The 57,671-nt window shown below is 65.0% G+C and carries 49 protein-coding genes, 1 tRNA gene and 1 pseudogene (2 of these 51 cut by a window edge); 27 read left to right on the forward strand and 24 right to left on the reverse strand.

The annotated features are described in order from the left end of the window. From aroC to ku, 8 genes are all read right to left on the reverse strand, one after another. Positions 1 to 86 carry the beginning of a chorismate synthase gene (gene aroC, locus NV401_RS14580; protein ID WP_261295173.1) on the reverse strand. It extends 991 nt beyond the left edge of the window, so 86 of the gene's 1,077 nt are visible here — the first part of the coding sequence; its start codon is at positions 84 to 86; the stop codon falls past the left edge of the window. 71 nt (positions 87 to 157) lie between these two features. Then, the gene (gene fabI / locus NV401_RS14585) at positions 158 to 961 is read right to left on the reverse strand and encodes an enoyl-ACP reductase FabI (protein ID WP_261295174.1); all 804 of its coding nucleotides are present in this window, start codon (positions 959 to 961) and stop codon (positions 158 to 160) included. After that, positions 958 to 1,938: a YihY/virulence factor BrkB family protein gene (locus NV401_RS14590; protein WP_261295175.1), complete on the reverse strand. Its 981-nt coding sequence runs from the start codon at positions 1,936 to 1,938 to the stop codon at positions 958 to 960. Before NV401_RS14590 ends, fabI begins: the two co-directional genes overlap by 4 nt. A gap of 19 nt (positions 1,939 to 1,957) precedes the next feature. Next, the gene (locus NV401_RS14595) at positions 1,958 to 2,896 is read right to left on the reverse strand and encodes a DnaJ C-terminal domain-containing protein (protein ID WP_261295176.1); all 939 of its coding nucleotides are present in this window, start codon (positions 2,894 to 2,896) and stop codon (positions 1,958 to 1,960) included. A 171-nt stretch (positions 2,897 to 3,067) separates the two neighbouring features. Beyond that, complete coding sequence (locus tag NV401_RS14600; RefSeq protein ID WP_261295177.1) at positions 3,068 to 3,955, reverse strand: transglutaminase family protein; 888 nt, start codon at positions 3,953 to 3,955, stop codon at positions 3,068 to 3,070. After that, on the reverse strand, positions 3,952 to 6,435 hold the full coding sequence (locus NV401_RS14605; RefSeq protein ID WP_261295178.1) for a circularly permuted type 2 ATP-grasp protein: 2,484 nt from the start codon (positions 6,433 to 6,435) through the stop codon (positions 3,952 to 3,954). The genes NV401_RS14600 and NV401_RS14605 overlap by 4 nt, the downstream gene beginning before the upstream one ends. Positions 6,436 to 6,590: 155 nt before the next feature. After that, positions 6,591 to 9,104: a DNA ligase D gene (ligD, locus tag NV401_RS14610; protein WP_261295179.1), complete on the reverse strand. Its 2,514-nt coding sequence runs from the start codon at positions 9,102 to 9,104 to the stop codon at positions 6,591 to 6,593. A 37-nt stretch (positions 9,105 to 9,141) separates the two neighbouring features. Next, a complete protein-coding gene (gene ku / locus NV401_RS14615; protein WP_261295180.1) occupies positions 9,142 to 10,026 on the reverse strand; it encodes a non-homologous end joining protein Ku in 885 nt (294 codons plus the stop codon). Between the two features lie 128 nt (positions 10,027 to 10,154). On the opposite strand from ku, the gene pdxH reads away from it, so the two are divergent. The 6 genes from pdxH to NV401_RS14645 all read left to right on the forward strand — a co-directional run bounded on the left by pdxH (position 10,155) and on the right by NV401_RS14645 (position 15,664). Beyond that, a complete protein-coding gene (gene pdxH, locus NV401_RS14620) occupies positions 10,155 to 10,733 on the forward strand; it encodes a pyridoxamine 5'-phosphate oxidase (protein ID WP_261295181.1) in 579 nt (192 codons plus the stop codon). After that, on the forward strand, positions 10,730 to 11,674 hold the full coding sequence (locus NV401_RS14625; RefSeq protein WP_261295182.1) for a cation diffusion facilitator family transporter: 945 nt from the start codon (positions 10,730 to 10,732) through the stop codon (positions 11,672 to 11,674). The genes pdxH and NV401_RS14625 overlap by 4 nt, the downstream gene beginning before the upstream one ends. Before the next feature lie 19 nt (positions 11,675 to 11,693). Next, positions 11,694 to 12,488 (forward strand): PhzF family phenazine biosynthesis protein, encoded by a 795-nt coding sequence (locus NV401_RS14630; RefSeq protein ID WP_261295183.1) that lies wholly within the window; start codon positions 11,694 to 11,696, stop codon positions 12,486 to 12,488. Between the two features lie 83 nt (positions 12,489 to 12,571). After that, the gene (gene cobS / locus NV401_RS14635; RefSeq protein ID WP_261295184.1) at positions 12,572 to 13,576 is read left to right on the forward strand and encodes a cobaltochelatase subunit CobS; all 1,005 of its coding nucleotides are present in this window, start codon (positions 12,572 to 12,574) and stop codon (positions 13,574 to 13,576) included. Continuing rightward, on the forward strand, positions 13,573 to 15,405 hold the full coding sequence (gene cobT, locus NV401_RS14640; protein WP_261295185.1) for a cobaltochelatase subunit CobT: 1,833 nt from the start codon (positions 13,573 to 13,575) through the stop codon (positions 15,403 to 15,405). Before cobS ends, cobT begins: the two co-directional genes overlap by 4 nt. Continuing rightward, positions 15,398 to 15,664 carry a ribbon-helix-helix domain-containing protein gene (locus NV401_RS14645; RefSeq protein WP_261295186.1) on the forward strand — a complete coding sequence of 89 codons (267 nt, stop codon included), beginning with the start codon at positions 15,398 to 15,400 and terminating at the stop codon, positions 15,662 to 15,664. Before cobT ends, NV401_RS14645 begins: the two co-directional genes overlap by 8 nt. Positions 15,665 to 15,771: 107 nt before the next feature. Here NV401_RS14645 and NV401_RS14650 read toward each other — a convergent pair whose 3' ends face one another. Both NV401_RS14650 and NV401_RS14655 read right to left on the reverse strand, forming a co-directional pair. Then, entirely contained in the window at positions 15,772 to 20,397 is a 4,626-nt protein-coding gene (locus NV401_RS14650) for an NAD-glutamate dehydrogenase (protein WP_261295187.1), read from the reverse strand. A gap of 78 nt (positions 20,398 to 20,475) precedes the next feature. Next, the gene (locus NV401_RS14655; protein WP_261295188.1) at positions 20,476 to 21,708 is read right to left on the reverse strand and encodes a PAS domain-containing protein; all 1,233 of its coding nucleotides are present in this window, start codon (positions 21,706 to 21,708) and stop codon (positions 20,476 to 20,478) included. A 175-nt stretch (positions 21,709 to 21,883) separates the two neighbouring features. On the opposite strand from NV401_RS14655, the gene NV401_RS14660 reads away from it, so the two are divergent. The 4 genes from NV401_RS14660 to NV401_RS14675 all read left to right on the forward strand — a co-directional run bounded on the left by NV401_RS14660 (position 21,884) and on the right by NV401_RS14675 (position 26,663). Beyond that, positions 21,884 to 21,959, forward strand: a tRNA-Thr gene (locus tag NV401_RS14660). A 163-nt stretch (positions 21,960 to 22,122) separates the two neighbouring features. Continuing rightward, the gene (locus NV401_RS14665) at positions 22,123 to 23,343 is read left to right on the forward strand and encodes a tyrosine-type recombinase/integrase (protein ID WP_261295189.1); all 1,221 of its coding nucleotides are present in this window, start codon (positions 22,123 to 22,125) and stop codon (positions 23,341 to 23,343) included. 126 nt (positions 23,344 to 23,469) lie between these two features. Further along, a complete protein-coding gene (locus tag NV401_RS14670; RefSeq protein ID WP_261295190.1) occupies positions 23,470 to 24,675 on the forward strand; it encodes an FAD-dependent oxidoreductase in 1,206 nt (401 codons plus the stop codon). Positions 24,676 to 24,677: 2 nt separating this feature from the next. Further along, complete coding sequence (locus NV401_RS14675; protein WP_261295191.1) at positions 24,678 to 26,663, forward strand: NACHT domain-containing protein; 1,986 nt, start codon at positions 24,678 to 24,680, stop codon at positions 26,661 to 26,663. A gap of 184 nt (positions 26,664 to 26,847) precedes the next feature. On the opposite strand, the gene NV401_RS14680 is transcribed toward NV401_RS14675, so the two are convergent. From NV401_RS14680 to NV401_RS14700, 5 genes are read right to left on the reverse strand one after another with little or no spacing between them, the layout of a single operon-like run. Further along, the gene (locus NV401_RS14680; RefSeq protein ID WP_261295192.1) at positions 26,848 to 27,843 is read right to left on the reverse strand and encodes an HNH endonuclease; all 996 of its coding nucleotides are present in this window, start codon (positions 27,841 to 27,843) and stop codon (positions 26,848 to 26,850) included. Continuing rightward, positions 27,844 to 29,244, reverse strand: coding sequence for a restriction endonuclease (locus tag NV401_RS14685; protein WP_261295193.1), 1,401 nt, complete (start codon positions 29,242 to 29,244; stop codon positions 27,844 to 27,846). Then, the gene (locus tag NV401_RS14690) at positions 29,241 to 30,290 is read right to left on the reverse strand and encodes a DNA cytosine methyltransferase (protein ID WP_261295194.1); all 1,050 of its coding nucleotides are present in this window, start codon (positions 30,288 to 30,290) and stop codon (positions 29,241 to 29,243) included. Before NV401_RS14690 ends, NV401_RS14685 begins: the two co-directional genes overlap by 4 nt. Before the next feature lie 11 nt (positions 30,291 to 30,301). Beyond that, positions 30,302 to 31,483: a DNA cytosine methyltransferase gene (locus NV401_RS14695; protein ID WP_261295195.1), complete on the reverse strand. Its 1,182-nt coding sequence runs from the start codon at positions 31,481 to 31,483 to the stop codon at positions 30,302 to 30,304. A 2-nt stretch (positions 31,484 to 31,485) separates the two neighbouring features. Then, complete coding sequence (locus NV401_RS14700) at positions 31,486 to 31,644, reverse strand: hypothetical protein (protein ID WP_261295196.1); 159 nt, start codon at positions 31,642 to 31,644, stop codon at positions 31,486 to 31,488. 244 nt (positions 31,645 to 31,888) lie between these two features. On the opposite strand from NV401_RS14700, the pseudogene NV401_RS14705 reads away from it, so the two are divergent. Next, positions 31,889 to 31,999: pseudogene (locus tag NV401_RS14705) on the forward strand (very short patch repair endonuclease); the annotation flags it as partial. A 275-nt stretch (positions 32,000 to 32,274) separates the two neighbouring features. Here the strand turns inward: NV401_RS14705 and NV401_RS14710 are convergent. The 5 genes from NV401_RS14710 to NV401_RS14730 are packed head-to-tail and all read right to left on the reverse strand — an operon-like array spanning position 32,275 to position 39,215. Next, positions 32,275 to 33,174: an HNH endonuclease signature motif containing protein gene (locus NV401_RS14710; protein WP_261295197.1), complete on the reverse strand. Its 900-nt coding sequence runs from the start codon at positions 33,172 to 33,174 to the stop codon at positions 32,275 to 32,277. Beyond that, positions 33,174 to 34,181: a PD-(D/E)XK motif protein gene (locus NV401_RS14715; RefSeq protein ID WP_261295198.1), complete on the reverse strand. Its 1,008-nt coding sequence runs from the start codon at positions 34,179 to 34,181 to the stop codon at positions 33,174 to 33,176. Before NV401_RS14715 ends, NV401_RS14710 begins: the two co-directional genes overlap by 1 nt. After that, positions 34,171 to 36,342 (reverse strand): Z1 domain-containing protein, encoded by a 2,172-nt coding sequence (locus tag NV401_RS14720; RefSeq protein ID WP_261295199.1) that lies wholly within the window; start codon positions 36,340 to 36,342, stop codon positions 34,171 to 34,173. Before NV401_RS14720 ends, NV401_RS14715 begins: the two co-directional genes overlap by 11 nt. Positions 36,343 to 36,365: 23 nt before the next feature. Beyond that, a complete protein-coding gene (locus tag NV401_RS14725) occupies positions 36,366 to 37,916 on the reverse strand; it encodes an ATP-binding protein (RefSeq protein WP_261295200.1) in 1,551 nt (516 codons plus the stop codon). A gap of 9 nt (positions 37,917 to 37,925) precedes the next feature. Next, positions 37,926 to 39,215: a DNA cytosine methyltransferase gene (locus NV401_RS14730; RefSeq protein WP_261295201.1), complete on the reverse strand. Its 1,290-nt coding sequence runs from the start codon at positions 39,213 to 39,215 to the stop codon at positions 37,926 to 37,928. Between the two features lie 196 nt (positions 39,216 to 39,411). On the opposite strand from NV401_RS14730, the gene NV401_RS14735 reads away from it, so the two are divergent. Continuing rightward, the gene (locus NV401_RS14735; RefSeq protein ID WP_261295202.1) at positions 39,412 to 40,308 is read left to right on the forward strand and encodes an FRG domain-containing protein; all 897 of its coding nucleotides are present in this window, start codon (positions 39,412 to 39,414) and stop codon (positions 40,306 to 40,308) included. A gap of 708 nt (positions 40,309 to 41,016) precedes the next feature. Then, positions 41,017 to 42,246 carry a hypothetical protein gene (locus NV401_RS14740; protein WP_261295203.1) on the forward strand — a complete coding sequence of 410 codons (1,230 nt, stop codon included), beginning with the start codon at positions 41,017 to 41,019 and terminating at the stop codon, positions 42,244 to 42,246. 78 nt (positions 42,247 to 42,324) lie between these two features. Here the strand turns inward: NV401_RS14740 and NV401_RS14745 are convergent, their stop codons facing one another. After that, on the reverse strand, positions 42,325 to 42,570 hold the full coding sequence (locus NV401_RS14745) for a hypothetical protein (RefSeq protein ID WP_261295204.1): 246 nt from the start codon (positions 42,568 to 42,570) through the stop codon (positions 42,325 to 42,327). A gap of 102 nt (positions 42,571 to 42,672) precedes the next feature. After that, positions 42,673 to 43,305 carry a nucleotide-binding protein gene (locus tag NV401_RS14750; RefSeq protein ID WP_261295205.1) on the reverse strand — a complete coding sequence of 211 codons (633 nt, stop codon included), beginning with the start codon at positions 43,303 to 43,305 and terminating at the stop codon, positions 42,673 to 42,675. Between the two features lie 11 nt (positions 43,306 to 43,316). On the opposite strand from NV401_RS14750, the gene NV401_RS14755 reads away from it, so the two are divergent. After that, positions 43,317 to 43,484, forward strand: coding sequence for a hypothetical protein (locus tag NV401_RS14755; protein WP_261295206.1), 168 nt, complete (start codon positions 43,317 to 43,319; stop codon positions 43,482 to 43,484). Positions 43,485 to 43,560: 76 nt separating this feature from the next. Here the strand turns inward: NV401_RS14755 and NV401_RS14760 are convergent, their stop codons facing one another. Continuing rightward, the gene (locus NV401_RS14760; protein ID WP_261295207.1) at positions 43,561 to 44,412 is read right to left on the reverse strand and encodes a S1 family peptidase; all 852 of its coding nucleotides are present in this window, start codon (positions 44,410 to 44,412) and stop codon (positions 43,561 to 43,563) included. Between the two features lie 808 nt (positions 44,413 to 45,220). Between NV401_RS14760 and NV401_RS18800 the strand changes: the two genes are divergently transcribed. The 13 genes from NV401_RS18800 (at position 45,221) to NV401_RS14820 (ending at position 56,846) form a co-directional block, all read left to right on the forward strand. Next, the gene (locus tag NV401_RS18800; RefSeq protein WP_380815957.1) at positions 45,221 to 45,487 is read left to right on the forward strand and encodes an HNH endonuclease; all 267 of its coding nucleotides are present in this window, start codon (positions 45,221 to 45,223) and stop codon (positions 45,485 to 45,487) included. A gap of 386 nt (positions 45,488 to 45,873) precedes the next feature. Continuing rightward, entirely contained in the window at positions 45,874 to 46,797 is a 924-nt protein-coding gene (locus tag NV401_RS14765; RefSeq protein ID WP_261295208.1) for a HEPN domain-containing protein, read from the forward strand. Between the two features lie 491 nt (positions 46,798 to 47,288). Further along, positions 47,289 to 48,254, forward strand: coding sequence for a DUF7146 domain-containing protein (locus NV401_RS14770; protein ID WP_261295209.1), 966 nt, complete (start codon positions 47,289 to 47,291; stop codon positions 48,252 to 48,254). Continuing rightward, entirely contained in the window at positions 48,251 to 50,338 is a 2,088-nt protein-coding gene (locus tag NV401_RS14775; RefSeq protein WP_261295210.1) for a ParB/RepB/Spo0J family partition protein, read from the forward strand. Before NV401_RS14770 ends, NV401_RS14775 begins: the two co-directional genes overlap by 4 nt. 192 nt (positions 50,339 to 50,530) lie before the next feature. After that, the gene (locus NV401_RS14780) at positions 50,531 to 51,724 is read left to right on the forward strand and encodes a DUF932 domain-containing protein (RefSeq protein WP_261295211.1); all 1,194 of its coding nucleotides are present in this window, start codon (positions 50,531 to 50,533) and stop codon (positions 51,722 to 51,724) included. A gap of 27 nt (positions 51,725 to 51,751) precedes the next feature. Beyond that, entirely contained in the window at positions 51,752 to 51,979 is a 228-nt protein-coding gene (locus NV401_RS14785; protein WP_261295212.1) for a sigma-70 region 4 domain-containing protein, read from the forward strand. 2 nt (positions 51,980 to 51,981) lie between these two features. Then, positions 51,982 to 52,188 carry a hypothetical protein gene (locus NV401_RS14790; RefSeq protein WP_261295213.1) on the forward strand — a complete coding sequence of 69 codons (207 nt, stop codon included), beginning with the start codon at positions 51,982 to 51,984 and terminating at the stop codon, positions 52,186 to 52,188. A 161-nt stretch (positions 52,189 to 52,349) separates the two neighbouring features. Beyond that, entirely contained in the window at positions 52,350 to 52,814 is a 465-nt protein-coding gene (locus NV401_RS14795) for a DUF736 domain-containing protein (RefSeq protein WP_261295214.1), read from the forward strand. Between the two features lie 78 nt (positions 52,815 to 52,892). Continuing rightward, a complete protein-coding gene (locus NV401_RS14800; protein ID WP_261295215.1) occupies positions 52,893 to 53,894 on the forward strand; it encodes a DUF2493 domain-containing protein in 1,002 nt (333 codons plus the stop codon). A 71-nt stretch (positions 53,895 to 53,965) separates the two neighbouring features. After that, a complete protein-coding gene (locus NV401_RS14805) occupies positions 53,966 to 54,202 on the forward strand; it encodes a DUF6117 family protein (RefSeq protein WP_261295216.1) in 237 nt (78 codons plus the stop codon). A gap of 233 nt (positions 54,203 to 54,435) precedes the next feature. Further along, entirely contained in the window at positions 54,436 to 55,413 is a 978-nt protein-coding gene (locus NV401_RS14810) for a DUF2493 domain-containing protein (protein WP_261295217.1), read from the forward strand. An 835-nt stretch (positions 55,414 to 56,248) separates the two neighbouring features. Then, the gene (locus tag NV401_RS14815; RefSeq protein WP_261295218.1) at positions 56,249 to 56,590 is read left to right on the forward strand and encodes a ribbon-helix-helix protein, CopG family; all 342 of its coding nucleotides are present in this window, start codon (positions 56,249 to 56,251) and stop codon (positions 56,588 to 56,590) included. Continuing rightward, positions 56,571 to 56,846: a helix-turn-helix domain-containing protein gene (locus NV401_RS14820; protein ID WP_315369666.1), complete on the forward strand. Its 276-nt coding sequence runs from the start codon at positions 56,571 to 56,573 to the stop codon at positions 56,844 to 56,846. Before NV401_RS14815 ends, NV401_RS14820 begins: the two co-directional genes overlap by 20 nt. Positions 56,847 to 57,152: 306 nt before the next feature. On the opposite strand, the gene NV401_RS14825 is transcribed toward NV401_RS14820, so the two are convergent. Next, positions 57,153 to 57,671, reverse strand: the 3' portion of a protein-coding gene (locus tag NV401_RS14825) for a DUF4238 domain-containing protein (RefSeq protein ID WP_261295219.1). The gene runs 405 nt beyond the window's last position; the window shows 519 of its 924 coding nt (coding positions 406-924); its start codon lies beyond the right edge, outside the window; it ends in the stop codon at positions 57,153 to 57,155.

Raw genomic sequence — 57,671 nt, forward strand, 5'->3', positions numbered from 1 at the left:
CCGTCGACCACCGCGCCCAGCGCCGGGCCATGGCTTTCGCCCCATGTGGTGAACCGGAAGACGCGGCCGAAGGTGTTGTAGCTCATGCCGCTGTCTCTAGCGGCATTTGCCGGTCCGTGTCAGCCTCCGCACCGCCGAAAGATCGGCGGCGGGCACGTCATACCAACGCGATATCCGGCGCGTCTTCCGCCTTCATGCCGATCACATTGTATCCGGCATCGACATGATGCGTCTCGCCGGTCACGCCGCTTGCCAGATCGCTGAGCAGATACAGGCCGGCGCCGCCGACATCCTCGATCGTCACGTTGCGCTTGAGCGGCGAATTGAGCTCGTTCCATTTCAGGATCAGGCGGAAATCGCCGATCCCGCTGGCCGCGAGCGTCTTGATCGGGCCGGCCGAGATCGCGTTGACGCGAATGTTCTCGCGCCCGAGATCGACCGACAGATATTGCACGCTGGTCTCCAGCGCGGCCTTGGCCACGCCCATCACGTTGTAATGCGGGATGACCTTTTCCGCGCCGTAATAGCTGAGCGTGAGCAGCGCGCCGCCGTTCGGCATCATCGCCTGGGCGCGCTTGGCGACCGCGACGAACGAATAGACCGAGATGTTCATGGTCATCAGGAAATTGTCGAGGCTGGTATCGACATAGCCGCCGCGCAGCTCGTTCTTGTCGGAAAAGCCGATCGCATGGACGACGAAGTCGATCGTCGGCCAACGTGCGGCGAGCGTGGCGAAGCAGGCGTCGAGATCGGCCATGTCGGAAACGTCGCAGGGAATCAGGAAATCCTGCCCGAGCTGCGCCGCCAGCGGGCGCACGCGCCTCTCCAGCGCCTCGCCCTGGAAGCTAAACGCCAATTCGGCGCCATGCTCGGCCAGCTTCTGGGCGATCCCCCAGGCAAGCGACTTATCGTTGGCGAGCCCCATGATCAGCCCGCGCTTGCCCTGCATCAATCCGTTCACGCCGTCGCTGCCTCCGCATCCGTGCCCGACATCGGGGCATCCATCGTCGGCTCCTTTACGACGGGTTCGGGAGGTTCCGCCAGTGCCGCGTTCAAATGCGCGCCGAAAACGAGGCCGAGGCCGATCAGGTAGAAGAACAACAGCATCACGACCACGCCGGCGAGGCCGCCATAGGTGAGATCATAGCCGCCAAGCTGGCTGAGCACGAAGGGCAACCCCGCGGTCATGCTCACCCACCACGCCGCGGTGAACAGCGCACCGGGCCATTTGGGGCATTTGCCGTAGCGATATTTGGACGGCGTGACCAAATAGAACAGCATGTAGAGCGCGCCGAACATGACCAGCCCGGGGATGACCCGCGACAGGCCGACCCAGCCGGCGGCATCCTGCGCGAACGGCACGAGCCGGTAGATGAACTGCTCCGCCGCGGTCAGCAGGCCCTGCACCAGGAACGAGATCAGCGCCAGGATCACCGAGGCGACGATCGCCAGGCTCAGGCCGAGCCGCGCGCGCCACATCGGGGCGCTGCTGACCGTGCCATAGGCCTTGCGGAAAATATCGCGGATCGTCTCGACGAAGCTGCCGACGGTCCACAGGCCAACCAGAGCGCCGAGCCACAGCAGCGACCCGGTCCGCGCGGCGAGCACGTCGCTGATCGGCTTGCGCAGCAGATCGCTGACGTCTGGCGGCAGCACGTGCAGGAAGGAATTGACCGTGCGGACGGTTTCCTCGCTCTGCCCGAAGAGCGACAATACCGCCGCTGCGACGATGAAGAACGGAAACACCGTCATCAGCGTCAGGTAAGCGAGATTGCCGGCATACATGAAGCCGTTGGTATAAACGCCAACCCCGGCGCGCTTGAACACGCGCCAGCCATAGGCGAACGGCTTGACCGCGGGCGGGGCGGCTTCCGGGTCGGCCCCGGCTTCGCCATGTTGTGCGCGATGTTCGGGCGAAGCAGGTGAAATACTGGTCAAACTTTGGTCCCTCTGCGGCTCAGACGCCCAGATTGGCCCGTGGGTTCCTCCGGTCGTCCCAAGTGCGGACGAATTCCGCCAGCGCTTCGTCGGCGGCGGGCACATCGACCATCAGTGTGACGAGCTGGTCGCCGCGGGTCCCATCCTTGCGATGGAAACCGCGGCCACGCAGGCGCAGCGTCTTGCCCGAGGTCGAGCCGGCCGGGACGGTGAGCTTCACCGCCCCTTCGACGGTCGGCACGGGAACGCCGGCGCCGAGCACCGCCTCGGCCAGCGTGACCGGCAGATCGAGCCGCACGTCGTCGCCATCGCGCGTGAAGAAACGGTGCGACTGGACATTAATCGTGACGATGCCGTCGCCATTGCCGCCCGGACCGGGATCGCCCTTGCCGGAGAGACGCATCTGCATGCCGTTCTCGAACCCGGCGGGCAGCTTGATGTCGATCGTCTTGCCGTCGGCCAGCCTCACGCGCTGTGGGCTGAGCGTGGCGGCATCGGTGAACGGCACGTTGAGCTTATAGGCGACATTGCCGCCCTTGGGTGGCGGCTGTCGGCGCCCGAACCCGCCAAAGCCGCCGCCCAGGCCGCTGGCAAACCCGCCGCGTTGCCCGCCACCGAACAGGCCCTCGAACAGATCGTTGACATCCGCGCCGCCGCCGCCGCCGCCGAAATCCGTGCCCTGAAACCCACCGGGCGTGCCGCGGCTGCCCTGGCCGAAGCCGAACGGCGCGGCGGGATTGCCGTCGCCATCGATCTCGCCGCGATCGAAGCGCGCGCGCTTGTCCTTGTCGTTGAGCAGATCATAGGCCTGCGTCGCCTGGCTGAAGCGCTCGGTCGCCTTGGGATTGTCCTTGTTGCGATCCGGATGCAGTTCCTTGGCGAGCTTGCGATACGCCTTCTTGATGTCGGCCTCGCTGGCGGTGCGTTCGACGCCAAGCGTTTTGTAGGGATCGGCCACGGTGTTCCTCTGCAGGTTGGTTTGCGTCTATTTGGGGGATGGAGGGTGGGAGTGCAACGTTCCCGCAACACCGTCATCCCGGACTTGATCCGGGATCCCGCTTCTTCTTCTTCTTCCGGTTGCGATCAGGAAAGCGGGACCCCGGATCACGTCCGGGGTGACGGTTATTCTTCAGGCCATGTCTGATACCGGCGCGACGTCGACGCTGACATCCATCTTCTGCGCACCCGAGCCCAGCACCACGCCGTCGATCGGCGCGATCTCGGCATAATCGCGGCCGATCGCCATGACGATATGGTCGCCCGCCATCCAGATGCCGTTGGTCGGATCTACGCCGACCCAGCCGAGCGCCTCGCCGCACCACAGCAGGACCCAGGCATGCGTCGCATCCGCGCCGACCAGCCGTTCCTGCCCGGGCGGCGGCAGCGTGCGGATATAGCCCGAGGCATAGGCGGCGGGCAGGCCGGCGGCGCGCAGCCCGGTGATCATGATCTGTGCGAAATCCTGGCACACGCCGCCGCGCTTGACGAACGCCTCGTGCGGGATCGTATCAACCAGGGTCGCTTCGGTATCGAAGGCGAATTCTTCCTGGATGCGGCGCGCGAGGCCCATCGCCGCCTCGAGGCACGGGCGGTCGGGCTGCAATTCCTGCGCGCACCAATCGGCGATGTCGCGGTCGAGCGGGATCAGCGGCGACGGGAAGAGATAGGCGGCCGGGCCGGCGGGCGAGGGATCGCGGCTGATCCGCGCGGCGGCGGCGATCTCGGCCAGCGTCGGATCGCTCGCACTCGGCATCGGCACCGGGCGATCGACCACGATGCGCGAGACGCTTTCGATGACGAGGTGGCGCACCGGTTCCTCGATCACCAGGCGGGTGACGTTGGCAAGGCCGGCTTCGGCGCGGGCCGGCGCGGTGCGCCCGGCAGGCGACACGGAGAGGTGATAGTCCTGCAGCGTCTGGCCGGACCAGTGGATCGGCTTGAGACGCAGGTTGCACCGGGCGAAATTAACCTGGCGGCCGTAATCGAACGTCGTGATGTGCCGGATATCATAGATCATGCCAGCGTCATCCCCGCCGCGCGCAGCGGTTCCGCGCCCTGCAGGAAATACCGCCGCGCCACCGCGTCCGACAGCGCGAACAGCCGCCGTTCGATATCGGCGAGCATGTCGGCATCCAGCCCCGCCGCGGTGGCGGTCGAGACGATCGCCATCAATCCCGCCGCCTGCGCCTGCTGCGCTTCGTCCATCCCGTCGTCACCGAGCACCGGCAGCGCCTTCATATGCGCGCAGATCGCGTCGATCTGGAACGCCAGCGCGCGCGGGTTGCCCGGATCGAGCGCGACCAGATCGACCACGGGTACGCGCGCGATGCCGGTCAGATAGCGCTGGCGATAGCTGATCTGGCTGTCGGCGATATCGAGCAGCGTCGACAGGTCGTCCGCGCTCGCCCCGGTCAGGCCGAACGCCCATAGCGCGCGGGTGACGACGAGCGCGCGCTCGATCCGGCGGCCGAGATCGTGGAACCGCCACGAGGCGGTGCGGCCCATATGTTCGGCGGACAGGCCGGACAGCGCGGCATAGCGCCGCTGCAGCGATCCGGCGCGATCGAGCATCCCGCCGCGCGTCGGCATGGGCGCGTCGAGCAGCCGCACCATATCGGCCGACAGGCGGTCGCGCGACCCCTGGCCGATGCCGCGCGCCATGCGGTTGAGCCAGCGCACGCTGCTATACTGCTGGTCCGCTTCCAGCGCGGTCCGCGCGAACTGCGTCAGATCGCTGCGGCGCAGGCTTGGGGGATGCGGCGCCGCGCCGGCATTGACCACCAGCCCGACCAATTTGCCGACCGTCGCCGAGTGCAGGCCGGCGCCGGCATCGGCATCGATCGAATTGCCCAGCATCACGCGGATCACGCCGAGCAGTGCTTCGCCACGTTCGAGATAGCGGCCGAGCCAGAAGAAATTGTCCGCCACGCGGCTCGGCAAGGTGCCCGGGTTGCGCCGGATATGCACCGAATCCGTCGCCGGCAGCAGCGAGACCTGCTCGACCGATTCCGCGCCGTGGATCACGACATCGGCGGACCAGCTGCCCTCGCCCATCACGTTGGCGCGCGGATCGCTGTCATCGCCGATGCGCGCAAAGCCGCCGGGCATGATCGTCCAGTCCCCCTTGGCATCGCGCGCGGCGAACACGCGCAGCGTGAAGGGGCGGGCGACGAGCCGGTCGTCGGCGACCACCGGCATGGTCGACAGCCGCACGACTTCCTGCCCGACATAATCTTCCGGCCGGCGCGTCATGTCGTCGAGCAGCAGCGCGCGCGCCGCACCGGTGATGTCCGAGCCATGCAGCGCGACGCCGCCAGGCAGGCCGAGCGGGGCCACGCCGAACGCCGGGCCGATCAGCAGCGCATCGAAATCCTCGCGCACTGCGGCAAGGGCGCCGTCCTGCCCGCACCACCAGGTGGCGATATTGGGCAGGATCAGGTCGCGCCCGGTGAGCCGCATGGCGAGCGCGGGCAGGAACGCGCCGAAGGCGGCGGATTCGAGCACGCCGGCGCCGGGCGCGTTGGCGATCACCACTTCGCCCGCCGCCATCGCATCGATCAGGCCGGGCACGCCGATGCGCGAATGCGAATCGAACGCCAGCGGATCGAGCATGCGCGGATCGGTGCGCCGCCACAGCGCGTCGATACGCTTCAAACCGCCGATCGTGCGGACGTACAGCCGGTCCTCGAGCACCGCGAGATCGTCGCCCTCGACCAGCAGCAGCCCGAGATAGCGCGCGAGATGCGCCTGTTCGGTATAGCTGGCGGCGTAGCGCCCCGGGGTGAGCAGCCCGATGCGCGGCTCGACGCGGCGGCAGGCGGCGGCCAGACCCTCACGGAAGGCGGCGAAGAACGGGGCATGGCGCGCGACGTTGAGCCGCGACTGCAGTCCATCCAGCGTGCGCGACACGGCGAGCCGATTTTCCAGCGCATAGCCGGCGCCGATCGGCGCGCGCAGATGATCGCCGAGCACGCGCCACTCGCCGGTCGGGCCGCGGCCGAGATCGACCGCGATGAAGTTCAGGTGGTGGCCGCCCGGCGGGACCAGCCCGACCATCGGCCGCATGAAATAGGGCGATCCGCCGACCAGGGCGGCCGGGATCAGGCCGCGCCGAACCAGCGCCGCCTCGCCATAGAGGTCGGCAAGGATCGTCTCGAGCAATTCGGCGCGCTGCGCGACGCCGGCGGCGATCCCGGCCCATTCCGCCGCGCCGATCAGCAGCGGGACGGGCGAGGCCGGCCAGGGTCGCTCGTCGCTCTCGCCGATGATGCGGAAACCGGTGCCGATATCCTCGGCATGGCGCTGCACGCGTTCGCGCGCATGGCCGAGATCGTCGCCGGCGACGGCGGCGAGTTCCTCGAACATCGCGGTCCAGGCCGCGCGGTCGCGACCGGCGGCCAGCACGTCGCCGTGCAGCGGCTGCTGGCAATATGCGGCGATCCAGCGCTGCGCGTGAATACCTGCATCGAGCAGGGACGGGGCGGGTAGGCTGGCCACAACAAGTTCCCGAAAATGCTGGCGCGGACCCGACCACAAAGGTCGCGCCGGTGCAACACCCCAACTTCCGTCAATCCGGACTTGATCCAGGGGCGAGTCTTCGCCCGTGAGCGGAAAGCAGCGTCATCCCGGGTCGAGCCCGGGATGACGAGGAATCAAAGGTCCGGCAGCACCTGCGCGGCGAAACCCCAGCCAGCCAGCTCGCGCGAATTGGCGCGCTCGATCAGTTCGGCAGCATCGCGCACGCCCCAGCGATGCGCGTTCTCGATCTCGCGCAGTTCGCTCCACGATACGGGCGCCGCGACCGGCGCGCCGCTGCGCGCGCGCGCCGAATAGGGCAGGACCGCCGTGCTGCCGCGCTGGTTGCGCAGATAATCGATGAAGATGCGCCCCTTGCGCTTGGCCTTGGACATATTGGCGACGAACCGCGCGGGCTCGGCGGCTTCCATCGCGCGGGCGAAGCGATCGGCGAAATCCTTCACCGCCGGCCATTCCGCCTCCGGCTGCAGCGGCACGACGACATGCACGCCCTTGCCCCCCGACAGCATCGGGAAGCTCACCAGCCCCATTTCGGCGAGATGCTCCTTGAGGTCCTCGGCGGCTTTCTTGACCACGGCAAAGTCCAGCTCCTCGTCGGGATCGAGATCGAACACCATCCGGTCGGGCTGCTCCAGCGTCGCCACCGACGAGCCCCAGCCGTGGAACTCGATCGTGCCCATCTGCACGCACATGACGAGGCCGTCGGCATCCTGGACATAGATGTAGTTTTCGGTCGATCCGTCCTTTTCCAGGATCGGCACCTGATGGACATGCTCGCCGAACACGCCGGCATCGTGCTTCTGGAAGAAGCAGCGTTTGCCGCGCCCCTGCGGGCAGCGCACCAGGCTGATCGGGCGATTGGCCGCCCAGGGCAGCATGATCGGCGAGACCGCGGCATAATAGTCCGCCAGATCGCCCTTGCTGACATCCGAATCCGGGAAGATCAGCCGTTCGCGGCTGCTGACCTTCACATGGATGTCGGGTGTCTCGGGGGCGGCGGCGGCCGGTTTCTCGGCCACCACGTCGCGCGCCGCCTTGTCCTCGCGCAGCCCGAGAAAGCTCGAATGGCGCAGCACGCCATCGGGGGTCACCTCGGCATAGGCGATTTCGGCGACGAGCTTCGGCGTCACCCAATGCGCGCCGCGCACCGCGGCCTTCGGCGCCTCGACCGTGGGCGTCTTGCGCTCGATCTTCTTCATCCGATCGAGCAGGTCCATCATTAACTCGCCGGAAAAGCCCGTGCCGACCTTGCCGGCATAGCGATAGCCGTCGGACGTGTTGACGCCGAGCAGCAGCGCCTTGAAGCCGCGCGACTTGTCCGACGGCGTCCAGCCCAGGATGACGAATTCCTGGCGCCGGATGCATTTGATCTTGAGCCAGTTCTTGGTGCGGGCGCCACGATACGGCGCGTCCGCCCGCTTGGAGACGACGCCTTCATAGCCCTGCTCGCACATCGTCGAAAACAGCTGCTCGCCCGAGCCGATGATATGTTCGGAATATTGCAGCCGCGCATCGGCGCCGTCGATCACGGCGCGGAGCCGTTCCTTGCGCTGGATATTGGGCAGGCCGGCAATATCCTCGCCATCGAGCGCGAGCAGGTCGAACGCGAACAGCGTCATGTCGCCGCCACGCGAGATGGCGTCCTTCAGCGTGGAGAAATCGGGTTTGCCGTCCTTGAACGCGACGATCTCGCCGTCGAGCAGCGCGGATTTGACCGGCAGCTTGGCGGCGGCGTCGGCAATCGCCTGGAATTTCTCGGTCCAGTCGAGCCCCGAGCGGGTGAACACCTTGGCCTTGCCCTTGGCGATCGCGATCAGCGCGCGATAGCCGTCATATTTCACCTCGTGCAGCCACTGGCTGCCGGTGGGCACGGTATCGACGAGCGTGCAGAGCTGCGGTTCCCTGAATTCCCCCCCGGCACGGGGAGGGGGACCGCCCGGCTCCTTCAGCCGGGTGGTGGAGGGGGGCTTCCCCGAGCGCTTCGCTGCCGGCCCACCCCCTCCACCGCGCGAAGAGCGCGGTCCCCCTCCCCGTGCCGGGGAGGATTTAGAGGCTTTCCCCTCGGCGATCTCCAGCATCGTGCGGCCGGTCGCCACGCTGGTCAGCCCGGTTTCGACCAGCGTATCGGTCCCGCCCGCCTCGGCATCGTCGATCTTGCGCAGCAGCCAGTTCTCGTTCTTCTCCTTGCCGCGCGGCTTGAGGCGGATCAGCAGCCATTCGCCCTTCATCCGCTCGCCGTCGAGCACGAAGTGCAGATGGCCCTTGTCCAGATCCTTGGCGCTCTTGCCCTTGATCGGGGACCAGGTGCCGCGATCCCACAGCATCACCGTGCCGCCGCCATATTCGCCCTTGGGGATCGTCCCCTCGAAGGTGGCATAGGAGAGCGGATGATCCTCGGTGCGCACCGCGAGCCGCTTCTGGCCGGGATCGATGCTGGGCCCGCGCGTCACCGCCCAGCTTTTCAGCACGCCGTCGATCTCGAGCCGGAAATCCCAGTGCAGGCGGGAGGCGTCGTGCTTCTGCACCATGAAGCTGTTGCCATGGCCGGGATCGAGCGTGCCGGCGGGCTCCGCGGTCTTCGCGAAGTCGCGCTTGGCGTTGTAGAGCGCGAGCGGATCGGTCGCGCTCATGCTCCCCTCCCGTGCAGGGAGGGGGGTAGGAGACGCACTACGCACGTTTCTTTGCCGGTGCGCGCTTGGCCGGGGCCTTTTCCGCCGCGGGCTTCTTCGCCGCCGTCTTGGCCGGCGCCTTCGCCGCGCCGCCCGATTGCCCCATCGATTTCTTGAGCGCCGCCATCAGATCGACGACGTTGGATGCCTTGCCGGGCTTCTCGTCGCTGCTGTCCTCGATGATCTTGCGCCCCTTGGCCTTCTTCTTGCGCTCGACCAGCCCCTTGAGCGCATCGACATAGCGATCGTGGAATTCCGCCGGATCGAATTTCGCGGTCTTCTTGGCGATCAGCGCCTCGGCCAGTTCCATCAGGTCCTGATCGGGCTTGTCGTCCGGTATGTCGCGGAAATAGCCCTGCGCCTTGTGCACCTCGTCGGCATAGCGCAGCGTCTCCAGCACCATGCCGCGCCCGCACGGCTTCAGCGACACGACATATTCGCGCCCGCGCATCGCCAGCTGGCCGAGCCCGACCTTGCGCGTCGCGCGCAGCGCCTCGCGCAGCACGATGAACGCCTCTTCCGCCAGGTCGTCCGCCGGCACCACGAAATAGGGCTTTTCGTAATAGAGCACGTCGATCTCGTCGGCATCGACGAACTGGGTCAGCTCCAGCGTCTTCTTCGATTCGAGCTTTACCGCGTCGATCTCGTCCTGCTCGAGCAGCACGAATTCGCCCTTCTCGTATTCGAAGCCTTTCATGATCTCGTCGGTATCGACCGGGCCGACGCCGGTGACGATCTTTTCGTAATGGATCGGCTTGCCGGTCGGTTCGTGGATCTGCTTGAAACTGACCGCGGCGCCGGACTTGGTCGCGGAATAGATTTCCACCGGAATCGAGACCAGCGCGAGCCGTATCTGTCCCTGCCAATAGGCGCGTGCGGCCATGTCCGGTGTTCCTTCGTTGCGAAGCCGATTCAATTCCTCAGAAACGAGTCCGTTCCGCGCTTCCGTCACCCCCCTCCCAGGGAGGGGAGTAGGTTTCGTTCGACGCCGACCTCCGCTACAGAACCGCCATGACCACCGATCCCTTCGCCCTGTTCGATTCCTGGTACACGGAAGCGCGCGCCAGCGAGATCAACGATTCCAATGCGATGGCGCTGGCCACCGTCGCGGCGGACGGCCGACCGTCGTCGCGCATGGTGCTGCTCAAGGGGCATGGCCCCGACGGCTTCGTGTTCTACACCAACCGCGAAAGTCGCAAGGCCGGCGAGATCGCCATTAATCCCAACGTGGCGCTGCTTTTCCACTGGAAATCGCTGCGCCGCCAGATCCGCATCGAAGGGGCGCTGGCGCAGGCGACCGATGCCGAGTCCGACGCCTATTTCGCCAGTCGCGGCCGCGATTCGCAGCTCGGCGCCTGGGCCTCGGACCAGTCGCGCCCGCTGGCGGATCGCGCCACGTTCGAAGCGCGCTTCGCCGCGATGGAACAGCGCTTCGCCGGCGGCGACGTGCCGCGTCCGCCGCATTGGGGCGGCTACCGGGTGACGCCCGTGGCGATCGAATTCTGGCAGGACCGCGCCCACCGGCTGCACGAACGCCGCGTCTTCACCCGCACGGACGGCGGGTGGCACGAGGGGATGCTCTACCCATGACCGAAGAACAACGTCGCGCCATTCCCTTCGCCGTGCGCGCCGCGCTCGCCAGCGTGGGCATGGCGTGCTTCCTTCTGCTGCTGAAGGGGTTCGCCGCCTGGCATACCGGCTCGGTCGCGATGCTGGGCAGCCTTGCCGATACCGGGCTCGATCTGCTTGCCAGCCTCGTCACCCTCTACGGCGTCAAGCTGGCGTCCGAACCGGCGGACCATGACCACCGCTTCGGCCACGGCAAGGCAGAGGCGCTGGCCGCGCTGTTCCAGGTTATGCTGATCACGGCTTCGGCCGCGGGCATTGCGTGGCGCGCGATCCTCGCGTTCGGCAAGACCGCGCCGACCCAGGATGCCGATTTCGGCATCGGCGTATCGATCATCGCGATCCTCGCGACGATCGTCCTGCTCGCCTATCAGCGCCGCATCATCCGCAAGACCGGTTCGGTCGCGATCATGGCCGACAACGTCCACTACCAGTCGGACGTGCTGCTCAACGGATCGGTGATCGTCGCGTTGATTCTGGATCAATATGTCGGCCTGCACGGCGCGGATCCGATCATGGGCATCATCATCGCGCTGTGGCTTGCCTGGGGTGCGTTCCAGGCGTCGTCCAACGCGATCGACCAGTTGATGGACAAGGAATGGCCCGAGGACGAGCGCGCGCGCTTCATCGAGGTCGCCGCGCGGCAGCAAGGGATCAAGGGCATCCACGATTTCCGCACGCGGCGCTCGGGCAGCCATGAATTCGCGCAGTTCCACATGGAGGTGGCACGCGATCTCACCGTGTTTGCCGCGCACGACATCGTCGAAGGCGTGGAGCGCGCCTTGCGCAAGGCCTATCCCAAGGTCGAAGTGCTGATCCATCTCGATCCCGAGGGGCATGTCGATACTGACAATCCGCTGGTCGAAGCGGATGTGACGCCGCATTGGTTCGCCAAGCGCATCTAACGACATATCGGAGCTGCAGATGAGAATTCCGTTCGTCCAGATCGATGCCTTTGCCAGCGCGCCCTTTACCGGCAATCCCGCCGCGGTGATGCCGCTCAGCAGCTGGCTCGACGACGATGTGCTGCAGGCGATCGCGGCCGAGAACAATCTTGCCGAAACCGCCTTCCTGCTGCCCGACGCGAGCGGGGCGGCAGATTTCGAGCTGCGCTGGTTCACGCCGGTCAACGAAGTCGTGATGTGCGGCCATGCGACGCTCGCCAGCGGCCATTTCGTACTGTCTTCCGATACCGCGCTCGATCGTGTCACCTTCCGCACGCGGCAGGCGGGAACGCTGCACGTCGCACGCGTCGATGACGGCTATGAACTGGCGCTCCCCGCCTGGGTGACGACGCCCAAGCCGCTGCCCGAGATCGTCGCCGCGCTCGGCGTGCGCGATGTCGTCGAGACCTTGTGGCACGAGCATCGCTACGGCGTCGTCGTGCTGGAAACGGCCGAGCAGGTGCGTGCCGTCGATCCCGATTTTCGCCTGCTGGCGCAGCAGGGCGATTGGCTGACGATCGTCACGGCGCCGGGCGAGCGGACGGATATCGTGAGCCGCGCTTTCGCCCCGGGGGCGGGGATCGACGAGGATCCGGTGACCGGATCCGCGCATGCCGTCGTCGTGCCCTATTGGGCCAAGAGGTTGGGCCGCGACACGTTCACCGCCTATCAGGCGAGCGCGCGCGGCGGGCAGCTCGACTGCCGGCTGGCCGGCGACTGCGTGGTGCTCGGCGGGCAGTGCGTCACGACGATCGAAGGCACGTTCTTTCTGTGATCGGAGCAAAGTTGATCGCCAGCAGTTGAGTCGGCAGCCGCGCTTGGCCTAAGGCGTTTGGGCAGACACGAGGCGCATCCTTCATGACCGATATCCCCAATATCCAGCCCGACAGCCGCGAGACGACGATCCTCGACGCGCCCGATCGCATGATCAAGGTGCGCGACCTGTTCGGGACCGATTCGGACATGGAGGTGCCGGCCTTCTCCGAAGCCGACGAGCGCGTGCCCGATCTCGATCCGGCCTATGTGTTCGATGCCGATACCACGCTAGCGATCTGCGCCGGCTTCGCGTTCAACCGCCGCGTGATGGTGCAGGGCTATCACGGCACGGGCAAATCGACGCATATCGAGCAGGTCGCGGCGCGGCTGAAATGGCCGTGCATCCGGATCAACCTCGACGCGCATATCAGCCGCATCGATCTGGTCGGGCGCGATGCGATCGTGCTGAAGGATGGCAAGCAGATCACCGAATTCCGCGAAGGGCTGCTGCCCTGGGCGTTGCAGACGCCGACCGCTTTGGTGTTCGACGAATATGATGCCGGTCGTCCGGACGTGATGTTCGTGATCCAGCGCGTGCTCGAAACCGAGGGTAAGCTGACGCTGCTCGATCAGAACCGCGTGATCCGCCCCAACCCCAATTTCCGCCTGTTCGCCACCGCCAACACGATCGGTCTGGGCGATACGAGCGGCCTGTATCACGGCACGCAGCAGATCAACCAGGGCCAGATGGACCGCTGGAACATCGTCGTCACGCTCAACTATCTGCCCGCGGCAGTCGAGGCGCAGATCGTGCTCGCCAAGTCGGGCGAATATGACAAGCCGGAGGGCAAGGCGCAGGTCGACAACATGGTCCGCGTCGCCGACCTGACGCGCAAGGGCTTCATCAACGGCGACATCTCGACCGTGATGAGCCCGCGCACGGTGATCACCTGGGCGCAGAACACGCTGATCTTCAAGGATGTCGGCTTCGCGTTCCGGCTGAGCTTCCTCAACAAGTGCGACGAGGCGGAACGCAGCCTGGTGGCGGAATATTACCAGCGCGTGTTCGGCAAGGATCTGCCCGAGAGCGTGGTAGGGAAAGCTTGACGACCGAGACGCCTCTCGACCGTTTCAAGGCCGTGCTCGGCGGCACGTCGCGCGCGCTGGCCGACGAACCGGAGATCGAGCTCGCCTTCACCGCCGATGCGCCGGCCGCGTCGGGCAAGCATATCAAGGTGCCGATGCCGGCGCGAACCCTGCCGGCCGCGCAGGTGGCGGAAGCGCGTGGCTTCGCCGACGGTTTTGCGCTGCGCCTGAAGCATCACGACGTGGCGTTGCACGCCCGCGGCGCGCCGGGCGATGCGGTGGCGCGCGCGGTGTTCGACGCGGTCGAAGGCGCGCGGGTCGAAGCGCTGGGATCGCGCGGTTATGCCGGCATCGCCGCCAATCTGGCGACCGCGCTCGACATGCGGCTGCGCGCCGATCCGATCACGCGCGCGCGCAATCGCGAGGAAGTGCCGCTGTCTACCGCGCTCGGGCTGATGGTGCGCGAGCGGCTGACCGGGCTGCAGGCGCCGGCGGTGACGGCGCCCGGCATGGCGCTGGTGCGCGAGTGGATCGAGGGCAAGGCGGGCAAGGATCTCGACGGCTTGGCGCTGGCGATCGACGACCAGCGCGCGTTCGCCACGCTGACGACGCGGCTGCTCGAGGATCTCGAGCTGATCGAAGGCGATATGATCCCCGAAGACAGCGACGAGGGCGGCGACGACGAGGAAGGCACCGAGGACCAGCAGTCCGACGAGGGCGACGAAGGCGAATCCGAGAGCGACGAGGGGCAGGGCGAGGTCGAGGCGCGCGGCTCGGAGCGCGACGCCGATAGCGAGCAGGGTGAGTCCGGCGAGGAAGGCGAGCAGGAGTTCGACGACGCCGATGGCGAGCCCGGCGATCAGGGCGAGGACGGCATGCTGCCGGTCCGCCCCAACCGCCCGATGCAGGATTTCGCCGGCCAGTTCGACTATAAGGCCTGGACCACGTCGTATGACGAAGTGATCGCCGCGACCGAGCTGTGCGACGCGGACGAGCTTGCCCGCCTGCGCTCCTATCTCGACCAGCAACTGGTGCACCTGCAGGGCGCGGTGACCAAGCTCGCCAACCGGCTGCAGCGCCGGCTGATGGCGCAGCAGAGCCGGTCATGGGATTTCGACCAGGAAGAGGGCATGCTGGATGCCGCGCGGCTGGCCCGCGTGGTGGTCAATCCGATGCAGTCGCTGTCCTACAAGATCGAGCGCGAGACCGATTTCAAGGATACGGTGGTCACGCTGCTGATCGACAATTCCGGATCGATGCGTGGCCGCCCGATCTCGATCGCGGCGATCAGCGCCGACATTCTCGCGCGCACGCTCGAGCGCTGTGGGGTCAAGACCGAGATCCTGGGCTTCACCACGCGCGCCTGGAAGGGCGGGCAGAGCCGCGAGACGTGGCTGGCGGCGGGGCGGCCGCCGCAGCCGGGCCGGCTCAACGACGTGCGCCACATCGTCTACAAGCGCGCCGACGAGCCGTGGCGCCGCGCCAAGCCCAATCTCGGGCTGATGATGCGCGAGGGGCTGCTGAAGGAGAATATCGACGGCGAGGCGCTGATCTGGGCGCATTCGCGGCTGATCGGCCGATCGGAGGACCGCAAGATCCTGATGGTGATCTCGGACGGCGCGCCGGTCGACGATTCGACGCTGTCGGTCAATTCCGGCAGCTATCTGGAGCGGCATTTGCGGCAGGTGATCGGCTGGATCGAGACCAAGTCACCGGTCGAGCTGGTGGCGATCGGGATCGGGCATGACGTGACGCGCTATTACCAGCGCGCCGTGACGATCATGGACGCCGAACAACTGGGCGGGACGATCATCGAGCAGCTGGCGGCGCTGTTCGACAAGAATGATTGATCCGCCGCCCGGCGGGTTCGTCGGGCCGGTCAAACGCTCGGTGACGATCGCCGGACACCAGACGTCGATCAGCCTCGAGCCGCTATTCTGGGCCGCGGTCGAGCAGGCGGCGGCGGCGCGGCAATTGCCGCTGAGCGCGCTGATTGCCGAAGTGGATGCGGTGCGCATCCTGGCGGACGATCCACCCAACCTGGCAAGCGCGCTCCGGACGTGGGTGCTGGGGCAATCCTCCCCGGAACGGGGAGGGGGACCAGCGTAGCTGGTGGAGGGGGTGAGCCGGCAGTGCTACGCTGCCGTTGCGTTGCCGGCCCACCCCCTCCGTCGCGCTAGGCGCGCCACCTCCCCGTGCCGGGGAGGAGCTTCAGATCACCGCCCCAGTAACACGCGGGCCTGACCGGCGATCTGCGCCAGCATCGCGGCATTCGGCGCCGTCGCGTTGCGCGCGCGATCGACCACCGCCTTGAACTGCGCGACGCGGTTGGCGTTGCGGCTCAGCCAGCTTTCCACCAGTGCCTGCGGATCACCGCCGGTCTCGCCACTGCGGCCAAGGAAATCGAGCCGCAATTGCTGGAAATCGCGTGCCAGCCCGGCGATCAGCAAGCGTTCCCACGGATCGCTCGGCGCAATCCGCGCGGCATTGGCCTGCGCCCAATCCAGCCCCAGCGCCTGGCCCAGCCGGGTGAAGGCGCGGGTCAGCACCAGTTCGTCGAGGCTGAGCCGCTGCCCGAGATCGGCCAAGCCGACCGCACCATCCATCTCGAACAGGCGGACCACCTTCTGCACCAGCTTTTTGGGCGCGCCCGCCGTCTCCAGCCGGGTCGCGATCCGCGCGCTCTGCGCGCTCGCTTCCTCGAGCAGCAGATGCTTGGTCTGCTTGTCGAGGCTGGCGATGCCCTTGGCGATGCGCTTGAGCACCTGGCTCGGCTGCGCGCCGGGCGGCGTGATGCGCAGCAGATCGGCGATCTGCGCGCGCACGCCGACCGCGACCTCGTCGAACAAAGCGATGCGCGCCGCTTCGGGCATCGCCGCCGTCTCGATCTCGCGCCACAATTCGGGCAGGTCGAACAGGCGTTCGGCGACCACGAACAGCGCCGCGATATCGCCCATCGCCGCGCCTTCCTCCTCGGCCAGCTCGAACGGGTAGAGCACGCCCATGCGGTTGACTATGCGGTTGGCGAGCTTGGTGGCGACGATCTCGCCGCGCAGGCGATGCTCGTCGATTGCCTGGCCGAACTTCTTCTGCATCGCCTTGGGGAAGGCCGCGTGGAGATCGCCGAGCAGTTCCGGATCATCTGCCAGATCGGTCAGCTCGATCGCATCCTGCAGGGCGAGCTTCGCCGTCGCCAGCAACACGGCGAGTTCGGGCCGCGTCAGCCCGCGCAGCTCCTGCACACGGCGCAGCAGATCGTCGTTGCTGCCGAGCCCCTCGACCGCACGATCGAGCCGCCCGTCGGCCTCGAAGATCTCGATCACGCGGACATAGCTCGGCAGCGCCTGCGCACCGTCGTTTTCGGCCACCGATAGCGCCAGCGTCTGCAGCCGGTTATCCTCGAGCACGAGATGCGCGACATCGTCGGTCATGCTGGCGAGGAACGTGTTGCGCTTGTCGTAGCTAAGACGCCCCTCGATCATCTCGCGGTTGAGCGCGATCTTGATGTTGACCTCGTTATCCGAGCAGTCGACGCCGGCGCTATTGTCGATGAAGTCGGTATTGATCCGCCCGCCCCGTGCGGAAAAGGCGATGCGCGCGGCCTGCGTGACACCGAGATTGGCGCCCTCGCCGATGGCGATGGCGCGCAGATCCTCGGCATCGACGCGCAGCCGATCATTGGCGGGATCCCCGACGGAGATGTTGTTTTCAGCCGCCGCCTTCACATAGGTGCCGATGCCCCCGAACCAGATCAGGTCGACCGGGGCCTTGAGGATCGCCGAGATGAGCGCGGTCGGCTCCATTTCCTCCGCGGTGATGCCGAGCGCCGAGCGCACCTGCTTCGACAATTTGATCGTCTTGTCGGTGCGCGGATAGACGCCGCCGCCCTTGGAGATCAGCTTGGCATCATAATCCGCCCAGCTCGAGCGCGGCAGCGCGAACATGCGGTTGCGCTCCGCCCAGCTCGCCGCCGGATCGGGATCGGGATCGAGGAAGATGTGGCGGTGATCGAACGCCGCGACGATCTTGAGCGTCCTGGACAGCAGCATGCCGTTGCCGAACACGTCGCCCGACATGTCGCCGCAACCGACGACGCGGATCGATTCGCTCTGCACGTCGACGCCGCGCTCGGCGAAGTGGCGCTGCACGCTGAGCCACGCGCCCTTGGCGGTGATGCCCATCGCCTTGTGATCGTAGCCGACCGACCCGCCGCTGGCGAACGCGTCGCCGAGCCAATAATCATTCTCCAGCGCGATCGCGTTGGCGACGTCGCTGAACGTCGCCGTGCCCTTGTCCGCCGCGACGACGAAATAGGGATCGTCGCCGTCGAGGATCGTCACGCCGGCAGGGTGGATCACCGCATTCTCGACGATATTGTCGGTGATCGACAGCAATGACCGAATGAAGATGCGGTAGCTCTCGGTGCCCTCGGCGAGCCAGGCGTCGCGGTTCGACGCGGGCGGCAGCTGCTTGGGGTAGAAGCCGCCCTTCGCGCCGGTCGGCACGATCACCGCATTCTTCACGCGCTGCGCCTTCATCAGGCCGAGGATTTCGGTGCGGAAATCGTCGCGCCGGTCGGACCAGCGCAGGCCGCCGCGCGCGACCGGGCCGGCGCGCAGATGGATGCCCTCGACGCGCGGGCTGTACACCCAGATTTCGCGCCATGGCACGGGGGCGGGAAGGCCGGGAATCAGATGGCTGTCGAGCTTGAACGCCAGCGCCGCCTGGCCGGCGGGCGCGAAGGCATTGGTGCGCAGCGTCGCCGCGATCACGCTGCGCAGCGCGCGCAGGATGCGATCGTCGTCGATCGCCGACACGGCATCGAGCCCGCGGTCGATCGCCGCGTCGGTGGCAATGATGCCGGAGGCGTCGTGCGCGGGATCGTGCGCCGCCGCGAAGCGATCGATCAGCGACCGGGCGACGTTCGGCGCGCGGCGTAGCGCATCGACGACGGTGGCCAGGCTGTAGGTCAGCCCGGCCTGGCGCAGATAGCGGAACCAGGCCCGGAACAGCACCACGGAGGCCGGGGCCATATCGGCATCGACGATCAGGCGGTTGAACGCATCATTCTCCGCCTGCCCCTCGAGCACGGCGGCGATGGCGTTTTCCAGCACGCTGGCGTCGCCCGCGAACGGCCGCGCCGCCTCGACAAAGAATTCGTGCACGAAGCCCTGCGCCTCGTCGGTCAGCGCGTTGGGGATTTCCGCGATCACGCGAAAGCCGAAATTCTCCAGCACCGGGACGGCATCCGACAGCGCGAGCGCGCCGCCCTGGCGGTAGATCTTGAGCCAGGCGGCGCCATCGGGCCCGTGATACAGCCGCACGTCGCGGTCGCCCGGGCCCTCCAGCCGCGCCAGGCGGACGATATCGCGCGCGGCCTCTTCCGGGCTGGCATTGTTGCGATAGTTTTGCGGGAAGGTCGCGGCATGGCGCAGCGCCAGCCGCGCGGCGCGCGCCGGATCGACCAGCTCGCCCAGCGCCGCCTCCACGGCGGGCACCCAGCCGCGCACCATGCGCGCCAGCCGCGTGTCGAGCGGCCCGGCGTCCGGCATGGCGCCGCCATCGCGCAGATCGAACGTGTAACGGATCAGGGCGACGACGCCGTCTTCCAGCGACAGGCTCCAGTTGAGCAGGGTGCCGTTGCAGGCCTCGGCGAGCATGTCGCCGATCGCCACACGGCGCGCCGTGGTCAAATCGTCGCGCGGCAGCCAGGTGAAGGCAAACAGGTGGCGCCCGAGCGTCGAGCGGACCAGCACCAGCTTGGGCCGCGGCCGATCCGCCAGCGACATGGCGGTCAGCGCCAGGTGTTCGAGCGCTTCACTGTCGAAGGCGGCGATCAGATCGTGCGGCAGCGCAGCCAGCGCGTGCGTCAGCGCCTTGCCGGTATGGCCCTTGGGATCGAAGCCGAATTTCTCTTCCAGCGCGGCCAGCCGCGTGCGCAGCACAGGCACGTCCTGCGGCGCGGCGCGCAATGCCGCGCTGGTCCACAGCCCGGCATGGATCGACAGGCCGACGACCGCATCGCCGTCCATCACCGGCAGGAGGACGAGATCGAGCGGGACGTGGCGGTGCACGCCGGAAATCAGATTCGATTTGAGCAGCAGCGGCGCATCGCCGCCGGCGGCGAAATGGCCGACGGCCAATGCCCGCGACGCATCGGCCAGGATCGGCACGGTCCGGGCGTTGCGCGCGATGCCCAGTTGCGACGCGCTCTTGCCGTGGATCCAGGTTTCGTGACCGAGCAGCGTGAAATAGCCGTCGAGCAGCCAGCGCAGCAGCGCCGCGCCCTCGCCGTCACTGTCGTGATGGCTGCTGGCGAGCAAGGCATCCGAATCGCGCGCCAGCGCGTCCTGCAGCGCCGGCCAGTCCGCCACCGCGACACGCACGTTGGCGAGATTGGCGGTAAGTTCGGCGAGCAGATCGCGCCGTTCGCGCGCATCGGCGCGTTCGAGCTCGATATAGATCATCGATTCGGGGCTGCCGGTATCGCCGACCGCAGTCAGCGCGCCGCTCTCGTCGCGCGTCACGCGGAGCACCGGATGGATGATGCGATCGATGCCGATGCCGTGCGCCGCGATCGTCGCGGCGATCGAATCGACCAGGAACGGCATGTCGTCGTTGATGATCGCCAGCCGCATGCGGCGCCGCGGATCGGTGCCCGAGATCGGCTCCAGCTCCATTACCGGCGTGCCGGGTGCGCGACATTCCGCCGTCGCGGCGACAAAGGCGGCAGCCGCCTGTCGCTCCTGCTTGTCGAAGCCCTGCAATTCGCCCGGAAGAGCGCCCTTGGTCAATCGGACGGCGAGCGCGTCCGACAGCGATTTCAGCGTGGTCTTGGCCATGGCTGACGCCTATGCGCCTGCCGGTTTTTTAGCTCAACCCCCGTCGGGTGCCCAATTACTGCGCAAACGGCTCCGCGATCACAGGGCGGCGCGCATCGCCTTGTCGACAAAGGCGGCATCATCGAGCGTCGCGACGACCTCCAACGCGCCATCGTCGCCCGCCCGCGCCAGCATCACGACGTAACCGCCGGCGGCAATGCCGGCGGGCAGCGACACATGCGCCAGGCTGGGCCGGTCGTCGAACGCCGCGCGATAATCCTCGTCCAGCCGGGCCGGCTGGCGCAACGCGCGCTCGGCCTTGACCACGCCCTTGATGCCGCCGTCGAATCCATCGAGAAAGTCGCCGAACGTCTCGGCCTCGACGCCGAGGCGGCGGGCATGGCTCAGCACGGTGGCATATTCGGTCAGCCGTGTCTTGTCATAGTCCGCGCCGAACACGAGCTTGACGATCGGCGTCATCGGCGCACGCAGTTGCAGCACGATCCCGGCCTGGTCGAGCAACGCCTCATAGCCCTGCGGATCGCGATCGGCGGCGGCGGCGAAGGCATGGGCCCGGGCCAGCGCGCGATACAGCGCGGCGCGGCCGCGCGTGTCGGCGGCGCGCACCGCGGCGGCGGTCTGCTGTGCCAGCGTCAGCTGGTCGGCGAGATCGCCGAGCGGCGGCGCGTCCGGTTCGTCATCGCGCTCGGCGCTCGGGCCATCGGCCCAGACCGGCGCCGCTGCCGTGGCGCGTGGCGCATGGCGCACCGACTCCTCGACCTCGGCATCGAGCCTGGCCTGCGTCTCGGGATTGACCAGTTCCTTCCAGTTGATCACGCCGTAGATGAAATCGATCGTCGTGCCATCCGACGAGAAGGGCATCAGGATGCCGCGATACATCATGTTGTGGCCGCGTGAGCCGACGAATTCCGCCTCGAACCCGATCGGCGCGCGATTGGCGATGATCTGCAGATAATGATCGGTCAGGCGGGACAGCAGCGAGCGACTCGGCACATGCGAGATCATCGTCACGGACGATTTGAGATCGCATTCCTCACGCAGCGCACGGCCGAGAAAGGCGATCGCCGGATCTTCGACGCCGCGCGAGAAATCCAGCAGCACGCTGTGCGGCCCGAAATCGGCGATATTGGCGGGATCGAGATCGGCGATCGAGGGATAGGGACGCCCCCGCAGCAGGGACACCCAATGATTGTAGGCGCGCACATGCATGCGCCGCTCATCGCTGCCGATCTCGATCGTCGGTTCATCGACGGTGAGGTCAGGCTCGTCATCGTGGTGGATCCGGTCGTCGAAACCGCGAACACTATCCATTGCGTAAACACCCTTGGGGGGATCGGTCGCCCGTTCCGTTGGTCCGACGCCTTGTGCATCGCCCGTGGTAAACGATGCGTAAAGGGCTGCTCGTGCGGCGTCGCGCTTGCCAGCACCGAACGGACCTGCTAACCGCGCCGCCTCGCAGTGATCGGATGTCCCGCCACTGCGCCATGCCGCTTTAGCTCAGTTGGTAGAGCATCGCATTCGTAATGCGGGGGTCACAGGTTCGAGTCCTGTAAGCGGCACCATTACCCCCTTCCAAAACGTCCAAAAATCCTCGCAAACCCGCAGAAATGCTGGTAAAATTGGCCATCGGCTGTCCGCTCGCGTGCGCCCCAATCCACCTGTTTCCGGTCGATTTGGGGGCCTCGGTGGGGGCCCCGAGCAAATGGTCAGGATCGAGGCCCCCAAATGGCAATTAAATCTTTGGAGATCAGCAGGTTAAAGCCAAAAGAAACGGCGTATAAAATCGCCGATGAGCACGGGTTGTACCTGCAGGTGCAACCCACGGGCACGCGGCTGTGGCGATTGAAGTTTCGATTTCGCGGCGTCGAAAAGAAGCTCGCGCTCGGGCAGTACCCCGAAGTGTCGCTCAAAGATGCTCGCGCAAAGCGTGACGAGGCCCGGCGCCTGCTTGCAAACGGCATCGATCCGGCGGCAGCCAAGCGCCAGGCTGCCATTGAGGCGACGATCAGTGCTTCGACGACTTTCAAGCTCGTCGCGGACGAATTCATCGAGAAAATGGAGCGCGAAGGGAAAAAGGCAGCGACCATCAGAAAGGCGCGCTGGTTCCGCGATCTGGTTGATCACGACCTTGGTCACCGTCCGGTTTCCGAAATCACGCCGCACGAGCTTTTGAACGCCCTTCGCAAGGTCGAGAAGAAAGGACACCACGAGACTGCGCAGCGCTTGCGCGCCTTCGCTGGTCGCGTCTTCCGCTACGCGATCGTCACGATGAGGGCGAAAGACAATCCTGCAGATCTCCTCCGCGGTGCGCTTACCGCCCCCCAGGTAAAGCATCACGCCGCCATCCTGGATCCCAAGGGCGTTGGCGAGTTGCTGCGCTCGATCGAGGAATACTCAGGCAAACCCGAGACGCTCATCGCGCTTAAGATCGCGCCCCACGTCTTCGTCCGTCCCGGCGAGTTGCGCCAGGCCGAATGGCCGGAGTTCGATCTCGAAGGTGCGGTGTGGCGGATCCCTGCCGCGAAAATGAAGATGGCCCAGCCGCACGCGGTTCCGCTATCAACTCAGGTCATCGGGCTATTGCGCCAGCTTCGCAGTCTCTCCAATGCCGGTTCTTTTCTGTTCCCAGCGTTTCACACGACGCGGCGCTGCATGTCGGAGAACACGCTCAACTCCGCACTGCGCCGGCTTGGCTATGGCGGCGACGAGATGACTTCCCACGGCTTCCGCGCCGTAGCGAGCACACTCCTAAATGAATCCGGCCTTTGGCATCCAGATGCGATCGAGCGGTCGCTCGCCCACAAAGACCCAGATCAAGTCCGTGCCGCCTATCATCGCGGCGCCCATTGGGCCGAACGGGTACGGATGATGCAATGGTGGTCCGACTACCTAGACCAACTCCGCGATGGAGCGCAGATTCTCACCCCTGCATTTCGCCGCGCCTGATGCGCACGACGCCCATCGAGCGCGAACGCACGTACTTTTGACGTTTAAATTAAGTGGCTCGCGCAATTGCAAATGGCAATTAAGTCGCTTAAATATGTTGAAAGGGATGGTTGGTACTCTATGTCCATGACAAGGGATTTCAGCTTTGTGATCGTCGGAGGCGGCATCCTCGGTAGCGCCTTGGCGGCCTTGGCTGCGGGCTACGGGCTCCAACCCCTCGTGTTGCGGCGTTCAGACCTTTTGTCGCCCAATGCAGATACGCTGCGAAATCAAGGCTGGCTTCAATCGGGGATAATGTACCCGATCAGCCATTTTTCTAGTCCTGAGGCCTATGCGAATTTTGCAGCAAAGACCTACTTTGCTGGGCGTGATCTGCTGGCGATGTGCAATCTGCCGCGCCCCGAGCCGGGAGGTCTTCTTGGCGTGAGTGCGGATTTTCATATCCAGCAGTTGGCGCGCAAACGAGAGCTCCTCAAGCTGTCGGATTACGAGTTCGCCCAACTCGAGGCCGCCGAGGCGAAGCGCCTCATGGGCATGCACTACGAGAAGGGCTCTACTTACTATCGTATTCCTGACGGACCGTTCAACGAGGCAGCTGTGCTATGCCACTTCCGGGACGAGGCAACGCGCTCCGGTGCCATCTTCATTGAGGTCGATCAACCCGTCGAGCTTGAACGAAAAAACGATTCGGTACGAATTTTATTCGCGGACAGGGAAATCTTGAGCCCAACCGTCGTCGTCACTGCCGGCGCGGGGTCGTTCACGCTAATGCGCCAATGTGGTGTCCATCTCGATGGTGACCTCCAGCGCACCCCGCTAGTTGTCGGCGATGCTCCATCCGATATGCCCGCCTCTATCGTGGTGGATCTTGATCGTGGCTTTAGCGCCGTCCGGCATGATCGCGGTCCCGGCGGCGCGGCGGTTGTGATGGGCACGCGCGCAAAGACGCTGCCCGCACCTGATCCCGCCGAGCGTATCGTTGCTGTGTCTGATCAGGCCGAATTCGGCGCACTCGTGCCGCCCGCCTTCCAGTCTTCGCTAGCATCCGGCCGATACACTGCCGGGTACGAGGTCATGCCCAAGCGGGGCTTGGGCCCCAGCGCTTATGAGCCATGGATTCGCCAGGAAGGGCCGGTAATATTCGGGAGTCCCGGTCGCGCTACCGTCAGCGCGCTGGCGGCACAAAAGCTTCTCGCCGATGTGATCGAGCGCTGGCAGGCGAACCGCCAGCAGCGCACCAGCGCCGTCGATTTGGCCGGCTGCAGCGAATGGAACTGCCCGATCGCAATGCACTACATGCCAACTTACGACTATAACGACGCTGAGGTCTGACCGTGTCTAGGAAATCTCAAGCCAAGCCGAAGGTTAGCGCCTTCGCGCGCGTCCTGAAGCTGTTACTCGATGATGCCGGCTTTTACACGCGCGCCGCGTGGAGCCGCTTCCTTGGCGTCAGCGAGGCAGCACTCTCGCAATGGACTAATGATCGTACCGTACCGCGCGCTGATCTGCTGCGCATGGTTGTTGATCTGTTGACCCTCCGTGGTGGCGTCGCGGCCGGCGAGGCACTGCTCGCGCTTGAAGCCATCATGGACGAGCCGTCCGAGAAAATCTCGCCGATAGGGTTGAGGTTCGCGCCTTCCCTTCGAGCTTACTTGAAGGTGCGCTCGCTCGGCGAAATGGGCGACGCGCTTAAACACCTGCCGATTGACGAGCAGATCGCGGTTCTTCGGGAGGGCGCGAGTGGAACGCAACCATTCGCGGCACAGACGGCGTCTGCCATGGAGCTCGATGCGCCGATCATCCAGCCGCGAGGGTTGGGGCCGGCTTGGAGGGTTCCGAGGCTCGTCCGTGCCGACGGCCCGCACGGCCGCGAGCGACAGGTGACCCTAGAGGAATTTGAGGCGCTGACGCGCATCGCTCTTGTCGGAGCGCCGGGCTCCGGCAAGACGGCGTTCCTTCATTATCTGCGAGAGCAGGTTCCAAGCTGGCGACCGTCGGAGACGATCAGTCTGAGGAACCGTTCTGTTGCCGAGTTTGACGAGTGGCTCCGCGCACGTGTCGTCCTCGACGCGCCATGCCCGCTCATCGTGGACGGTCTCGACGAGATGCCCATGGGCCAGCGCGAGGAGGCAATGGAGGTTATCAGCCAGACCGTGAACGATGTCAGCAGCGCGCGGGTGCTGGTTGCTACACGACCAGTCGGCGGGCTGGCACGTCTGTCCGGGTTCCAAAATGTCACGATCGCACCTTTGTCGGACATCGACGTGGTCGCGGAGGTGACTCGTTCGGCTTTTGCGTGCACGAGTCCTGTCGAGGTCGATAGATTCCTGTGCCATTTGACCGAGCGCGAGTCCCTCAAACCAGCGCTCCGCAATCCGCTGTTTCTGCAGATCGCCTGGTCGCTGTTCGAGAACAGCGCCGTCACTCCTTTCTCTGAAGGTATGATCGTCCGCGAGTGCGCGCGGGGGCTGCTAGAGCGCGATCATAACAAGGGGTTCAGCCGTGTTCGCGAGCCATGGGCTTCCTCGAACATTCTGTTCGCGCTATTGGGCGAGGTCTCGTTTCATCTACTACGGACACATGAGGAAACCTTCGACGCGACCCGCCTGGCGAGGTGGATCGACAAAACGTCCTGGAAAATACCCGTCAGCAGATTCCTCGATCTTCTCCTTGTTCAGGGGATACTGGTAGAGGACAAGGATCACTATTCCTTTTCCCATCGCATCCTGCGCGACTATTTCGCCGCGCGTTATGTGATCGAGAGCGCCGCAAGCGCAGTCGATTATTTCGAGTCAGCGCCTAAGCAGCCGATACTGCGCGGGGCGATGCGCATGGCGTGTAGTCTCGCCAGCGACGCCACCCCACTGCTCCAGACCGTGATTGCTCACCGTGCTCCCCACGGGGCGAACTTCACGCTTCTCGCGGAGATGCTTGCGCAGCCGATCGTGGCGCGTCCTGATATCCTAACTGACAGCAGCCGCGCGATTGTTTCTTGGCTCGATGAGCAGACTTCCGACTGGAAGCTCGTAGAGGACGACGAGGTATTTTCCGACCGATCGCCCAAGTGGCTGGTCAGCGCTGAGGTTGGCCGCCCAAGAGAGTCTGACGCAATCGTCGGGACGCTGCGCGCGATCCATCAGGCGCGATCGGGTCCGGCTTATGAACCACTGAAGGCGCATCTTAGAGAGGCGCGTTCGTCGTTTCTTCCGAGATTCTCGGAGGCGATGGACGTCGAGGGACGGCTCAACGTCAACCTTCGAAGCGAACACAGGGCACCTGGCGCCGCGCGGATAAGCGTGGAAAGCCTCCAGCTTGCCTGACGGCAAAGCATCTTGAGGCCTAGCTACATAGGTAACCTGGCCCAATCACGGCGCGCGTTCTCAGAATAGGCGAACGGCGCGCGGAGCGGGTGCGGATGATGCAATAGTGGTCCGACTACCTAGACCAACTTCGTAATGGCGCGCGGATTCCGAGGCTTTCGCACGCTAGGTCCGTGCTGCAAGCTTAGGTCCAGCCGCGCAGCTGGTTTCCCTTTTGTATCATAACCGTGGACGGGTGGCTGATTTGGCGCCGTGGCAGAAGCAGCGACGGCCGAAGTGCCGACTTGAAGGCGGCAAGGCCGCCACTTCGATTGTCGCCCCTGAGAGCCGCCACCTTGCTTTGGCTCAACCGAATTACGAATGTGTCGTCAAAGGTCACTAGCGCCCCATCGTAGGCGCGATGATGGAGGGCGCAGAGCGCCACCCCATTCGGCACAAGGTCATGACTATCAGGGTGCGCCACGGGCAAGATATGCGCGGCATCGAGCAGTTTCAGCTGCACCGCACAGAAAGCGCATTTGTGCCCATAGGCGTCGAGAACATTTTGGCTGAAGCGGCGGTCTCGCAGCAGCCTCAGCGTCGTGACCATCGCCTTGCGTCGAGGCTTCGGCACGTCGCTAGGCTCAACATCGAGCGGGCTCGAGGCCATGCGACGGAGCACTTCCAGCTGCGCAGGGTCCTTTCCAGACTCATGCAGCACTTCCATCTGCTCGACGTAGAAGCCGAGCATATCTGGACGAACAGCGATCGAGAGTTCCCCGGTTTTCTTTGCATACACTCCGAGCCCGTCGCGAAGGGCAGCTTCAAGGGCAGGAAGATCGGTCTGAAGCGATGGCGACTTACCATGCGCAACCGCGTGATAGCTGTAGTCGAAAGCGGCAAAAACCTGCGTCTCAGCAGACCAGCCAAGGATTAGCGAGCGAGTCCCGGGTTCCCCGCGAAAGACATTGCCTCGTCCCGTCCGCTGGATACGGCGCTCGAGTGGCCGCGAGCCGTCTCGCCCTCCGCCTGTCAGATTCCAAATGTATAGCCACACATCAATTGCAGGCGAAGAACCGTCAGCCCTGAATAGCCTTGCCTTTGCTGGATGATCGTATTGAATCCAAATAAGTTGCCAGCCAGAAAGGTGGAGCGCGCCTTCAAATTTTGCGAGTAACTCCTCCTTATCCCTCCTGAGCACTTAGCTTCCCTCCTCCGGCGCAATCGGCTGGCTACGCTTCTGAGCCATCACGCTCGCGGCGTTAGCCGCCACGTGATCAAGCAGAACACCGGCGCCCTTGTCGAGATAGTTGCGAACAACGGCACCGTTGATCAGCAGAAACTGCAAATGCGTGGCGTTCGTGATCTCCCGGGCATAAGAGACCGCCTCGCTCGAGAAGTCACTGGTGGTGATCACTGCGACAACATGCGCCTTCGAATAGATCGCTAGGCCGACCTCCTTCGCTACATCGCCAAGGCTCACTCGTCCGCTCACGCATTTGCATTGGAAGTTCCAGCGCGAGAACAAAAGGTTTTTACCCTCCGCAGTCAGATCCACCTCAGCGTAGGCGGTGTCGCGGCTCCGCAGCCGGAACGCTCTCGGCTCGAGACCTATGTCCAGGATCATCTTGAGCGCCAGCAACTCCAGACCAAGGCCGCGGTCATAGGTCTGGTTGCTCTCGAGCAGACGCCGTACCTCAGCCGGCGGCAGGTCGATCTTCGCGCGAAGATCCGCCGGCACGATCTGATTGAAATCCGGCAGGACAGACTCGATCGGGATGCCCATGAGCTTAGCTGAAGGGATGATCGGGCCACTCTTGCCACCCCGACCACTCGATAAGGTTGGCGCGGGAATCTCAAGCCAGCCGGCATCGGCCAGCGGCCTGACGACCTTCGCGCGAATCTGGTCCTCGTCGAAACGAGCGCGATGCTGGCGCAGGCATTCGTCGATGACCTGCTTCGCGGGAATCTCGGCTCCGCCGTTCGCCTCGGCGACACGCCGAAGCACCTGAAGGAAGATCTGCTGGCTAAGCGGAAGCTCGGCGAAGCTCGATCGCTCTGACGCCGAGATGCCGAGCACCTCCTTCATCACTCCCTCGTCGGGCTGTGGATTGGACAGCCCATCGCGGTTAAACAGCCCGGCCTCAATCATCCAGTTGAGCAAGGTCGTGTGGTCCGTCGTGGCGTTCGAGAGACCCTCGATGCCGATCACCTCAAGCTCGCGCTTCAGGCTGTCTTTGCTGAGCTTGTCGCCACGCAGGTTCAGCGAGCGGACCGCGTCGATGATCGCCATGCCATTGCGTGTGTCGACCACATGTCGCGCTAGGCGCCGAGCAGCCTCGACGCTGTCTGGCGCTGCGAGGATCGCTTTGCCTGCGTCCGTCAGCGCGAGCGGGGTGCGCGTCATCAAGCCAAGGCTTGAGAGCGTTGCGGGGATGTTGGTGCCCGCCCGCTTGTTGCCGGCGCTCGCGAAGAACGCGCGGTCCCATTCGGCGACAACCGCCGTCATATCCGGCGGGAGCCGGTCGAGAATCTCGAGCGGGCGCCGTACATCGCCGATGATGCCCGGTGAGAAGTCATTGAAGGACGGCAGGCGCCTCATGCGGCGTCGCGCAGCGGTGTGCCGATCGCCTCGGCGACGCTGCGGCCTACCGCGGCGGCCAGCATCGGCGGGACGGCATTTCCAATCTGGCGCCATTGCTGCTCGTTCGTGCCTGCCAGCTCGAAGCTGTCGGGGAAGGTCTGCAGCCGCTTGATCTCGCTGATCCTCAGGATCCGGTTCCGCCAGTGGAACGGTCCCATGTTGTTGGAGCGCCGGGCCTGTATCGTCCAGGATGGCATGTCAGGGCTGAGCTTCAGCAGGAACGACCAGTAGCGCCCGCGCCACTTGAACCGCGGGCTCGGATGGCCCCGCTTCTCGGTGAAGTGGAGATAGTTCTCGCCCGGCGGCACCTGGCAAAGAAGATCATGATGCTGGCCGCCAGCAAAGTGGCCTTCGTCGCCAGCGTTCTCCTCGGTGTCGAGATCAGCGAGCACCTCGCCCGCGGTGACCCAGGGAAGCAGCGTCGATTCCGGGTCGCTCGAATGCGTCGCCGGAGGAAGCGTCACATGCCCGTCCAGCGATCCAACCACGAAGCAGCGCTCGCGAATCTGAGGCACACCGAAGTTGGCCGCGTTGAGGACGTCGGTCGTGACCTTGTAGCCGAGCTTCTCGGCTCGCTCGATAATCGTTGCCAGCGCGTCCGCGTGGACCTTGTAAGCGAGGCCCTTCACATTCTCGAGGATGAACGCGCGAGGGCGCACCCAGTCGAGCATGTTCAGGTAGCCATTGATGGTCTCCCAGCCATTGGGATCCTCAAGCGCGCGCGGCATCTCCTTCCGGTAGAAGCGGCTCTTCGAGAAAGGGGGGCAAGGCGGACCGCCCGCGATCAGGTCGATCTCGCCAATGGTCCCACCCAGCTGGGCGGCAACATCGGCACGGGTCAGCGAACCCATGCGGCCAACCAGGAACGGCGTCGCGGGCATGCTGCGACGCCAGGTTTCCGCGCACAGTGGCTCGAAGTCGGAGGCCAGAACGGTCTTAAATCCTTGCTGGTGCAGCCCAAGGTCGAGGCCGCCGCAGCCGCTGAACAAGCTGATGCTACGCATATCGGAGTCCCTTACCTATCGACCGTCGCGAGAACCGCCTCGACCATCCGACGCGCGAGCGGCGGCGGCACGGCGTTGCCCAACTGGCGCACGCGGTCGCGCCGGCCACCGACGAGATGATAGCCTTCCGGGAAACCCTGCAACGCAGCCATTTCCACGGTGCGGAGGCGCCGGTTCGCCCAATGGAACGGGCCCGTCCACGGCCCGGGAGACGCCGCGATGGTCCACGAAGGACGATCGGGCGACAGCTTCAGCAGGAAGTTCCAGAAGCGGGTCTCGGTCTCGAAGGTGGGGTTAGGGTGGCCTGCCCAGGCAGTATGCGCCTTGTAATTGCCGCCTGGAGGCACGGTCCGCAGATGCTCGGCCCAGCGCCCGGTGACTATCTCCTCCGGCTCAAAATACTGCGGACGATCAAAGCCTTGGAGCGCCTCGCCTGCGGTAAGCGCTGGCTTGCGGTTCGCCTCGTCCTTGAGCGTGTGCGTCGGCTCCGGGGCTGTCGGCGCGCCGACTTTGGCGCCAAGCAGGAACACGCGCTCGCGGGCCTGCGCGACACCATGCTCCGCCGCGTTCGCGGTAACCTGGGTGACCTTGTAGCCTGCTGCCTCCGCCGCGTGCCGGAACCCGTCAAGCACAGGCCGGTTGCGCGGATGTTTGATGCTCGGGACATTCTCGAACACGAATCCATCAGCGTTCGACTCAAAAATCAGTCGCCAAAACTCTTCTACGAGTGTCCGGCGCGCGTCGGGTCGTGCTTCAGTAAGTGCAGGCGGCCGGCTCAGGGCGACGCCCGCTGCGCGCGCGCGGCGATAGCGCGACTCCTCGCCGTCCTCCACCCAATAGGCCGCCTTGGAGAAGGGCTGGCAAGGTGCCCCGCCAACGACAATCAGCGGATCACCCGGAGCGAGACCGGCCGCCTGACGCAGGTCCAGACCCGTGATGAGGGAGACGTCGCCCTCAATCACCGAGCCATGATAGCGTTCATGAGCGCGGAGCGTCCGGCACGCGACAGGGTCGAGCTCGACGCAAGCGCGCACATCGCAGCCGGCGTCGGTCGCGCCAATGCTCAGGCCGCCAGCGCCGGCGAACAGATCGATGACTGGCATCCGCGTGTTACCACGCGGAAGCGTGGTTGGGGCGCCGCTGCCGCCCGCCTCGGCGCTGCGGGTTGGGACGAGGGGATCGAGAAGCGCCATAGCTAGCCGCGCCGCGCGAAGTCGAGCGGCAGCTGAGCCTCGCGGCCCTGTTCGACCAGCTGGTCGACCGCGTAGCGGACGAGCCAGGCCATGCTGACCTTATACTTGGCGGCGAGATCCTTGAGCGCCTGCTCCTGCGTCCGGCTTATCGACGCAGTCACGCGCACCGCTCCATCCTCTGCAATCACCGCCACCACCCGCCTCCCGCTGCACTCTGCTGCATTCTTCTGCACGATGACTCACAGTGGCGCAATAGCGGAACAGAACGGGATCAGAGTATATTTCATTTGCATCGCGTCAAGGCGCATGCGCGCATGAATGCCTGCCGCCGTGGAACGCGCGTCGCAGGGTCCTTAGATAAGATCGAGGACTGACCGGCTGAGCCCTGAGGCGCGCAGCGCCCATATGCGGAAGATCCGCAAGACAAGCACCAAGCCTGAAATGGTGGTCCGTCGCATCGCTCACCGGTTGGGGCTGCACTTTCGGCTGCACCGGCGCGACCATCCCGGCACCCCTGATCTGGTCCTCCCCAAGCGCCACGCGGTGGTCATGGTGCATGGCTACTTCTGGCATAACATTCTGGCAGCCGGCTTGCCCGTCAGCCCAAGACGCGGCTGGACTATTGGCTGCCCAAGCTGGCGCGCGCAATCAGGAGCGCGACGTGCAGGCGAGAGCCCAACTCGAGGCGCTGGGCTGGCAGGTTCATGTGGTTTGGGAATGCGAGACGCGCGACGAAGCCTTGGTCGTCGCGCGAATGCGAGGCCTGCTAGAGTCGACGTGATCCCCTCGGCTCAGCCGGCCTTGCTCGCGCCCGGGGCGTCGGGCATCCCAGCGCGCAAGGTCAATGCCTCCTGCCATGCCGCGCTCGGCTCCGGCAGCGCCAGCTTCACGCCATCTAGATCCGCCAGGCAGGTGGCGCTGAGCTCGGGCGCAAGGTGAACGATCAAGGTGGCGGGATCGATCGTGATCCTGCCGCGGTCAAGCAGCGTGTGCAGGTCCGCGCGCAGAAGCAGGCTGTTGCCCAGCGTGTTCGTGTGCTCGCCGAGATAGGGCAAGATATGAGCCGCCTCGAGGCCTTCGACCACGTCGTAGCCGCTGATCGCGCAGCGGCCGCCAAACGCCGCGATCGCGGCTGCTCGGAAGGCGCCCGCGCCTTGGCGCGCCACGATCGAGCGCTCGATCCGGCGACGCGCGTCCTCAAGCGACATGGGAAGGGGCTCGCCCGCGGGTGGCGGCGCGCTTGCGGCGCGATAGCGCCGCAGATGGAAGTAGCCATCCTTCCAGCTGACCACGCTCGCCAGTCCTAGCACCAGGTAACGTGCCCCTGGCTTGCTGCGAATCTGGCGCACGACCGCGACCGGAACCCCGTCCTCAATGTTGCGCATCAGCGCGCGATTGGTGAAGTCCTTGTCGCGCGCGGCGGGATCGGGACCTTCTTGAAAATAGTCGTAGGTCCAGTCGCCATCGCCCAGCTGGGCGATCTCGCTGTCGGCATAGGGGCTGTTGAGCGTCTGGCGCACGCTTAGCGCATGCTTCCAGGCGGCGGGCTTGTGAATGCCTTTGGCCTTGTTCAGCAGGAACAAGCCATTGAGCGGCTTCGGCCAGTCGATCTGCTGGCCGGCGCGCTCGGCGAACCAGTTTAAAGCCTCGCGGTGCGTGCCGTCGAGCCCTGCTAGCGCTTCCTCGGCCATTATACGTCGCCTTCGTTTGGCGCTGAGACGATCCGAGTTCGCGCTGCTGCCACGGTCCCAGCCTCGGGCAGGTCGCGGCAGCGGACCTGCAGAGACACGGCCAGCACCTCGTTCGGCAACGTGCCGGTGATGCTGGGGATCGCGCCCGTTGAGATCAGCCGCAGGGTGCTCAACGCGCTGTGCTTGTCGAAGCGATGGAGGTCGTCATCCTCGAGCGCGGAGCCGCCAATGGTGAGCGCCATGGCACGCACCTCGTCGCGCGTCCTCGCGTCCACGATGCTTCCCTCAATCTCGCTGAGGAGATCAAGCACTGACTCCCCCTGGGAGTCCGCGCGCACGACGACCGACGCGACCCACACCTCAAGGTCGGCGGGAGGACGCAGCTGCTCAAGCGAGAATTGATGGACACGGTCCATGTCCTGGCAGCTCTTCACCTCGATCGCGAAGTTGCCGCCCAGGAAGTCGAAGCGCTCCGAGGGATCAGCATGCCAGCGCCGAGCGGCGAGATCGCCGTCATCGAGCGCAAGCATCACAAGCAGCTCAGCCCAGAGGCCCCGAAGGCGCTTGCGGCCCTCCTGCTCCAGCTTGGCGAACAGCGTCGCGATGCGATGAAGCCAAGCGGCGATCGCCGAGGCGCTGGGCGTGTCGCCGAGCGCAGCAAGCGCCTCTTCCATCAGGCCCAGGAATAAACGGCGAAGCTGTGGGTCGGTGGCGGTGCAGGTCACCAGCGCGCCCTCGACGGCCGCGATCGATCCGTCAGGAGCCTCGATCTCGCAGCGCACCCTTGCCTTGGCCTCGACGTTGCGGAGCTTGAGGTCCGAGCCCACCGCCGCCTCAGCGCCAGCAATGAGCACGCATGCCTCGCCACTTGATCCGCGCACCAGGCGGCTAGCCGAGCCGACGCCAATCGGCAACGCCAGCAGCGCGCCGGCCTTGCTCGGGCCGCTCAGCGCAGCAAGCGCCGCATCCAGCGCGACGAGATCGATGCCCGTAGAGTCAGTCATCATCTTGCATCGCGATATCCTCGCGCAAGGCTTCCGGGATATGCGTCGCGATCAGGCGCACGTCCTGCGCGACTATCTGGGTTCCGTGATGAAGCTTGAGCTTGTGGATCTGGATTGAGACCCGGTCCGCGGTCCGGATCGCGCGATCGCCCGGATAATTGGTCGGGGCGTTCGCGCCCTGGAACGCGTTCTGGACCGAACCCCTGTCATTCACGGCGCGCTCGCGCTCCGCGCCGCCGCTCATCAGGAAGATGTCGCATAGCGCCTTCGGATTGTCGTCGAGGATCGAGCGGACCTGCATGGCGACAAGAAGCTGATCGAGCGCGTCGCTGTCGTCCGTCGCGGTGAGTGGGACTAGCAGGTCCTCATAGGCTCGTTCCAGCGACAGGCCGCTGACCTTCTTGTGCTTCTGGATATCGGTCCAGCCTTCGCTGCCGGGCAAGGGCTGCCATTGGTTGCCAAGGCTTTGGACGAAAGCCTCGACGACCTGGCGGTTCTGATCGACGACCTCCTCGTCCTGCGGGTGGTCTGCATTGATCCAATCCCGCGCGCGGGCGCGCATGATGTCCAGAGCCATGACTGAGCGCCGCGTTGGCTTCAGGCTGCTGTCCAAGAAGAATAGCCGCCGCCAGGTCTTCATCGGCTTGCCAAGGTGCTTCTCGAGCGAGCCTCTGAGGCTTTCCTCATGTTTCACATAGGCGGTGAAGGCATGGCGCACGTCGGTGTCGACGAAGATGCGGACGAGTCCGAGATAGTCGCGCTTGTAGCCAAAGAAGCGGGCGCGCTGCTGTATGGTGTCCGCCATGCCTGTGCCGGCGCCGCGTGGCATGTAGGTGACCGTGAGGCCCTCGACAGTGAAGCCGCGGTCAAGGCCCGCGCCCCCCACCAGGATCCAGCCATAGCTGTCAGACCATGGGAACGTCTCGATGCGGCCGTTGCTTGCGTTGACGATCTGAACCTTTGTCTCCTCGATCGCGAAGTCCATCTCGCTCCAGATCTCGTCGAAAGGAGGCAGGTCGGTCGCTGTGGCGGTGATGTCCTCATACGCCTTCAGGAAGTCGCCGCGCAGGTCGAGACGATCGGGCGAGTCCTCGGGCTCCAGGAGCGTCTCCAGCCAAAGCTTGCGGATGCTGCGCGCCCAAGTGGCGTAGTCGTCATGAATTCCCCGCAGATGCGACGGATGGATCATCATCGATCGATAGCCCTCGCGGTCCCCGATGACACCCACGGCGACACCAATGAAGAACAGCCGCATCGCCTTCTCGAGCGAAGGTGGTGGGCCGTCCTCGATCGACCACACGTCGGGCAGATCCTCCGCTGGAATAAGCTCCACATGTGGAGAGCCTTCGTAGAAGAGGTCCTTGCCTCCGATGTAGCCATTGCCTGGCTTGAGCAGCTCAGCGAACGCAGGCGACAGGCGATCAATCCGGCTGATCAGCAGTGGCGCTTGAGGTGTCGCCGTATATTGAAGATAAGTGTGCGCTGGCAGGACGTTGCGCAGCCCTAGTATGCTCGCATAGGTCGGACTCTCGTCGTTCTGGCGCGCCTTTGTGTTAAGGCCCGCCTGATCGCCCTCGTCGTCGATCAGCAGCGCGCAGGTCGAGCCGAGCTTGCACTTCGACAGCAGCGTCGCGAGCTGCCCCAGCCTGGCGGCGTTCTTCATCACCACGATAAGCAGGGTCCGGCAGCGCTCGGGCCGATCCTTGTAGCGATCCCAAAGATCGAGCGTCGCTTGAACCTCCTCGATCTTGTCGACATCGGACCGCGGATTGACGAGCACGCGCCAGAACTTTCCGCGCTCCTCTAGGATGCCGAGATCGCCGGTAAGGCGCTCCTCGTTCTGGTCCAGCAGATTGGTCTTGGTGCCGGCGAGCACAATGACAAGCCGATATCGGTTGTCCCGCGCGAGCGCGGTCACGGTCGTGAACGACAAGGTCTTGCCGCTTTGCACATAGCCGATGACCAAGCCGGCCCGGTCATCGTCCTGCGTCGTGGGGGGAAGGCACATCGACAGAATGCGGCCCGCCTCACCCACGATCTTGGCAGAAGCTTGGTCGTCGAAGCCCTTGCGCTCCATCAAGGCGGTGACCTCGACTCCGGCTGTTGGCGTCCATAGCCCTCCTTCGCCGCTCTCGATGATCATGAGCTTCTCAGCCTGAGTCATTTCAATCTCCCGTCGCTCACGCCTCAACTCGACAGCGCGAGGCGCAGCAGCTCGTTCAGCGATGTGCGAATACGGCCCGCTAGCTTCACCCCGCCATCGCGCGCGATGGTCTCGGAAAGCACGAGCCCAATCGCGAGCCTGGCAAGCCCCTGGATCTGGTCGGCGTCCGCCTTGGCGAAGAAGCGTTGGCTGAATGGATGCAGCATCGCCAGCCGCACGCCGAGGCGCCTGGAGCCTCCAGGCGCGTGCGTCGCCTGGTCGCTGATCCGGATCCAGTCGCAGGTCGCATCCTTGTAGTCGAACGCGAGGTCGATCTCCCAGCGCGCGCCCAGCACATCAAGCTCGAAATGCTCGGCGACATCATCATCCTTCGCCTGCATGCGCTGTTGGGGAACCTCATTGCGAGCCGGCTCGTCAGTCTGATGCGCCTGGACCTTGGCGATGACGGTGCCAACCTTGGCGACCGGCATCTCCTCCTGCATCTGCGCGACCGCCCTCTGCGCCTGCGGCCGGCTCTCCCTTGCCGTCTCGGTCGAGCGCCAGTGCTGCGCCTGGTCGAGCAAGGGCATGTCGGCCGATGCCAGCGCGGCCTTGAGCTTGGTGACAAACTCCTCCTCCGCCTCGTCCCAGCGAATGCCATCCTTGGTGTGGCTGACCTTGAAGCCGACCAGGTTGATCTCGCCGAAAACCCGCTGATAGGCGAATGAGTTGGCCGCGCCGAAGATCTCTGGCGGGCGGTATGTCTCGTCCGCGCTGCCCTCGATAAGGCGATCGCGCCTAAGCAGCGCCAGTCCCGCGCGGCCGGTCGACCCCTTGGCCCTGATCGCGACGAAGCCTTCCGCGCGTCGCCCGCCGGACAGCTCGACATTCAGCTCCTTGCGCCAGAGGCGTGGCGGCTCGGACTTGCGCTTCCAATGCGGCGCGGTGAGGATCTCAGGATCCTCGAAGGTCAGCGGATCGCCGTTCAACGTGAGGACGAGGTCGCCGCGGCGCGTGAACGCGCGGTAGATGCTCGACAGGTGATCGCAGATCTTACCGATTGTGCGCTTCTGCGGCATCTTACGCACATCCTCGAGCACGATCTCGGTGTAGTGCTGATCGACCGGCACGGCGCGCGAATGGACCTCGAGCTCCTCGATCGTATCCTTCACGATCTTGTCGATATCGAAGCGGACGGTGCGCTCTTCATCCTCGCCAAGCGCCGTGGTGCGGACCGACCACACGGGGGCGAACCAAGCCGCGGCGCTCTTCATCCCCATGCCGAACTCGGACAGGCCGGTCGCGTCGGTTGGCACCTCCGCAGGACGAAAGGCGCGCGGATAGGCGGCCTGCTCGATGCCGGCGGCGTTGTCGCGAACGACAATCCGCTGCGCGGCATAGTCGATGTCGATGTCGACCGAGAGGACGAACTTGCGCCCTTCGACCTCGCGCAGCTCGCTCTTCCGCGAGAGGAAGCTCTGCAGCGCATTGTCCACAAACTCGCCTAGCGCGAACCATGGCTTGTAGTTGAGGTGCGGCAGAACCGACAGCATACTGACGCCTGGCCTGATGTTGATGCTGTCGATCTTGGCCATGTGCTTTTCCTACGCCGCAGCGGTGAATGAATGGGTGGCGCCAGCCAACTGGCGGCCCACGAGCTCGGCGACCTTGGCGTTGACGGCATTTCCAAGCGCGCGGGTCGCAGCGGCCTGGCCGCTCGGAAGATGCGAGAGGCTTCCTAGATCCTGAAGGCGCGCGCGCTCGCGCACCGACATGTAGCGACGCTCCCACGCGATGATCGGAATTTGGCTGGAGGTCGCGGCGACCAATGCGGGGGCGGCATTTGGAGACTTTGCGCGGATGCCGGAGCCACGAAGCTGCACAATGGTGCCCCAAAGTGAGCGCTCGGTGCCGTCAAAGTTCCACTCGAACTTCTGGAAGCTATGCTCGAAGCCCGCGAGCCTTGGGAGCCAAGGATCGATCCAGCTTCGGTTCTGCTCGTAGAGCTCGCGATTCAATTCCAGGAAGCGCGCCTTCCATGCAGGAATCGGTCGATCTGTCCGCGCGTAAGGCGGCAGCGCCAACGCCAGTTGCTCTCGGGATCCGCCTATGATGGGGATGCCGAACGAACCGCGATAGGTTTGCAGCGCGTCGCTCGGAACCGCGAGCGGCGCGATGGTGGAGAATGGGTAGGTGGCTCCGAACTCGGCGGCCCAGATGGGAAACCACGGCTTGCGCCGATTCTGCGGATAGCTGCAAAGGAAGGCGTCCCAGGTCTCGAGCGCCTCGAGGATGCGGGGCGAAACGCGGCCCTCGACACCAGTCGTCGCCTCGAGGATATCTCGAACGTCTGTCGGGCGCGAGGAAGGGGTCGGCCAGGCAAATTGATCGAGGCCGTCGCGGCAGCCGACAATGAACAGGCGCTCGCGAATCTGCGGCACACCGTGCTCGTGCGGCGAGATCACCTTGGCGTCCAGACTGTAGCCGGCATGGCGAAGCTCCTGGCTGAGCCAGCGCCAGGTACGGCCGCCATCGTGGCGAAGCAGGTTCGGCACATTCTCGAGCAGCAGATAGCGAGGACGGGCGGCGCGAGCCCAGCTGACGATGATGCTGGCGAGATCGCCATTCGTCTCGCAGGCGAGGCCAGCTTGCCGCCCCGCCTTGGAGAAAGGCTGACATGGGAAGCCAGCGCACAGGATGTCATGCGCCGGAATATCCGGCAGCGGTATCGAGCGAATATCGCCGTGCGGCTCGATCCCAAAGTTCAGCGCGTAGAGCCTTTGCAGGTCAGGATCGATCTCGCTCGACAGCACGCATCGATGACCAAGCCGCTCCATGGCTACATGGAAGCCGCCAAGCCCCGCGAACAAATCGACAAAACGAAGCGCCGTCAAAAATCCCCCTAGGCAGCGATCCTATCAGGCGACTGGCCGAGCGCCACCATTAGTTGCGCAGTCCGGAATGATTTATGATAGTCTCGCCTTCCGGGCCCAGCGTCGCAGGCTTGATTGTTTTCAATCGGACCGAAATGTGCTCGCTGACGGACAAGAATCCAAGTAGCCGACGTCCAAATCCGGCAGGGAAGATTGCATGAATCCCATTATGTCGCTGAGCGACTTCATCGCTGCCATTCTTGGGAGAGGTGTGGAGCCAACGCGGCTCAGCACGTTTCGCGGGCATGCCAACGAGATCTACACCCTCTCCCCGTCAATTTTTCGCAGGCCTATTACTCGTGAGAGCGAGCATCTCCTGCTGCGCGAACTGGTCTCCGCGCATCCCGAGGATTTCGTCGCAGACGCCAGCGCGCTCGAGATGCTGGTCAGGATGCAGCATTACTCGCTTCCTACGCGCTTGCTCGACGTGTCAATGAATCCCCTGGTTGCGCTCTATTTTGCCTGCGAGAGCGCCAAGAAGCGCGTGACCTCAACTGATCCGCGCTACAAGACGCAGACGGTCGAGGCTGACGGGCAGGTGATTATCCTGACCGTCGATCGCAACCGCATTCGGTACTTTGACAGCGACAAGGTCAGCTGCATCGCGAATCTCGCGCGCCTGCGTCACGACCTCAAGGACAAGATCGACACCTTCATGCCGCAGGACGACTTCAACGCTGACCTGCCGATCAAGCGGTTGCTCCATTTCGTCCGGCAAGAGAAGGCGGCATTTGAGCCGGAGATCATTCCCGCAGACCTGAACGACATCGTCCTTGTGAAGCCGAAGCAAAGCAACAAGCGCATTCTCGCGCAGGCAGGCGCCTTCTTCGCGTTTGGACTCCTGCAGGAGCTCATCGATGGAAATCGCGCGGGCATCGCAATCGAGCGTCTTACAATCCAAGGCGACAAGAAGGGCGATATTCTAAAGGACCTCGACAAGCTCGGCATCAATGAGAAGACATTATTCCCTGAGATCGACCGGGCCGCTCGCTACCTGACGGAAAGTCTTTCGACAGGAGTTGCGGCATCCCGCATCATATCGGCGGCCACGTAGGTTCCATGCCAGAATAAACCCGTTTTGGAGGCTACGTGTTGCCTCCACAGCCGCGCCGCCAGCGGCGGATATCGACCAGCACAAGACATTCAGTGTCGTTGAAAAGAGCGTCGGCTTTTGCTGCAACCCGCCATTCGGGTCGCCCAAACTGGCTTGTCGGCTTTGCGCCCCAAGTTGGTCGTCCAGGGGACTAGGACCGCGCTCTAAAGCGGTCGTTCGGGTGCAAGTCGGCGCGACGTCGCTCAGTTGCTGTTGGAATCGAGCGGGTTCGGGACGATTGGTTCGGGCCGAGCGACTACGGGCCAAGTGACTATCTGCTCCGGAAACTCCGTCGTCATTTGCGGTTCGACAAATGCTTGCGCTCGGGAAGGTGGCGCGATCTGCTGCTACTAAGACTGGATGACTGATTGCTCTCGCTCCTTGGACAATCGAACCCTCGCCGCTAGACCAGGAATCGTGTTGATCGGCGACTTGCCTCTCGACAGCCCGCTATGTTGGAGATCGGCCTTGAGCTTCGGAATTGACGTAGCGGTGTCGACTGCTCGGTGCGGCATGATCGCACCGCTCCGCCGAGCGCGGCGCAGGACGGAAGGCGCCGGCTGCAGAGGCTGAAGATCGCACGAGCCATTACGACAATGTGCTGAGAATCTCGACAGTTGGTCTTATATCTTTCGCCGACACTGAGTTGCCATCGAGGAATCGTCACAGATGATCACCGTGTTCCAGAGCGACATCGCGCGCTTCTTGGCCATTCAGGCCCTCGGTCGTCAGCGCACTACCTATCCTGAACTGGCACGATCGGTAAGCTGGCCCCATCCGCAAGGTCGCGGCTTAGGCAAGCACCTCTGGGAGGTCCTGAACTATACCCACAATCAAGGACTGCCGTGCCTGACGTCGATCCTCTGCATCGCCGGTACACGCCGCCCGCCCGAAGGTGCGCTCGAGTTCATTCGCCAAGTCTATGGACCGACTGACATCGAAGCAGAGCAACAAAGGGTGTTCGAGTTCGACTGGGCGTCGGTGGCCGCGCTAGCGTTCGAGCAGCAGATCGCGCCGGAAATCGACTTCGGCCGCATCTACGCCACCCGTACCTGGGGCTTCGACCCCATGGAATGGGGTATGACCGGGTTCACCGATGAAGCGACGCGCGATCAGATCCTTGAGCGAATGGATGGTAGGCCGATCTACATCGTCTATTTTTGCAGCCAGCACGCCGAAGCGATCGAAGGTAGGGATGGCAGGTTTACGATCGCGCCGGAGAACGTGGCGCGAGTGCTCGGTATAGTCGAGGTTCAACCGGAGAAGGCGGCTCACGATACCCATACGGCGCCCGACGCGGTGCAGGATATGCTGGAGCTATGGGGTAGGCCGCGCTGGCAATTCGGCCTTACGAACAGCCGGGCCTGGGAGTTCGTCAACCCGCCCTGGACCCGTGAAGCGCTACCGCATGCACGCTCGATGTCATGGGAGGCGACGCGCGGCATCGTCGATTTGACGGAGGAGGAGAAGCGTCTGATCCGGCAATACGCGCTCCGTGAGGTTGCCGTCTATGGTCACGAGTTGCGGCAGTTGGCCTATGCGCTTCGGGAACCCATGCACACAACCTATCTGGCGGTGTGCGAGGATGCCGATCTGCTGGCCAAGACGCGGGCGCCCGCCGGGGCCAAGCTCGTAAAGATCGGCGTATCGGGTGACACAGAACGCCGCCTGCGAGATCTGAACGATCATCATTTTGCGAAGATCTTCGGACTGAGCTTCCGGATGCTGGCGACCCAACGATGGCCGAGTCAGGACGAAGCATTGGCCCGCGAGGCGGCCGCACTCGAATGGGCACTCGTCAACGCAAGCGCGCACGCGTCCGGTGAATATTTCTTCATGACGGAACGGGAGACGATGGATGCAGTGACGAAAGTGAAGCCGCCCAAGCGTGTGCGCTGAGCTAGCCGATTTTTTTGAGCGGCTCTCCCGGTCATCCCTGGACGCCTATTATGCCCACGCATCTATCGATCGGGGCGACTACCGTCTGGCGCGCCGCTTCATCCAATCGAACTCGTCTTCGTTGATCTCTTCGACCTCGACGCTGATCTTGCTGCCAGCGAGGCTCGCGGCGTTTCTTTTCATCATCCCAATGTCGTAGGACCTTTCAACGTAGAAGAAGCTGGTGACGCCGGTATGATCGGCATCACGGCCATTGAACTGCGCTTTGATATCGAGATGCTTGGTGCGCGATCCCCCAATAAGCCTGATGGAATAGTAGGGCATCGGCTACCTCTCGCTTCGGTTCTACATTCCAGGTCAAACCATGCTCGCCTGGCTAGTGGGGTCGGCCGCCTCGCCGCGCCGGCTGGATTTGGCCTGCGATGTTTATGTTCCAGTAGCCGCGGGTGCGGCAACAAGCCAGGCAGCGACGATCCGCTCAAAGTCGACATACGGAATATGTTCGGCGTCGAATTCCAGAGCCGCTGCGAGATCCGGCAGATCCGCGAGAAACGCCTCATAGACGCCGCGCACGCGCGCGGCGCTCGGCAAGTCGCGACGCGAGACATTGGCTAGCCAGTCGCGGGCTTTTTCCAGAGCGCGGATTGGTTCGCCATCATATCCATGGATGTCCATGCCGGCGAGGTCGGAGATGAAACGCTGATAGCGATATTGCTCGACGTCGAGGATCAGGACGCGCTTCACCTTCTGGTGCTTGCCGCCATAGCGCTTGGCGCCAAGAAAGAGCCCGAGCTCCAGCGGCATGTTGAAGCGCGGTAGCTGATGGATCGCGTCCAACTCGGTACGTGACAGGTCATGAATGCCGTATCGGCAATCGGCGATCAGGCCATAGATCTTCTCGATTCGGGTCTGGCCGCCATCGTCGAGCTCGCGAGCCGATCTGGGCCTGAATCCGCAGACCAGAATGGAAAAGATAAGCGCACGAAAGGTCGGTGCAAACGCATCATCGAAGGGGCAATTGATGAAGACATCGTCTGCTGACGTCGCGCCAGAAGCCAAGCTATTTCTTCTTGGCCAAGACGCTCTTCACGGCGGCGGTGATCCGTTTGTCGGAAACGCTGCTCTTCTTTGTCACAATCGGCGCCATCACCACACGACCGGTCGCCGCGCTGCGACCCAGCACGACGGGCTTCTTTACGGTGACGGTGTTCGAGCGCGTTGCCATGCCCGGAATATGAGCCTCTCGCACTGGAAGCGCAAGCGCAACGCGCCACGCGCCACGCGCCACGCGCCACGGATACTGCGGGTCTGGGCTTATTTCCAGGGCTCGCTGTCGCCCACGTCGAAACTGATCGCATCGGCAAAGGGCCTGAGCACCTCGCTCGGAAGAGCATAGGTGATGGGAAGATCGATCTCGCCCGATGTCAGCCCGCTCGTTACCATGCCCAGCACGACGCCAGTTCGCGGGTCGCAGACGACGCCGCCGCTAATCCCGTTCAGTGCGACCGAGCTGATCTGGAAGAGCCTTGTCTCACCCGGCCTTATCGCCGGGATGATCGCGCTGATGATGCCGTCGAAGAACGAAGGCTGGATCAGTCCGCGATTAGTCGAGTTCGCGAAGAACATCTGCCGACCGAGCGGAAACCCGCCGATCAGGACGCGGTCACCGACACCCACCCTAGTCGAATCTCCCCAGGTCACGGGCGGCACCTCGTACGGAAATTCCGGCGTTTCCGTCGCGGGGCAAATCAGGATCCCTGCATCGATACCGGGACCGCCATCCTCGAAACGCATGTCATAATATTTGGCGATCGCCGCGAACGGGTAGGGGCGCTGGGCCGGGACGCCGTTCAGTCGGGTGTTGGCGAGAAGATAGGCCTCGCGTTCCTGGAAACGCAGCGCCTCAATCACGTGCCAGCAGGTGTAGAGCTTGCCTCGCCCTGCTTGGAAAGCCGTGCCTTGGATATCGAGGCCGATATGTTCATGCGCCTCGTCTTGTATCGCCATGTGGAGCGAGGCGTCGCCCTTGGGCACGCTGGCCTGGTTGCCGACGGGCACGATCGACCGTGCCAGCCGGGAGATCGGCGTGTCGCGACCGCGGGATGTCCAGGGCACACGCGCCAGCGCCTCTTTGAAATCTGTCGGGCGAGTGTTTCGCTTGGCCATGAACACCTTTCTAGTCGCCCGCAGAAGGCGGCAGATGGGCGCAGTATAACCCAGCTGCACGAACAGCGATGGGTGCCGCCGTCTTCTGGTCAGAGATCGACGACTATGCGCCGCACGGGAACGACGCGGGAAGCGCCCTCCTTGCGATATTCAAACGCTGGAACAAGCGAAAACCTACGGCCTCCTACGAGGGCTACATCGACCGGCCGCTTAGCAAATAGGGATTCATCGTCGCGGGAACGACAGCTATCGCGAGTGCAGCTCCCGAAAGCGGACCGACGGTAAACGGCCAGCCGTTCCCATTCCCTGCCATCGCCTGCTCATTTCCGGAACGTCCGGTGTTCGACTGGGAGCCGCCGTTCCCGGCCCAACTCGGAAATGACCGCAATGTCCCAACTCAGGCCGTTCCGAGCGGCTGGCTGGAACGGCCAAATTGGTCAAACCGCGTAAATTAATGAGTGACTGCTTTTGGGAAGCGGCAAGGGCAGCGTGAGTGACCGAAAATGGGTCTTCTCTAGCGTGCACAGCCCCTGACAGGTACGTCCCAAGATTGGACGCTCTATCATATTGCGTCTCCAGCTCGGCCGCGCTTATCTTGCCCCCAGGTTAGCGAGCTGAGCTCCAGACCTGAGGACAGTGGAAGCGACAAAGTCGCTTTAGGCGCGAGCAGAAGCTCTTCCCGGTCGGCGCAAGCCGCTGCGCACCGCATTGAACAGATCAATGCAGGTGAATAATGTCAAATATACAAAAACTGCGCGACGCGTCTTTTCGCAATCAGGAAGGACTCTGCTATTACTGCCAGGAGCCTATGTGGCGGAACGATCCGGCCGCATTCGCGAAGACCCATACCCTATCTCTAGCGCTGGCGCGCCGGCTTCAGGCTACCGCTGAACATCTAACGCCGCGGTGTAAGGGAGGCGACGACGGGGGAGCAAATATCGTTGCCGCCTGTCTCTACTGCAATACTCAAAGGCACAGGGCACGCACGACGCTCCGGCCGGATGAATATTTGCGAAAAGTGCGGAAGCGGGTCGCTTCAAACAGGTGGCATAGCGTGCGCCTTGAGGGATCGTGACGATCGACCGGCAGCGCCGCGTCGCGCTCCCTAGATCTTTTGCTTCGACCCGCCGACTGCTCAAAACTCGAAAGCTGAACGAGAGGCCGCTTTCGGATCGCCAATAAAGCGGTCTGAATGTCATGTTGTGGGTCTTTCGCCTCCAGTTGTGAACTGACGAAGTCCACATTTTGCATGTGACAGACTTCTAACGTCGGCAGTCACCGCACGGCCATCGCTCGCAAACGGAGCCATCTCGACAATCAAAAGTGGAGCAAGAGTGGCCGCGCTTGTGTGGGCGAGGTTTCAGTCGGCGCGCGAGGAAAAGCGTGCTGGCGCGGGAGTCGGTGGGTGGAGCACGGAATTGGCTGGGCATCGCGCCGAACCCTTTGGTAGAGTGATTGCATATGCGTACCGACCTCGACCATCTGCCGCACGCAAAGCAGCGCGAACTCGACCGGGTGGTGCAGATCCTTTTCGAGGAATTCGGCGACGCGACCAAACTGGCGACCGGCGACAAGAAGGCGGGGCGCGTCCTAAAGATCATTCTCTACGGCAGCTATGCGCGCGGAGGCTGGGTCGACGAGCCGCATACGGCCAAAGGGTACCGTTCCGACTTCGATCTGCTGATCATCGTCAATCAGGACGAACTGACCGACCGGCTCGATTATTGGGCGAAGGCCGACGAGCGGCTGACCCGCGAACTGGCGATCACTGGCACACTACACACGCCGGTCAACTTTATCGTCCACACCTTGCAGGAGGTGAATGATGGTCTCGCGCACGGACGCTACTTCTTCATGGACGTCGCCCGCGAGGGGATCGCGCTCTACCAAACCAATGACACCGAGCTCCACCAGCCCAAGCCGAAGACGCCTGAGCAGGCGCTTGCGATGGCTCGGGAGTACTTTGAGGAATGGCTCCCGAGTGCAATGGGGCGATATAAGCTCGCGCGCTACGCGATGCAGGAGGGACTGCTCAAAGACGCCGCTTTCGATCTACATCAGACCACGGAGCGGCTGTACCACTGCATACTGCTGGTGGTAACCTTCTACACGCCACATGTTCACAACCTCGGCTTCCTCCGCACCCAGGCCGAGCGTCTTGACCGCCGTCTGTTCGATGTGTGGCCGCGCAGCAATCGCAAGGATCGGGGCGCTTTCGAAAAGCTCAAAGAGGCTTATGTAAAAGCGCGCTATTCGAAACATTACCGGATCAGCGAGGAAGAGCTGACCTGGCTTGGCGAGCGGGTCGAGGACCTCGGCCGCGTTGTCCACATCATCTGCACCGAGAAGATTGCCGAGCTCGAGGCGGCGACCGCCAGGGCCTGACCTATGCGGTCTCGCTCATTGCGGCGATATCTCCTGATCCGTTCTCGCGCGCTCGGTGGCGCGCTCATCTCCGCCACCGTCTGCCTGTCAAAACTCGCAGTTTCGGTCTTCACGACAAGAAGAAGCGAAGGCGGGGTGGGATGGGTGTGTCGCCGGGAAGAGCGGTGTCGCCGCGACAGCGGTGATGCCACTCGCCGGACCTGGTTATAAGCTGCAGCAGGATGCGTCCGACAGGGAAGCAGGCCGCGTCCTACCTTCCGTCGTCGTGCATCGTCACGGCCACCCCGGCTTCCATCCCGGCGGCACAACCGGCGCGCGATCCAGGCGCGCACCACGGCTCTGGCCGTGAGGCACGCAACTCGCAAGGCCATGCGGTTCTCGCGCAGTCGGGAACGCAGGCCTGCCACGGCCGCGCGTGATCCGGCTATCTCGCGAGACATTTTTGCTGCGGGTGGAGGGGAGAGGGGCGTGCCTTCGGCGGAGGTGCCGCCATGCCGAACACGACCCAGCTGTCCACCGATCTCACTCTCCAGGCGCAGGCCGCCGCGCTTGTCGGCGCCCTGGGCGGTGCCTGGCACGAACGGGGCAGCATGTGCCGTTGCCCGGCGCATGACGATCGCACGCCAAGCCTGTCGGTCCGCGTCGGCGAGCGCGCGCTGCTGTTCAAATGCTTCGCCGGCTGTACCGCCGCCGAGATCCTCGCTGCCCTTCGCCGACTGCGCATACCGGTGTCGCCAGCGTGCCACGCCCCGGCTGCGATGCGCTTACTTCTGCCGCATGACCCGGCCATGTCGGCACGGGCCGTGCAGATCTGGCGCTCGGCGCGGCGCCTGGCCGGGTCACGCGGCGAGGCCTATCTTGCCGCACGCGGCATCCGCACCGGGTCGGTGGCACTGCGCTATCATCCGCATACGCCGATCGGCCGCGGCCACGCCGTCCGCTTCCGGCCTGCGCTGATCGCTGCCGTCCGCCAGGGCGATGCGGTTGTCGCGGTCCAGCGCCTGTTCCTCGATCCGGGGCGTCCCGCGCTGGCCGCCGATATGGTCCAGCCGAAGCGCCTCCTCGGTCGCCCCGGATCGGGCGCGGTGATGTTGGCGACCGCCGGCAACCGGCTCGGTCTGGCCCAGGGCGTCGAGACCGCCCTTTCCGCCGCTGCCCTGCTCGACATGCCCGTCTGGGCCGCGCTTGGCAGCGAGCGGCTGCCTCGTGTCGATATCCCCGCCGGCGTGCGGCGGTTGGTCCTCCTGCCCGACAATGATCGTGCCGGGCGGCTCGCCGCACGCCGTGCGCGCGAGGCGCATCTGCGCGATGATCTCGAGATCGAGACGCTGTGGCCATGGGCGGGGCTGAACGACTGGAACGACGTGCTGCGGCAGGAAGGGGAGAGGGGTGGAGGACGGGTTGCGGCCAGCGGTCTGACGGTCAGGGCGCGCCGCCATGACAAGGAACCACCATGACCCAGTCCATCCTCTATGTGCCGGCAGCGAACCTGACCAAGTCGCCGTCCAATGTTCGCAAATGCGGCGATGCTGTCGCGGACGCGCAGCTTGAGGCGAACATCGCCGCGCGCGGCGTCCTGCAGAACCTGATCGGCGTGCCGGTCGCACGCCGCAAAGGACAGTACCGTATCACCGCCGGTGGCCGCCGGCTCGACGCCGTGCACCGCCTGATCGAGAAAGGCACGTTCGCGGCCGATTATCCCGTGCCGGTGATGACGGTGGGCAATGCCGGCGACGCGATCGAGATCAGCCTGTCCGAGAACTTCTTCAGGCTGGGCATGAACCCGGCCGATGCCTGTCGGGCGTTCCAGGACATCATCGAGACCGAGGCGAAGACACCAGCCGAAATCGCGACCCGGTTCGGCCTGACCGAGCGGTTCGTGCTCGGGCGCCTGCGCCTTGCCGGGCTCGCTGAGCCTGTGTTCGAGGCGCTGCGCGACGGGACGATCACGCTCGATGTCGCCAAGGCCTATGCGAGCACCAGCGATACGGCACGCCAGGCAGCGGTGTTCGAGCAACTCAAGGGGGCTTATTACAGCGCCACTGTGAATGAGATCCGCCGCGCGCTCGCGCACGGCTCTTGTACGGGCCAGGATCCCAAGGCGCTGTTCGTCGGACGCGCGGCTTATATCGAGGCCGGCGGCCGCATCGACGGCGATCTCTTCTCCGATGCCGATAGCGAGGTGTGGCGCGACGGCGACCTGCTGGACCGGCTGGCGGACGAGAAGCTCGCGGCAGCGGCAACAGCGATCCGCGCGCGCGACGGCTATGCCGAGATCCGCACCGTCGCGGCGTCGCACCTCCCCTATATGGAGACCTGGGGTCTGCGCGAGATCGAGCGCGAGCCCGGCCCGCTCGGCCACGAGGCAGAAGCGCGCAAGGCGGAGATCGAGGCGGAGCTTGCCGGCATCGAGACGCTCGCCGCCGGGGCGGGTGGCTATAGCGGCGAGCAGAACGACCGGATCGAAGTCCTCGAGGAAGAACTCGGCGCGATCCTCGACGACAGCACGGTGATCACCGCGGCGCAAAAGGCCACGGCGCTTGCCTATGTGACGATCGGCGCCGACGGCCGGCCGCAGATCCATGAGCGGCTGTTCGTGGCGCCGGCCGCCGGGGTCGAGGACGCGCCGGGCCGCGATGGGAATGGCGAGGAGCGCGCGGCGGCCGCCAAAGTCCCGAAGCCCGTCCACAGCCAGCGCCTCGCCGACGAACTGGCGATGATGAAGACCGAACTGCTTGCCCTCCATGTCGCAGGCGATCCGCATTTCGCGCTCGATCTCGGCACGTTCATCATGGTCGATTGCGCGACCCGGTTCGGCGCTGCCGATATGCCGTCCGCCCTGCGTGCCAGTGCGCCTGCCGCGTTGGTCCAGGATTTTGCAAGCGGCACGTCCGCAGCCGAAGCCTGGGCGAAACTGGTCGCCGGGCTCGATCGCGGCTGGACGGATCACGCCGGGCTCGACGCGCGTTACGAGGCGTTTTGCGCGCTCGATGAGGCGGCGCGCGCGGCCTGGCTCTGCTGGGCTGTGGCGCGGACGCTCCACGCCGTGCCCGCCGGACGGACTGGAAGCGGGTTCCTTGATCATCTCGGCCGCAAGCTCGGGATCGACGTCGCCGGCTGGTGGCGCCCGACCGCGCGCAATTACTTCGACCGGGTGACGAAGCCCGCGATCCTCGATCTGCTCGAGGAGATCGGCGGGGCCGACCTTCGCGCGCGCTATGCGGCGTCGAAGAAGCATGACCTCGCGGCGTCTGCGGAGAAGCTGTTCGCGGGCCAGACGATTGTCGAGGCCGAGCTAAAGGAGCGGGCGCTTGCGTGGCTCCCCGAGGCGATGCGGTTCGATCCTGCCGGCAGCGCGCCGACCGACGCGCCGGGTGATGCCGATTGCGGCGATAGTGCCGCGCCGGCCGATGAAGCGACCGGCAGCGCCGATGAGACCGGGGCGACAGGGGCCGAAGAGTCTGCCGCCGAGCCAGGTAAGATCGCCGCAGGGCCCGCCGCTGACGGCGCCAAACCAGACGGCCTCGCCGAAGCAGCCTGAGGGATGAGACGGGCCGCCACAGGGTACGGTGGCCCGTTCCCCTGACGTCCATGACCGGGCCCCGATATCCCGGCGCGTCCCGATGCTGCGCGCACCCTCGTCACGGAAGGGCAGGGGGAGTGGCGCGGTGCGGTCGGTCGGATCGGCCAGGTTCGGCGCGACGCATTCCGAGAACTCGAAGGAACCTCACTCATGAACATGCCTGCTTCCGGCGCTGATCGCGCCGTGTCCGGCGCCTTTCGCGTCGATCTCTCGCGAGGCCGCAATGACGGCCGCGTCTCGTCCGAGTGGTTCTCCCGGCCCGACGACGAGCGGTTCCTGTCGCTGTCCGATCTTTACGACCGGGTCCGCGCCCGCGCGGACCGCGCAAGGACCACCGTGGTCGAGAGCCGGGGCGTGCGGGTCGAGGCGCGCAGCGACGATCCCGAACGCCTCTCGCTATACGCGCCGGGCAGTGACCGACCGATCGCCCCGACCAACTGGTCGTTCGGCCAATTGTGCAGCCTGGTCGGCGCGCCGGCTTCCTATATGCGCGCGCTGCCCGCCGCGCTCGCCGGGATCAACCTGCAGCACGGCCTGCTCGCCCACCGGGGCGAGCAGGTGAAGCTGCTCGAGACCACGGAAGGACGCAACGAGCTGCGCGCCGTCACCGGCCCCGACTATGGCCGGATCTGGGATCATGAGCTGGTCGCCGCGGTCATGACGTTCGCCGGCAACGGCGTCGGCGACACGCGCTGGAAGGTGCCCGGCGTGCTCGACTGGAGCACGATGCTCTACAATCCCCATGTCGATGTCAGCCGCGACACGACGACGCTCTATGCGTCCGACCGCGACGTGTTCCTGTTCCTGGTCGACGACACGCACCCGATCGAGGCGGGCCGGCTGCCGAACGGCGATCCGGATCTCTATTTCCGGGGGTTCTATTGCTGGAACTCCGAGGTCGGCGCGAAGACGCTCGGCATCGCGACCTTCTACCTGCGCGCGGTGTGCATGAACCGCAATCTGTGGGGCGTCGAGCATTTCGAGGAGATCAGCATCCGCCACTCGAAGTTCGCCGCCAGCCGGTTCGCGCACGAGGCGGCGCCCGCGCTGACCGGCTTCGCCGATTCCTCGCCGCTCGGATTCATCGCCGGCATCCGTGCCGCGCGCGCGCGCATCGTGGCGAGGAAGGACGACGACCGCGAGGCGTTCCTGCGCAAGGCCGGGTTCTCGAAGACTGACACCGCGAAGGTGATCACGACCGTGCTCGCCGAGGAAGGGCATCCGCCATCCTCCGTGTTCGACTTCGTCCAGGGCATCACCGCGCTTGCGCGCACGCGCCCCCATCAGGACGCCCGGCTCGAGCTCGAGGGCAAGGCGCGGCGCCTGATGGAGCGGGGCCACTGATCGGGCGGGCGGCTGGAGAAGCACGCCATGATCACGCAGCGTCGCTACCGCGCCGCCGTGACAGGACTGCCTGAGCCGGCCCGCGCGATCTTCCTCCTGCACCGCCGCGAGGGCCTGAGCTACGAGCAGATCGCCGCCCTGCGCGACCTGTCGATCGTCGATGTCGAGCGACAGATCGCCGAGGCGATCTATCGGCTGATGCGCGCGCTCGAGGACGTGGCCGATCCGCCCGCTGTAGACAAAGCCGGAGACTGACGATGGTCCGGTCACCATCGTCGCCGGCATGGTCGCTGCACCGGGCGAGGCTCGCCTCGTTCGACCATGCCTATGCCGTCGCCGTGCAGCGCAAGACCCATGGCGGCCGCGACCAGTTCATCTTGGCGACCGGCGATGCGCTTCAGCCCTATCGGATCACGAGCCGCCGGCCTTCCAACGGCGACACGGTGCTGGCGGTGATCCGCTGACCGCGGGTCGCAAGGCAGGCGGCGCAGTCCAGGCAGGGGAGGGGTGGGCGCACATCAAATCCCCGGTGCGCGCGGCCAGCGTGCCGCCGGAGAGGAGAGAGGGATCTTGAGGAGTGTCGCGTCGGAATGGTTCGAGGCGATGAACGTCAAGGAACTGGGTTATGAACATCGGAGAGTTCAAGCAGAGCAATGGTCGCATCCTGGGATCGATCGCCACCCGTACCATCGATCTGCCCAAGCTGGGGTTGCGGAACGTCGAGAGCCGCAACGAGCGCGCCCCGGTCTTCGAGATCGTCGCATTGAATGTCGGCAATCGCTGGGTCCAGATCGGTGCGCTGTGGGAAGCGGTCGCCAGGCACAGCACGGGCGAGATCTTCCTGCAGGGGACGATCGACGATCCGAGCCTGTCCGAGCCGCTGCCGGTCGCGTTGTTCGGGAGCGACACCGAAGGGTACCGGGTCGCGTGGCGCCGGCCGCAGCGTCGTGACGATTTCGGGCCCGCGGTTCGCGGCGAGCGCGCCGAGGATCCGCGGGGCGGCGAAGGCGGGTTCGGCGACAGCACGGCGGGCGCCAATGGTGGCCTGGCCGGTGCGGGCGCCGACGTCGATGACGACGTGCCCTTCTGACGGCATCGTCATCGACCACCGGGGGGAGTGCATCTGCGCTCCCCCTTTTTGTCATCCTGTCAGATCCGGAGTGTCCCCATGACACGCGATTTAACGCGCAGCGTCGATCGCTTCGCCGACCTTGCTACCCTTTATGCCGACGCCGTCGCAACGCCCGAGTTCCAGGCCGCGTTCGGCGATCCCCTGCCGCTCTCGATCGTCGAACCCGGGGAACGTGCCGCCGAACTCGACATGCCCGAGCCGTTCGCCGCGCAGGCCGATTGCGGCGGGATCATCGCCACGATCTTCGACCTGTTCACCGGCACGCGGCTCGAGCCGCTCGCCCCCGAGATCGCCTGGGGGGTCGTCAACAGCTTCCATTTCGTCGCGGGCAAGCTCGAGCGGCGTGAGGACGCGATCGCGCAGGAGGTCGGCGACCTCGCCCGCCACCCCGACCTGAGCGAGGTCTATAATCGCGAGCTGGAGGACAGGCAGCTGCTCTGCCAGTCGACCGCCGAGCAGCGCCAGGCGATCGAATGCATGCGCGACTATGCCGCCGAGATGTACCGGGTCCAGTCGGGCTGGCCCTGGTCGCCGGCGAGAGGGACGCGTGCATCGTCGGTGTCGACCGCCAGCCACATCGCGGCGCAGGATTTCCTGCGCGCACGCCAGCTTGCGGCACGCGAACGGCATCTGCCGCAAGGGCCGATCGTGGTCTTTTCCGGGCCTGCTTTGTGGCATGACTGGGAACCGCTCTGGGCACGGCTCGACGAGGTGAAGGCGCGCGTGCCGCACATGACTTTGGTCACGACGGGGCAAGGCAAGGGCGCCGATGCGATCGCGGCGGCCTGGGCGGCGCGACCGGAGGTGAGCGTCCCGCTGGTCGCCTACGGTCTCTACGGCACCGGCAAGAAGACCGCCTTCACGCGCAATCGCAAGCTGGCCGAGCTGAAGCCGGTCGAGGCGATCCTGTGCGAGGGATCGGGGTTGCAGGCCAACCTCTATCAGGTGCTGCGCGCGGTCGGCGTCCCGATCCACGCCTTCCGGAAAGCCGACCAGGCCGACGCAGCCCGGGTGCAGCGGCCGAGGCGCGTGGCCTGACGTCACTCTCCCCGGGCAGGGCCGGGCGCGTGCGCGCCCGACCCTTTTTGTCCCCTTCCAGGAGTCAGGCCATGGCCATTCCCGATGCTTTTCGGCGCATCTTCGAGACGCTGCTGCGGGCCGCCGCCGACGGCAATCTCGCCCTGCTGGAATGCAGCGACGCCGTCACCGGGGCGCCGCGCTATGTGATCTGCGCGGTCAGCTATGACGGCCAATTCTCGCTCACGCCGTTCGGTCATCTCCATGAAGGCGACCCGTACGCTGCCTATCTGGCGTTCAAGCCGCGCGGGGCGGAGGTCACCCACTAAAATACCTCTCTCTCGAGAAGTCCGATGATGGCACGGGGACAGCGCCGGCCTCAAGGACGACGGGGCCCCACCATTTTGCCTGGCGGAGCGGGCGTCGGCTGCCGTCACGGACCGCGTGGCCGCCAGACAAAATCGTGACCCCCATCGCCGCTGCGCGGTCGCTTCGCGATCCTTGACCCCGGCACTCGGAGCCCGTGCCGGGGAATGAGCCTCTTTTCCTTCAGGAGGCTGACATGACCAATTTCAACCGTACCGCACCACTGCTGGCCGACATCGCCGCGCACTTCGCCGAGGAGACGCAGGCACCCGCCGAGACTTTCGCCAGCGCCTTTACCGAGACCATCGACCAGGTGCGCATGGGGCGGGCGGAGGAAGTCGTCACCGCGGACATGCCGGGCGCCATGGACGCCCAGCTGGCCGTGGAGCTTATCGTCACGACATTGTTCGACCTGCTCCGCGACACGCGGCTGGAGACCATCGCCGAGCGCCTCGCCTGGGGGTTGGTGCACAGCTTCCACAAGGTAGCAGGCCAGCTCGATGACGAAGCCGATCGCGCAGGGTGTCAGGTCAGGGACCTGATCCGCAGCGCCGACGGCAGCGAGATCGGCACGGTCGCACTGGAGGAGGCGCAGATGCTCTGCCAGTCGCTGGACGAAGCGCGCGACGCGGTGGCGTGCATGCGCGATCATGCGGCGCAGATGTTCCATGCCGAGACCGGGCGGCCCTGGTCCTCACCCCGTGCAACCCTGGTGTCGGGCAAGCGCACCGCCTCGGTGATCGCCGCGACCGACTATCTCGCCGCGCGGCGCCAGCGCCGGATCGACGAGCACGCGCCGCAGGGGCCGGTGGTGGTGTTTTCGGGCGGGCAGGTCTGGGAGGATTACGCCCAGATCTGGGAGCGGCTCGACCAGATCCGTGCACGCATCCCGGCGATGGTCCTGGCCACCACCGCACAGGACAAGGGGTGCGACGCGATCGCCGCGGCCTGGGCGGCTCGGTCGGCGGTGAAGGTGATCGCGTTCACGCTCGACCGGCGCCTGGGGAACAGGGCCGGGTTCGCGCGCAACGAGCAACTGCTGAAACTGCGGCCGGTCGAGGCGCTCGTCTGCGAGGGGGCGGGGCTCCAGTCGCATCTTGCCCGCGCGTTGCGGGCGGCAGGCGTGCCGGCGCATTGCCTGACCCTGGCGGGGCAGCGGCGAGCGGTCGCGTGAGGCAATGGATCGGCGTGGGAAGGGCTCCGGCTCTATCCCGCGCCGGTTCCTTTTTTTGAGAGATGCAGATCGCCAGGCTCAAGGACCCGGCGGAAAAGCCGGGTCCGTCGCCTGACGATGCGGCACGCGAAAAGGTGCGTGCCGGCCTCCTGCGCGCGGCTCCGCCGTGCTCGTCGCCGGGGCGCCCTTTGGGCGACATGAATGTCGGCAGGGGGTGTGCGTTGCGCTTGATGCCGGCCGGGCCATGCCTGGGGAGAAGTCCGGAGGAGACGAATACGGGAGGCGATCCTGCGCTTGGTCGGAGCATGATGGCCGCGCTGCGCGCGGCGGGGTTCGGGTCATGTGGCGGGATGGAATTTCGCTGTCGGGGTGGTTTGCGCGGGCGTAGGCGTGAATTGTTTTTGACTTCACCGCCATGCATTTCCATGCCCGTCGCGATCGCGCCCTGTCGAGGAAGAACCCCCTTCGGGGAGTTCCGCCCGTACCCGGACGGAACTGCGCAGCGGACAAGCCGCTGCGTCTGTCGGGACGCACTCCTTCGTCGTAATGTGATGCACCGTACGCACGCGTGCTGCGAGACGAACATGGCGGAATTGCGGGGTTTTCGGCGTCAGCAATTGGCAGACCGAAAGTCACCGAAAGTCGGACTGGGCAGACGCTTCCGGGGCGGACGGCGGAAGTCGTTGAATTGCCTGGTCAACAAATGTCCTTCCCGGCGGACAAACCGCGGCCGGCGTCCGACTTGTCAGCCGGCGATTTACGGCTGGCCGCCAGTGGCATACATTGCTCGAGCTTCATCACGTGCGGCGTGGATCCTGAACGAAGGAGATCCGCGATGGCACGTGTTACGATACGAATAGACGACGAAACCTACGACCGGCTTTGCCGCCGTGCATTGCGGACCGGACGAACCTTGTCCGATGTCATCCGGCCCTCCCTGCGGCGGATCACCGAGCCCGGCGAGGTGCGCGAGCTCGATCCCCAGGATGCGCGGCTGGCGCTGACCGCCTACCTCCTCTCGTTGACCTTAATCGACCTCGAAACCCGCGCTCTCGAAGGCCATGCAAAGGGCCTGGCCAAAGCGCGCGCACTGCTCCTGCGCTGGGGGGTGCCCGAAGACGTGTGCGCCCTCGCAATGGACGATCTGGAGGTGCGCCATGGCCGCTCGGAGGGATGATGCCGATGTCGCGTCCGCCAGCGTATCGACGGTGCTTGAAGGCCTCGCTCAAGCCTCCTTTGGATCCATGGAACCAATCACGGTTCGCATTCCGGACGCGATCAAGCTTACGGGGATCGGTCGGTCCAAACTCTACGAATTGATATCGTCCGGGGATATTGAGACGATCAAAGTAGGAAGAATGACGCTGATCCCGGTGGACGGCCTGCGAACCTTCATTCGGCGCCGGACCGCCGATAAGGATGGTCGCGTGTAGGCGTCAGATGCGTTGGTCAAGACGCTCTCGTAAGCTGCCTCGCGCGTCACATCCGGTCATTCTGCGCAATGAAAGCGAATGCCGAGAGTTGGTGTGCGTTCCGGTGACACCGATGACCTTTTGGTGGATAGCGGAACGGCCGCTTTGGAGCCCCTGGCGGAGCAAGCGGCCGCTTGTTCATGGAGCACCTCTCGACACACTCGCGGCGTTACCAGGGAGCTGCCTCTCGCTCGGGCATGGGTCGTGAGCTTTGCGCTTCATTGTCACCCGTAGATGGTATTCATTTCCACGTCGCCACACAGACGTTCATCCGGACGATCCCGCGACCTCCCCGTCAGCGTATCTCTTCGCGATCGCGCCGATGAGCGTCGGATGATCGTCCCTGCCGAAGTGCTTCTCGATAAACGGTGCTTGCGACATGTCAGTGGCACCGATGTACTCGACGGCGCGGCGCACCACCGCGCGGTTCGCGCGGGAGACGAACTCGTTTCGACCCATGGCCATTATCGCCTTGCCGAGTGACGGCTGCTTGACCGCGCAGAACATCAAAAGCGGCGACAGGGGTATCGTCAGGTAGCCCGAGTCGGAGAATATGCCGTGACCCATCTGGAGCAGCTTGTCCGAGACCAGCAGATCATGGCCGCCTTCGACCTCGCGGACGAACCACTGCATGTTGTTCAGGCGGTGTCCGTTCGTGGGGTCGTCCATTAGCTTCATCATGACCTGCAGCGCGGCATGCTCTGCGAAGTGCGGATCCAGCAGGGCAATGGCCTCGTCCAGGCTCGGCGGATAGTCCTCCTTCTTCAGTGCCTCATATTTCGCGAA

Origin of the sequence: Sphingomonas hylomeconis, from assembly GCF_025370105.1 — a bacterium.
GTDB classification, from domain to species: domain Bacteria; phylum Pseudomonadota; class Alphaproteobacteria; order Sphingomonadales; family Sphingomonadaceae; genus Sphingomonas; species Sphingomonas hylomeconis.

Coding starts and splice junctions, on each gene's coding strand:
- NV401_RS14745 (WP_261295204.1), bottom strand. CDS start 42,570: ATGCCCTACTATTCCATCAGGCTTATTGGGGGATCGCGCACCAAGCAT.
- NV401_RS14645 (WP_261295186.1), top strand. CDS start 15,398: ATGATTGATCCGCCGCCCGGCGGGTTCGTCGGGCCGGTCAAACGCTCG.
- NV401_RS14775 (WP_261295210.1), top strand. CDS start 48,251: ATGACCCAGTCCATCCTCTATGTGCCGGCAGCGAACCTGACCAAGTCG.
- NV401_RS14720 (WP_261295199.1), bottom strand. CDS start 36,342: ATGACTCAGGCTGAGAAGCTCATGATCATCGAGAGCGGCGAAGGAGGG.
- NV401_RS14670 (WP_261295190.1), top strand. CDS start 23,470: ATGACAAGGGATTTCAGCTTTGTGATCGTCGGAGGCGGCATCCTCGGT.
- NV401_RS14765 (WP_261295208.1), top strand. CDS start 45,874: ATGCGTACCGACCTCGACCATCTGCCGCACGCAAAGCAGCGCGAACTC.
- NV401_RS14810 (WP_261295217.1), top strand. CDS start 54,436: ATGACCAATTTCAACCGTACCGCACCACTGCTGGCCGACATCGCCGCG.
- NV401_RS14625 (WP_261295182.1), top strand. CDS start 10,730: ATGACCGAAGAACAACGTCGCGCCATTCCCTTCGCCGTGCGCGCCGCG.
- NV401_RS14740 (WP_261295203.1), top strand. CDS start 41,017: ATGATCACCGTGTTCCAGAGCGACATCGCGCGCTTCTTGGCCATTCAG.
- NV401_RS14815 (WP_261295218.1), top strand. CDS start 56,249: ATGGCACGTGTTACGATACGAATAGACGACGAAACCTACGACCGGCTT.
- NV401_RS14655 (WP_261295188.1), bottom strand. CDS start 21,708: ATGGATAGTGTTCGCGGTTTCGACGACCGGATCCACCACGATGACGAG.
- NV401_RS14760 (WP_261295207.1), bottom strand. CDS start 44,412: ATGGCCAAGCGAAACACTCGCCCGACAGATTTCAAAGAGGCGCTGGCG.
- NV401_RS14715 (WP_261295198.1), bottom strand. CDS start 34,181: ATGATGACTGACTCTACGGGCATCGATCTCGTCGCGCTGGATGCGGCG.
- NV401_RS14695 (WP_261295195.1), bottom strand. CDS start 31,483: ATGGCGCTTCTCGATCCCCTCGTCCCAACCCGCAGCGCCGAGGCGGGC.
- NV401_RS14600 (WP_261295177.1), bottom strand. CDS start 3,955: ATGATCTATGATATCCGGCACATCACGACGTTCGATTACGGCCGCCAG.
- NV401_RS18800 (WP_380815957.1), top strand. CDS start 45,221: ATGTGGCGGAACGATCCGGCCGCATTCGCGAAGACCCATACCCTATCT.
- NV401_RS14665 (WP_261295189.1), top strand. CDS start 22,123: ATGGCAATTAAATCTTTGGAGATCAGCAGGTTAAAGCCAAAAGAAACG.
- NV401_RS14795 (WP_261295214.1), top strand. CDS start 52,350: ATGAACATCGGAGAGTTCAAGCAGAGCAATGGTCGCATCCTGGGATCG.
- NV401_RS14805 (WP_261295216.1), top strand. CDS start 53,966: ATGGCCATTCCCGATGCTTTTCGGCGCATCTTCGAGACGCTGCTGCGG.
- cobS (WP_261295184.1), top strand. CDS start 12,572: ATGACCGATATCCCCAATATCCAGCCCGACAGCCGCGAGACGACGATC.
- NV401_RS14790 (WP_261295213.1), top strand. CDS start 51,982: ATGGTCCGGTCACCATCGTCGCCGGCATGGTCGCTGCACCGGGCGAGG.
- NV401_RS14770 (WP_261295209.1), top strand. CDS start 47,289: ATGCCGAACACGACCCAGCTGTCCACCGATCTCACTCTCCAGGCGCAG.
- NV401_RS14710 (WP_261295197.1), bottom strand. CDS start 33,174: ATGGCCGAGGAAGCGCTAGCAGGGCTCGACGGCACGCACCGCGAGGCT.
- ku (WP_261295180.1), bottom strand. CDS start 10,026: ATGGCCGCACGCGCCTATTGGCAGGGACAGATACGGCTCGCGCTGGTC.
- NV401_RS14630 (WP_261295183.1), top strand. CDS start 11,694: ATGAGAATTCCGTTCGTCCAGATCGATGCCTTTGCCAGCGCGCCCTTT.
- NV401_RS14725 (WP_261295200.1), bottom strand. CDS start 37,916: ATGGCCAAGATCGACAGCATCAACATCAGGCCAGGCGTCAGTATGCTG.
- ligD (WP_261295179.1), bottom strand. CDS start 9,104: ATGAGCGCGACCGATCCGCTCGCGCTCTACAACGCCAAGCGCGACTTC.
- NV401_RS14800 (WP_261295215.1), top strand. CDS start 52,893: ATGACACGCGATTTAACGCGCAGCGTCGATCGCTTCGCCGACCTTGCT.
- NV401_RS14780 (WP_261295211.1), top strand. CDS start 50,531: ATGAACATGCCTGCTTCCGGCGCTGATCGCGCCGTGTCCGGCGCCTTT.
- NV401_RS14820 (WP_315369666.1), top strand. CDS start 56,571: ATGGCCGCTCGGAGGGATGATGCCGATGTCGCGTCCGCCAGCGTATCG.
- NV401_RS14650 (WP_261295187.1), bottom strand. CDS start 20,397: ATGGCCAAGACCACGCTGAAATCGCTGTCGGACGCGCTCGCCGTCCGA.
- NV401_RS14735 (WP_261295202.1), top strand. CDS start 39,412: ATGAATCCCATTATGTCGCTGAGCGACTTCATCGCTGCCATTCTTGGG.
- NV401_RS14685 (WP_261295193.1), bottom strand. CDS start 29,244: ATGAGGCGCCTGCCGTCCTTCAATGACTTCTCACCGGGCATCATCGGC.
- NV401_RS14690 (WP_261295194.1), bottom strand. CDS start 30,290: ATGCGTAGCATCAGCTTGTTCAGCGGCTGCGGCGGCCTCGACCTTGGG.
- pdxH (WP_261295181.1), top strand. CDS start 10,155: ATGACCACCGATCCCTTCGCCCTGTTCGATTCCTGGTACACGGAAGCG.
- NV401_RS14785 (WP_261295212.1), top strand. CDS start 51,752: ATGATCACGCAGCGTCGCTACCGCGCCGCCGTGACAGGACTGCCTGAG.